General features: G+C 72.0%; 50 protein-coding genes and 1 riboswitch (1 of these 51 only partly in view). Of the genes, 20 read left to right on the top strand and 30 right to left on the bottom strand.

Features of this window, described 5'->3' with window-relative positions; genetic code table 11:
• Positions 1-168: 168 nt before the first annotated feature.
• From ACIO3O_RS30550 to ACIO3O_RS30540, 3 genes are all read right to left on the bottom strand, one after another.
• Positions 169-564 (bottom strand): DUF3040 domain-containing protein, encoded by a 396-nt coding sequence (locus tag ACIO3O_RS30550; protein WP_401751472.1) that lies wholly within the window; start codon positions 562-564, stop codon positions 169-171.
• Between the two features lie 379 nt (positions 565-943).
• On the bottom strand, positions 944-1705 hold the full coding sequence (locus ACIO3O_RS30545; RefSeq protein WP_401751471.1) for a methyltransferase: 762 nt from the start codon (positions 1703-1705) through the stop codon (positions 944-946).
• Between the two features lie 145 nt (positions 1706-1850).
• Entirely contained in the window at positions 1851-2321 is a 471-nt protein-coding gene (locus ACIO3O_RS30540) for an SAV_6107 family HEPN domain-containing protein (protein ID WP_401751469.1), read from the bottom strand.
• A 296-nt stretch (positions 2322-2617) separates the two neighbouring features.
• Here ACIO3O_RS30540 and ACIO3O_RS30535 point away from each other — a divergent pair, with 296 nt between their 5' ends.
• From ACIO3O_RS30535 to ACIO3O_RS30515, 5 genes are all read left to right on the top strand, one after another.
• Positions 2618-3394 (top strand): ATP-binding cassette domain-containing protein, encoded by a 777-nt coding sequence (locus tag ACIO3O_RS30535; protein ID WP_401751545.1) that lies wholly within the window; start codon positions 2618-2620, stop codon positions 3392-3394.
• The gene (locus ACIO3O_RS30530; protein ID WP_401751468.1) at positions 3366-5480 is read left to right on the top strand and encodes a YhgE/Pip family protein; all 2115 of its coding nucleotides are present in this window, start codon (positions 3366-3368) and stop codon (positions 5478-5480) included. The genes ACIO3O_RS30535 and ACIO3O_RS30530 overlap by 29 nt, the downstream gene beginning before the upstream one ends.
• A gap of 44 nt (positions 5481-5524) precedes the next feature.
• Complete coding sequence (locus ACIO3O_RS30525; protein WP_401751466.1) at positions 5525-6139, top strand: TetR/AcrR family transcriptional regulator; 615 nt, start codon at positions 5525-5527, stop codon at positions 6137-6139.
• A 377-nt stretch (positions 6140-6516) separates the two neighbouring features.
• Entirely contained in the window at positions 6517-7131 is a 615-nt protein-coding gene (locus ACIO3O_RS30520) for a DUF4126 domain-containing protein (RefSeq protein ID WP_401751464.1), read from the top strand.
• A 30-nt stretch (positions 7132-7161) separates the two neighbouring features.
• Positions 7162-8700, top strand: a complete 1539-nt coding sequence (locus ACIO3O_RS30515) for a phytoene desaturase family protein (protein ID WP_401751462.1) — start codon at positions 7162-7164, stop codon at positions 8698-8700.
• Positions 8701-8780: 80 nt separating this feature from the next.
• On the opposite strand, the gene ACIO3O_RS30510 is transcribed toward ACIO3O_RS30515, so the two are convergent.
• The 6 genes from ACIO3O_RS30510 to ACIO3O_RS30485 form a co-directional block, all read right to left on the bottom strand.
• Complete coding sequence (locus ACIO3O_RS30510) at positions 8781-9671, bottom strand: hypothetical protein (RefSeq protein ID WP_401751460.1); 891 nt, start codon at positions 9669-9671, stop codon at positions 8781-8783.
• 69 nt (positions 9672-9740) lie between these two features.
• On the bottom strand, positions 9741-10676 hold the full coding sequence (gene metF, locus ACIO3O_RS30505; protein WP_401751458.1) for a methylenetetrahydrofolate reductase [NAD(P)H]: 936 nt from the start codon (positions 10674-10676) through the stop codon (positions 9741-9743).
• A 112-nt stretch (positions 10677-10788) separates the two neighbouring features.
• A complete protein-coding gene (gene thiE / locus ACIO3O_RS30500; protein ID WP_401751457.1) occupies positions 10789-11448 on the bottom strand; it encodes a thiamine phosphate synthase in 660 nt (219 codons plus the stop codon).
• 136 nt (positions 11449-11584) lie between these two features.
• Positions 11585-11950: an Rv2175c family DNA-binding protein gene (locus ACIO3O_RS30495; protein WP_401751455.1), complete on the bottom strand. Its 366-nt coding sequence runs from the start codon at positions 11948-11950 to the stop codon at positions 11585-11587.
• Positions 11951-12044: 94 nt separating this feature from the next.
• A complete protein-coding gene (locus tag ACIO3O_RS30490) occupies positions 12045-13214 on the bottom strand; it encodes an NAD(P)/FAD-dependent oxidoreductase (RefSeq protein WP_401751543.1) in 1170 nt (389 codons plus the stop codon).
• A gap of 67 nt (positions 13215-13281) precedes the next feature.
• On the bottom strand, positions 13282-13656 hold the full coding sequence (locus ACIO3O_RS30485; protein ID WP_401751454.1) for a hypothetical protein: 375 nt from the start codon (positions 13654-13656) through the stop codon (positions 13282-13284).
• A gap of 49 nt (positions 13657-13705) precedes the next feature.
• A riboswitch (TPP riboswitch) is annotated at positions 13706-13818 on the top strand.
• On the opposite strand from ACIO3O_RS30485, the gene thiO reads away from it, so the two are divergent.
• The 6 genes from thiO to ACIO3O_RS30455 all read left to right on the top strand — a co-directional run bounded on the left by thiO (position 13816) and on the right by ACIO3O_RS30455 (position 19700).
• Entirely contained in the window at positions 13816-15009 is a 1194-nt protein-coding gene (gene thiO / locus ACIO3O_RS30480) for a glycine oxidase ThiO (RefSeq protein WP_401751453.1), read from the top strand. Its footprint overlaps the riboswitch before it by 3 nt.
• On the top strand, positions 15006-15218 hold the full coding sequence (thiS, locus tag ACIO3O_RS30475; RefSeq protein WP_401751451.1) for a sulfur carrier protein ThiS: 213 nt from the start codon (positions 15006-15008) through the stop codon (positions 15216-15218). The genes thiO and thiS overlap by 4 nt, the downstream gene beginning before the upstream one ends.
• Positions 15219-15223: 5 nt before the next feature.
• Positions 15224-16018, top strand: a complete 795-nt coding sequence (locus tag ACIO3O_RS30470) for a thiazole synthase (protein WP_401751449.1) — start codon at positions 15224-15226, stop codon at positions 16016-16018.
• Positions 16019-16128: 110 nt separating this feature from the next.
• Positions 16129-18081, top strand: a complete 1953-nt coding sequence (gene pknB, locus ACIO3O_RS30465) for a Stk1 family PASTA domain-containing Ser/Thr kinase (protein WP_401751447.1) — start codon at positions 16129-16131, stop codon at positions 18079-18081.
• A gap of 67 nt (positions 18082-18148) precedes the next feature.
• Complete coding sequence (locus ACIO3O_RS30460) at positions 18149-19051, top strand: deoxyribonuclease IV (protein WP_401751446.1); 903 nt, start codon at positions 18149-18151, stop codon at positions 19049-19051.
• An 88-nt stretch (positions 19052-19139) separates the two neighbouring features.
• The gene (locus ACIO3O_RS30455) at positions 19140-19700 is read left to right on the top strand and encodes a DUF4396 domain-containing protein (RefSeq protein ID WP_401751444.1); all 561 of its coding nucleotides are present in this window, start codon (positions 19140-19142) and stop codon (positions 19698-19700) included.
• A 30-nt stretch (positions 19701-19730) separates the two neighbouring features.
• Here the strand turns inward: ACIO3O_RS30455 and ACIO3O_RS30450 are convergent, their stop codons facing one another.
• The gene (locus ACIO3O_RS30450; protein ID WP_401751442.1) at positions 19731-20363 is read right to left on the bottom strand and encodes a sulfite oxidase-like oxidoreductase; all 633 of its coding nucleotides are present in this window, start codon (positions 20361-20363) and stop codon (positions 19731-19733) included.
• Between the two features lie 154 nt (positions 20364-20517).
• Here ACIO3O_RS30450 and bfr point away from each other — a divergent pair, with 154 nt between their 5' ends.
• A complete protein-coding gene (gene bfr, locus ACIO3O_RS30445) occupies positions 20518-21000 on the top strand; it encodes a bacterioferritin (protein WP_401751440.1) in 483 nt (160 codons plus the stop codon).
• A gap of 7 nt (positions 21001-21007) precedes the next feature.
• Here the strand turns inward: bfr and ACIO3O_RS30440 are convergent, their stop codons facing one another.
• From ACIO3O_RS30440 to ACIO3O_RS30430, 3 genes are all read right to left on the bottom strand, one after another.
• Positions 21008-21262, bottom strand: coding sequence for a bacterioferritin-associated ferredoxin (locus ACIO3O_RS30440; RefSeq protein WP_401751438.1), 255 nt, complete (start codon positions 21260-21262; stop codon positions 21008-21010).
• Between the two features lie 150 nt (positions 21263-21412).
• Positions 21413-22765: a class II 3-deoxy-7-phosphoheptulonate synthase gene (locus tag ACIO3O_RS30435; RefSeq protein ID WP_401751436.1), complete on the bottom strand. Its 1353-nt coding sequence runs from the start codon at positions 22763-22765 to the stop codon at positions 21413-21415.
• 42 nt (positions 22766-22807) lie between these two features.
• Positions 22808-24064 carry a glycosyltransferase family 2 protein gene (locus tag ACIO3O_RS30430; protein ID WP_401751435.1) on the bottom strand — a complete coding sequence of 419 codons (1257 nt, stop codon included), beginning with the start codon at positions 24062-24064 and terminating at the stop codon, positions 22808-22810.
• A 153-nt stretch (positions 24065-24217) separates the two neighbouring features.
• Between ACIO3O_RS30430 and ACIO3O_RS30425 the strand changes: the two genes are divergently transcribed.
• Together ACIO3O_RS30425 and ACIO3O_RS30420 are read left to right on the top strand one after the other, a co-directional pair.
• A complete protein-coding gene (locus ACIO3O_RS30425; protein ID WP_401751541.1) occupies positions 24218-24280 on the top strand; it encodes a trp operon leader peptide in 63 nt (20 codons plus the stop codon).
• A 98-nt stretch (positions 24281-24378) separates the two neighbouring features.
• A complete protein-coding gene (locus ACIO3O_RS30420; RefSeq protein ID WP_401751433.1) occupies positions 24379-26271 on the top strand; it encodes an anthranilate synthase family protein in 1893 nt (630 codons plus the stop codon).
• A gap of 21 nt (positions 26272-26292) precedes the next feature.
• On the opposite strand, the gene ACIO3O_RS30415 is transcribed toward ACIO3O_RS30420, so the two are convergent.
• The 5 genes from ACIO3O_RS30415 to ACIO3O_RS30395 all read right to left on the bottom strand — a co-directional run bounded on the left by ACIO3O_RS30415 (position 26293) and on the right by ACIO3O_RS30395 (position 31489).
• Positions 26293-27300, bottom strand: a complete 1008-nt coding sequence (locus ACIO3O_RS30415; RefSeq protein WP_401751431.1) for a 2-hydroxyacid dehydrogenase — start codon at positions 27298-27300, stop codon at positions 26293-26295.
• A 178-nt stretch (positions 27301-27478) separates the two neighbouring features.
• Positions 27479-28513: a 6-phosphofructokinase gene (locus tag ACIO3O_RS30410; protein ID WP_401751430.1), complete on the bottom strand. Its 1035-nt coding sequence runs from the start codon at positions 28511-28513 to the stop codon at positions 27479-27481.
• Between the two features lie 97 nt (positions 28514-28610).
• Positions 28611-29321: a response regulator gene (locus tag ACIO3O_RS30405; protein WP_401751429.1), complete on the bottom strand. Its 711-nt coding sequence runs from the start codon at positions 29319-29321 to the stop codon at positions 28611-28613.
• Positions 29318-30568, bottom strand: a complete 1251-nt coding sequence (gene macS / locus ACIO3O_RS30400; RefSeq protein WP_401751427.1) for a MacS family sensor histidine kinase — start codon at positions 30566-30568, stop codon at positions 29318-29320. Before macS ends, ACIO3O_RS30405 begins: the two co-directional genes overlap by 4 nt.
• A gap of 120 nt (positions 30569-30688) precedes the next feature.
• On the bottom strand, positions 30689-31489 hold the full coding sequence (locus ACIO3O_RS30395; protein WP_401751425.1) for a lysophospholipid acyltransferase family protein: 801 nt from the start codon (positions 31487-31489) through the stop codon (positions 30689-30691).
• A gap of 235 nt (positions 31490-31724) precedes the next feature.
• Here ACIO3O_RS30395 and ACIO3O_RS30390 point away from each other — a divergent pair, with 235 nt between their 5' ends.
• Together ACIO3O_RS30390 and ACIO3O_RS30385 are read left to right on the top strand one after the other, a co-directional pair.
• The gene (locus tag ACIO3O_RS30390) at positions 31725-32504 is read left to right on the top strand and encodes an alpha/beta hydrolase (RefSeq protein ID WP_401751423.1); all 780 of its coding nucleotides are present in this window, start codon (positions 31725-31727) and stop codon (positions 32502-32504) included.
• A complete protein-coding gene (locus ACIO3O_RS30385) occupies positions 32497-33102 on the top strand; it encodes a hypothetical protein (RefSeq protein WP_401751422.1) in 606 nt (201 codons plus the stop codon). The genes ACIO3O_RS30390 and ACIO3O_RS30385 overlap by 8 nt, the downstream gene beginning before the upstream one ends.
• A 27-nt stretch (positions 33103-33129) precedes the next feature.
• Here ACIO3O_RS30385 and ACIO3O_RS30380 read toward each other — a convergent pair whose 3' ends face one another.
• The 6 genes from ACIO3O_RS30380 to ACIO3O_RS30355 all read right to left on the bottom strand — a co-directional run bounded on the left by ACIO3O_RS30380 (position 33130) and on the right by ACIO3O_RS30355 (position 38345).
• On the bottom strand, positions 33130-33891 hold the full coding sequence (locus tag ACIO3O_RS30380) for an endonuclease/exonuclease/phosphatase family protein (protein WP_401751420.1): 762 nt from the start codon (positions 33889-33891) through the stop codon (positions 33130-33132).
• Between the two features lie 80 nt (positions 33892-33971).
• Positions 33972-34913 (bottom strand): ROK family glucokinase, encoded by a 942-nt coding sequence (locus ACIO3O_RS30375; protein ID WP_401751418.1) that lies wholly within the window; start codon positions 34911-34913, stop codon positions 33972-33974.
• A 77-nt stretch (positions 34914-34990) separates the two neighbouring features.
• Positions 34991-35491: a DUF5304 domain-containing protein gene (locus ACIO3O_RS30370; protein ID WP_401751417.1), complete on the bottom strand. Its 501-nt coding sequence runs from the start codon at positions 35489-35491 to the stop codon at positions 34991-34993.
• A 150-nt stretch (positions 35492-35641) separates the two neighbouring features.
• Positions 35642-36868 carry an ArsA-related P-loop ATPase gene (locus ACIO3O_RS30365; RefSeq protein WP_401751415.1) on the bottom strand — a complete coding sequence of 409 codons (1227 nt, stop codon included), beginning with the start codon at positions 36866-36868 and terminating at the stop codon, positions 35642-35644.
• 47 nt (positions 36869-36915) lie between these two features.
• A complete protein-coding gene (locus tag ACIO3O_RS30360) occupies positions 36916-37362 on the bottom strand; it encodes an SRPBCC family protein (RefSeq protein WP_401751413.1) in 447 nt (148 codons plus the stop codon).
• A gap of 206 nt (positions 37363-37568) precedes the next feature.
• On the bottom strand, positions 37569-38345 hold the full coding sequence (locus tag ACIO3O_RS30355; RefSeq protein WP_401751411.1) for a metallophosphoesterase: 777 nt from the start codon (positions 38343-38345) through the stop codon (positions 37569-37571).
• Positions 38346-38647: 302 nt separating this feature from the next.
• Between ACIO3O_RS30355 and ACIO3O_RS30350 the strand changes: the two genes are divergently transcribed.
• Positions 38648-40444, top strand: coding sequence for an AMP-dependent synthetase/ligase (locus tag ACIO3O_RS30350; RefSeq protein WP_401751409.1), 1797 nt, complete (start codon positions 38648-38650; stop codon positions 40442-40444).
• 85 nt (positions 40445-40529) lie between these two features.
• Here the strand turns inward: ACIO3O_RS30350 and ACIO3O_RS30345 are convergent, their stop codons facing one another.
• Positions 40530-41672, bottom strand: coding sequence for a glycosyltransferase family 4 protein (locus ACIO3O_RS30345; protein WP_401751408.1), 1143 nt, complete (start codon positions 41670-41672; stop codon positions 40530-40532).
• Between the two features lie 162 nt (positions 41673-41834).
• On the opposite strand from ACIO3O_RS30345, the gene ACIO3O_RS30340 reads away from it, so the two are divergent.
• Positions 41835-43139, top strand: a complete 1305-nt coding sequence (locus tag ACIO3O_RS30340) for a glycosyltransferase 87 family protein (protein ID WP_401751406.1) — start codon at positions 41835-41837, stop codon at positions 43137-43139.
• A gap of 13 nt (positions 43140-43152) precedes the next feature.
• Here ACIO3O_RS30340 and ACIO3O_RS30335 read toward each other — a convergent pair whose 3' ends face one another.
• From ACIO3O_RS30335 to ACIO3O_RS30315, 5 genes are all read right to left on the bottom strand, one after another.
• Positions 43153-44379 (bottom strand): hypothetical protein, encoded by a 1227-nt coding sequence (locus tag ACIO3O_RS30335; RefSeq protein WP_401751404.1) that lies wholly within the window; start codon positions 44377-44379, stop codon positions 43153-43155.
• A 109-nt stretch (positions 44380-44488) separates the two neighbouring features.
• Positions 44489-45517, bottom strand: a complete 1029-nt coding sequence (locus tag ACIO3O_RS30330; protein ID WP_401751403.1) for an NlpC/P60 family protein — start codon at positions 45515-45517, stop codon at positions 44489-44491.
• A gap of 282 nt (positions 45518-45799) precedes the next feature.
• Positions 45800-46834, bottom strand: a complete 1035-nt coding sequence (locus ACIO3O_RS30325) for an NlpC/P60 family protein (protein ID WP_401751401.1) — start codon at positions 46832-46834, stop codon at positions 45800-45802.
• 307 nt (positions 46835-47141) lie between these two features.
• A complete protein-coding gene (locus ACIO3O_RS30320; RefSeq protein WP_401751399.1) occupies positions 47142-48503 on the bottom strand; it encodes an NYN domain-containing protein in 1362 nt (453 codons plus the stop codon).
• Positions 48504-48569: 66 nt separating this feature from the next.
• Positions 48570-48824, bottom strand: a complete 255-nt coding sequence (locus ACIO3O_RS30315) for a hypothetical protein (RefSeq protein ID WP_189821768.1) — start codon at positions 48822-48824, stop codon at positions 48570-48572.
• Positions 48825-49056: 232 nt separating this feature from the next.
• On the opposite strand from ACIO3O_RS30315, the gene ACIO3O_RS30310 reads away from it, so the two are divergent.
• Complete coding sequence (locus ACIO3O_RS30310) at positions 49057-49800, top strand: rhomboid family intramembrane serine protease (RefSeq protein WP_401751397.1); 744 nt, start codon at positions 49057-49059, stop codon at positions 49798-49800.
• A protein-coding gene (locus ACIO3O_RS30305) for an Lrp/AsnC family transcriptional regulator (protein ID WP_189821770.1) crosses the window boundary here: on the top strand, positions 49797-49973 show its 5' portion. It continues 105 nt past the right edge of the window; 177 of the gene's 282 nt are visible here — the first part of the coding sequence; its start codon is at positions 49797-49799; the stop codon falls past the right edge of the window. The genes ACIO3O_RS30310 and ACIO3O_RS30305 overlap by 4 nt, the downstream gene beginning before the upstream one ends.

Here is a 49973-nt window from a genome sequence, read left to right as displayed (position 1 = left end):
CTGGGGGCCCCCCGGGCGCCCCGGGGGGGTGCCGGGGGGCCCGGGGGGGGGGCGCCCGGGGCCCCCCGCGGGGGGGGGGGGGCCACCGGGGGGGGGGGGGGGGCGCCCCACCCCCCCCGCCCCTCCACGCGTACACATGTCGTTGGCCCTGCGGGACGCAGGTACTGCTCAGCCGCCCTGCTGCTCGTCGCGGCGGCGTTGCCAGCGTTGCTCTATACGGTTCATGACCGAGCGGCGCTGGCGGGGCTGACGGCCCGCGGCCGCCATTCCCGGCACGGGCTGTTCACCCGGTTTGGGAGCCTTGCGCCATCCGGTGACCGCGAGGACGGCACAACCGAGCATGACAAGGAAGCCGACCACACTCACCCAGATTTGCTGGGCGACCATGCCGGCCATGAGGAGCGCGATACCCACCAGAAAGCCTGCGACCGCCTGGTAGACCCGTCGCCGGGTGTACGTACGCAGCCCGCTTCCCTCAAGCGCTGTCGCGAATTTGGGATCTTCGGCGTACAGCGCTCGCTCCATTTGCTCGAGCATTCGCTGCTCGTGCTCCGAGAGCGGCACGGAGTCCTCCTACTCGTCGGTCGCGGGGGGCGACCGGATGCGGCCCTTTCAGAATAGGCAGGGAATCGCCCCCGTGAAACCCGCCCTCTACGCCATTTCGCCAATCCGGGCCGCCGTGCCGGCTTGGCTGTTGAAGCGTGCATTCCCCAACGGCCGACCCGTCATGCCGACGGTGTCCCCCGATCATACGGGGCCCGGAGGCTGATCGGGGGGCCCGCGGCGGACTCCGTACTTCCCTAGTACCCCGACTCCTCGCTGATCAGCCCCCGTGGAGGGGATGTTCGTAAGGACGGGGCCCGTTGCTCCGGACGGGCTCGCGGGCCGTGATCATGGACTCCGGCGGGGGCCGGGGGCCGGTCGGACGGTCCGCCGGGCAGCGTCAGACGCTGCGCTTGGCGCCCAGGACGTGCAGTTGGGTGGCGACCGCGTGGAAGGCGTCGAGCTCGGCGGCGGCGGCCTCCAGCTTCAGGAGGGCATCCATCGCGCCGGGTTCGGTGTCGACCAGGACGCCGGGGACCAGGTCGGCGAAGACCCGTACGCCGTGTATGGCGGCGACCTCGACGCCCGCGCCCTGGGCCAGTTCGCGCAGCTGCTCGGCGGTGAAGCGGCGGGGCACCGGGTCGCCCTCGCCCCAGCGGCCCGCCGGGTCGGTGAGCGCCTGGCGGGCCTCGTTGAAGTGTCCGGCCAGGGCGCGGGCCAGGACGGCTCCCCCGCTGCCCGCGGCGAGCAGGCTGAGCGTGCCGGACGGGCGGAGCGCCTCGACGACGTTGCGCAGGCCCTCGGCCGGGTCGTCGACGTACTCCAGGACCCCGTGGCACAGGACGGCGTCGAAGCCGTCGCGCTCGACGACGTCGAAGAGGCCGAGCGCGTCGCCCTGCACACCGCGGACCCGGTCGGCGACGCCCGCCTCGGCGGCCCGGCGCTCCAGCGCGAAGAGGGCGTTGGGGCTGGGGTCGACGACGGTGACACGGTGGCCGAGCTTGGCGACGGGGACCGCGAAGTTCCCGGTGCCGCCTCCGGTGTCGAGGACGTCCAGGGTGTCGCGGCCGGTCTCCTTGGCCCGGTGGTCGAGGGCGTCCTTGAGGACCTCCCAGACCACGGCGGTACGCAGGGAGGCGCGGGGGCGCATCGATTCCGACACGGCATTGACTCCTCGGTGAGCGGTGCGGGGCGAACGGTGCGGCCAGCCCCCGCGGACACGGCTGCGCCCAGCCTAATGGGCCCGGCCGCCGACCCTGCCCAGGTCACCCCGTGTGCGGACGCCCGCTCGCTCACGGCCGCCGCGGTCATCGCGCCTGCGGGCCCCGCTCCTGTCCCTCCCGGCTGCGGGGCAGCGTCGGCTGGAGCACGAGCATCCGCTCGACCAGGCGCAGGAACATCGCGGTGTCGCGGATCAGGTCGTCGGCGTCCCGGGCACTGGCCGCGCCGCGTATGCCCGCCTCGGCGCGGGCCCGCTTCTCGGCGCCGGAGGCGAACAGGGCGCTCCACTCGGTCAGTTCGGGCGCGGTCTCGGGCAGCACCTCCCAGGCGCTGCGTATCCGCTGCCGGCGGCGCGGGGTGGGTTCGGGGCGGCCCCGGGCGGCCAGGACGGCGGCGGCCGTGCGCAGGGCGGCCAAGTGGGCGCTCGCGTACCGCTCGTTGGCGGTCTCGGCGAGCGCGGCCTCCTCCAGGCCCCGGTGGGCCTGGGCGAGCAGATCGAGGGCCGCGGGCGGCGCCTGGGTGCGGCGCTGCACGGGGTGAACGTCGGCCTGTGCCATGACGAACCTCCTGTCTCGGACAACGGCACGGGTGCCGTCTGAGCCCACTGTGAGGGACGCCACTGACAATCCGGCCTGACCTGGGCTTTTGGGCCGGGGGGCGGAGGGCATACTTTTGAACTGACCGGTCAGTTCAAAAATGGGGAGGGTGCGTGGACAGCCCGCACACCGGGACGACAGAGGCGTCCGACACCGCGGGGGAAGCCCAGGGGGTCGACGCCGCAGGGGAAGTCCGAGGGGGCGAGGCCCAGGGGTCGGACGCCGAAGGGGAAACCCGAGGGGCCGCGGTCAGCGCGGTGGGCTTCGGGCTGAAGGGACCGCGCGGCTGGGCGTTCCGGGGCGTGGACGTCACCGCGCCCGCCGGTTCCTTCGTCGCGATCGAGGGCCCGTCCGGGTCGGGCCGCACCTGCCTGCTGCTCGCGCTCACCGGCCGGATGCGCGCCACCGAGGGCCACGCCGAGGTGGGCGGCCTGCGGCTGCCGAAGAAGATGGCCGGCGTGCGGCGGATCAGCGCCCTCGGCCCGGTGGCCGGGGTCAGCGATCTCGACGCCGCCTTCACCGTCGCCGAGCACCTGCGCGAACGCGCCCTGCTCCAGCGCCGGTTCGACGGCTCGCTGCGCGGGCTCCTGAAGAAGCCCTCGGTGCGCCGGGCCGAGGCCCGGGCCCGGATCGACGCCGCCATGGCGGCGGTCGGCCTGGACCTCGACGCCCTGCCGAAGGGCGAGCGGACGTCCGTACGGGATCTGGAGCGGCTGGAGGGGCTGCGGCTGTCGGTGGGGCTGGCGCTGATGTGCGCGCCGCGCCTGATCGCCGTGGACGACGCGGACCTGAAGCTGTCGGACGCCGAGCGCGAGGAGGCCTGGGAGCTGTTCCGGGCGGTCGCCGCGTCCGGTGTCACCGTGCTCGCCGTGTGCAGCGCGCCGCCGCAGGACGCCCTGCTGGTGTCGGTGCGCACCGTACGCGAAGAGACGCCCCGGCACGCGAAGAAGAACACCGGTGCCCGGACCGCAGCCGGGGACGAATCGACCGAGGAGGGGGCGGCCGATGCGCTCGCCGAAACTGGCCGCTCTTGAGCTCAAGCGCTTCGGCAGGGGGAAGCTCCCCCGTGCCGCGCTCGTCGCGCTCCTGCTGCTGCCGCTGCTGTACGGCGCCCTGTACCTGTGGTCCTTCTGGGACCCGTACGGGCGGCTCGACAAGATTCCCGTGGCGCTCGTCAACGACGACAAGGGTGCGACCGCCGCGGGCAAGAAGATCACCGCAGGTGACGAGATCACCGAGAAGCTGCGCGACAGCAAGGTCTTCGACTGGCAGGAGGTGAGCGCCAAGGACGCCGAGGACGGCGTCGAGAACGGCGCGTACTACCTGTCGCTGACCATGCCCTCGGACTTCAGCGAGCGGATCGCCTCCAGCTCCGGCGACAGCCCGGAGACGGGTGCGCTCCAGGTGCACACCAACGACTCCAACAACTACATCGTCGGGCAGATCTCCCGGTCGGTGTTCTCCGAGGTGCGCACGGCCGCCTCCACGAACGCCTCCCGCGGCTTCCTCGACAAGATCTTCATCTCCTTCTCCGACATCCACGACGCGACCGAGAAGGCCGCCAAGGGCGCCAAGGACCTCGACGGCGGCATCGGCAAGGCGAAGAAGGGCTCCAAGGACCTCGCCGACGGGCTGACCAACGCCAAGAAGGGCAGCGGCGACCTGTCGGGCGGCATCAAGAAGCTCGACCAGGGCGCGAGCGACCTCGCCTCCGGCGCCCAGCAGGTCGCCGACGGCACCAAGGTGCTGGCCGACAAGGTCAACGGGATCTCCGGCAAGGTCCGGCCGTATCTGAAGGACGACGGCACCTCGATCGCGCACGCGGCACAGCTGGTCGCGGACTCCTCCAAGATCACCCGCAATCACCTGTCCACACTGGTCAAGCGGGCCCCCGAGGCAGCGAAGGACTCCCGGAGGATCGCCACCGACCTGGCCGCCGTGCACCAGGAGTTCTGCCAGAACGCCCCCCAGGGGGCCGAGGACGACCCGAAGGCCGCCGCAGCGGCGAAGGCCTGCCCGATCCTCAAGAAGGGCGTCACGGCGGCCCAGGAGGCCGCCACGGTGGCCGAGGACGTCAACGCCATGGTCAAGGACAGCAACAGCGACCTGGCGCTCCTGGACAGCCGCCTGAAGGACGTCCAGAACAAGTCGAAGGAGCTCGTCCGCCAGGCACCGCACCTCGACGCGGACCTGGGGGCGGCCGTCGCGAAGGTCAACGCGCTCAACTCCGGCGCGCAGAAGGTCTCCCAGGGGGCCACCAAACTGCACACCGGCCTCGGTTCGGCCCGCAACGGTGCCACCGACCTCGACCAGGGCGTCGGCAAGCTGAAGACCGGGGCGAACAACCTGGACGGCGGCCTGTTCAAGCTGGCGGACGGCAGCGGCAAGCTGGCGGGCGGTCTGCACGACGGCGTCGACAAGATCCCCGACTACGACAAGGGCTCCCGCGACCAGCGCACCGAGGTCATGGCCGACCCGGTGAAGCTGGCCTCCGAGTCGCTGCACAAGGCACCCAACTACGGCACCGGTTTCGCCCCGTACTTCATCCCGCTGTCCCTGTGGGTCGGCGCGATGGTGGCGTACATGCTCATCCAGCCGATGAGCCGGCGCGCGCTGGCCGCCGGTGCCTCCGCCTGGCGGATCGCCTTCGCGGGCTGGCTGCCGGTGGTGGCGCTCGGGGTGCTCCAGGTCGGGGCGCTGATGGCGGTGCTGCACTACGCGCTGGGCCTGGAGATGGCACGCACGGCCGGGACGCTGGGCTTCCTGGTGCTGGTGTCGGCCTGCTTCGCGGCGATCATCCAGTGGCTGAACGCCCGGTTCGGGGCGGCGGGACGCATCCTGGTGCTCGCGGTGCTGATGCTCCAGCTGACGTCGGCGGGCGGCACCTATCCGGTGCAGACCTCGCCGGGCTTCTTCAACGCGATCCACCCGTTCCTGCCCATGACGTACGTCGTCGAGGGGCTGCGCAGGCTGATCTCCGGCGGCGGTCTGGAGCCGGTCTGGACGGGCAGCATGGTGCTGGCCGCGTTCACGGCGGGCGCGCTCGCGCTGACCGCCCTGTCGGCCCGCCGCAAGCAGGTGTGGACGCTGGACCGCCTGCACCCGGAGCTGAGCCTGTGAGCACGGCACCGGTGGGCGCCGGGGGGCCTGGGAGAATCAGCCCCATGGACAGCACCAGCACGCGCCGCCGCAACACCCGGCAGAAGCTCTACGAGGCGGCCGTGACGTTGATCGCCGAGAAGGGCTTCTCCTCGACCACCGTGGAGGAGATCGCCGAGCGTGCCGGTGTCGCCAAGGGCACGGTGTACTACAACTTCAAGAGCAAGAGCGAGCTCTTCGAAGAGCTGCTGCGGTACGGAGTGGGGCTGCTCACGGCCTCCCTCCAGGAGGCGGCCGACGAGACCGCCGCGCGCGGCGGCAGCAAGGTCGAGGCGCTGGACGCGATGATCCGCGCCGGGCTGCTCTTCATCCACCGCTATCCCGCTTTCACCCAGCTGTACGTCGCCGAGCTGTGGCGCACCAACCGGGCGTGGCAGTCGACGCTCCTGGTGGTGCGCCAGCAGGCGGTGGCCGTCGTGGAGCGGGTGCTCGGCGAGGGCGTGGCGGACGGCGAGCTGAGCGAGGAGATCGACATCCCGCTCACGGCGGCGGCGCTGGTCGGCATGGTGCTGGTGGCGGCGCTGGACTGGCAGGCGTTCCAGAGCGAGCGCTCGCTGGACGACGTGCACGCGGCCCTGTCGCGGCTGCTGCACGGGCGGGTGGGCGGCGGGCGTCCCTGACGCCGGGGCCGGGGTCTGTCGCTGTCACCGGGGCCGGTGCTCGTTTCCGTCACCGGCCCCGGTGCTCGTTGTCGTCACCGGCCCCGGTGCTTGCCTGAGTCCGTGCGCCCACGTCTGAGTATCCGTACCTAGTACCCGAGATGAGTAGGTACGCGGATGGGCTCCCACCTGGGCAGACGACAGAGTGGGAACCACGGAAGGGGCGCTCGCGCCGAGACCGCCGACACGGGGCGGCGGAAGCGGCGCGGGACCCTGGATGTAACGGGGATACGGGGGAAAACGCACCGGTCCGGTGACGCTCGGGGGGATCGGGCTTCACCGGGCCGGCGTTTTCATGTCCCCGTCCTGCACGCCACCGGGTGGTTACGATCCCTTTCGTGTCGATCATTCCCCTGGTGTTCACGAGCGGCTGGGCCAGCGGCATCAACGCCTATGCGGTGGTGCTGCTCCTCGGTGTCTTCGGCGCGACCGGAATCAGCGACGAGGTGCCCGCCTCCTTGCAGCGCACCGACGTCATGGTGGTCGCCGGGATCCTCTTCCTGATCGAGGCGGTCAGCGACAAGATCCCCTACGTGGACTCGCTGTGGGACAGCGTCCACACGGTGATCCGGCCGATCGCCGGAGCGGTGGTCGGGGCGCTGCTGGCCGGGCAGAACGGCTCGCTGCCGGAGCTCGCCGCGGGCGCGATGGGCGGCTCCACCGCGCTGCTGAGCCATCTGGTGAAGGCCGGGACCCGGATGGCGGTGAACACCTCGCCGGAGCCGTTCAGCAACATCGTGCTCAGTACCGCCGAGGACCTGGGCGTCGCGGGGGTCGTCAGCTTCGCCATGTTCCATCCGGTCGCAGCGGCCTCGATCGCCGGGGCGCTGCTGCTGATCGGCCTGGTGATGCTGGTCTTCCTGGCGCGCCGGATCAGGCGCTTCCGCCGCCGTCGCGCCCAGCGCCGGGAGGAGAAACGCCTGATGGGCACGGGTGGGCCGCCTCATCGCTGAGGTGTCAGTGGCCCCCGTTAAAGTCACTGCATGGCACGGATTGTGGTGATCGGCGCCGGGCTCGGCGCGATGGCGGCCGCCGCCCGGCTGGCCGTCGCGGGCCACCGGGTGACGGTGTACGAGCGCGGGGGCACGCACGGCGGTGCGGTGGGCCGCTTCGAGCGGGACGGGTTCGCCTTCGACACGGGACCGGGGCTGCTCCAGCTGCCCGCCGTGTACCGGGACCTGTTCGTCAAGACCGGCCGGGAGTCCCTGGAGGACTCCGTCGACCTGGCCCCGGTCGACCCGGCAGCCCGCCATCTGTTCGCGGACGGTACGGACGTCACCCTGCCCAATGCCTCGCGCGGAGCGGTGGCGGCGCTCGGCGCCGCGCTCGGTGCGGACGCCGCCGAGCGCTGGGACGCATTCATGGGCCGGGCCGGGGACGCCTGGGACCGGGTCCGGCGGCCGCTCCTGGAGGAGCCCCTGTGGCCGAACTGGCAGGTGCTGGGCAAGGACCCGTACCCGTCGGTCCCCACCCGCCGTCTGCTGCGCGAGCGCCGCGCCACCACGCTCGCCGAGGTCGGCGCCCGGGAGCTGCGCGACCCCCGCCTGACGGCCCTGCTGGAGAGCTACGCCCTCGGGTTCGGCCTCGATCCGCGCCGGGCCCCCGCCTCCGCCGCCGTCCTGCCGTACATGGAGCAGACCTTCGGCACCTGGTACGTGCGCGGCGGCGGCATGCGGGCACTGGCGGACGCCGTGTACGCACGCTGCCTGGCCCGCCGGGTGGAGTTCGTCTTCGGTGCGGAGGTCGTCGAGGTCACCGCGCGGGACGGCCGGGTCGGCGGCGTGGAGCTCGCGGACGGCACCGAGGTGGAGGCGGACCACGTGGTCGCGGCCGTTCACCCGGAGACGCTCCACGCGCTGGTGCACCGGCGCCCGGACGGCCCCTGGGAGGGCCATGAGCTGTACGACGAGGGCGACTTCGTACCGGAGCGGGGGGTGTCGGGGGCCGGACGGGTGACGGTCTGCCTGGCACTGTCCGGCGCACGGGACCCGCAGGCGGCCCACCGCACGGTGGTGCACTCCGCCCACCGCCCGGCCGAGCTGCGCACCGTCTTCGAGGAGGCGGGAGCACCGCAGTCGCCCACCGTGTGGGTCATGCGCCCCGACGATCCCGCCCTGCGTCCCGACGACGCGCACGAGACCGTCGTCCTGACCGCCGCCGCACCCTCCCGGGACCGGGCCGACTGGCGGGACCCCGCGCGGGGCGAGGCCTGGGCGGACGCCATGGTGGCGCAGGCCTCGCGGGCCGTCGAGGGGCTGGCCGACCGCGTCCGCTGGCGGGAGGTCCGCACCCCCGAGGACATCGCCGCCGAGACCGGCGCGCCCGCCGGAGACCTGCCCGCCCCCGCACTGGCGGGTGCCTCGGGGGGGTACCTCAGGCGGTCCAACTCCCCCCGCCTGCCGGGCCTGTACGCGGCCGGCGGCTGGGCGCACCCGGGCGGCGGACTCGCACACGCCGGGATGTCGGGGGCGCTGGTCGCCGGGCTGATCGTCGAGGGGGACGGCTTCCGGGGCTCGCAGTAGGGGACGTACGCGAAGGACAGCGGCACGGGAAAGGGCCCGCACCTCCTGTCGGGGTGCGGGCCCTTTCCCGTAACGGATGCTCAGTAGCGGTACTGCCCGTTCGCGCCCGTGTCGTAGCCGTTGGGGTAACCGGCGGGCTGCTGCGGGGTCTCGGGGCCGAGCGGCTGCTCGCCGTCGCGTTGCTGCGGGACCCACACGCCGCCGGGCGGGGTCTCGCCCGGGTAGTTGTCGTAGGGGCCCGGGTACATCTGCTGCTGGCCGCCGTAGGAGTCGTACTCGGCACCGCCGTAGGACTGGGTGCCGATGTACGGGTCGGAGTAGGCGGCGTACTGCTGCTGCCCGGTGTCGTAGGCGTACGCCCCGGTGTCGGCCGGGTTGTGGGCCTGGCCGCCCTGCGGGTCGTACGTGGGGTAGGAGCCGCTGCCGAAGTCGTCGTGGCCCTGGGTCTGCGGTGCGGCCGAGGGGGCGGGGTAGGGCGACACGGCGTCGTAGATCCCGTACCGGCCGGTCTCGTCGGGCATCGGCTGCGGCTCGTAGACCGCGGTCTGCGGGTCGTTGTGGTGCGGGGCCCCGTGACCCTGGTCGTAGCCGGGGACGCCCTCGAAGCCGGTGGCGGGGCCGTCCTGCTGCTCCCCGTACTCCAGGCCGGAGACCTGGAGCGTCGGCTGCTGCGGCGACGCTTCGGCGTTGCCCCTGCGCCGCTTGCTGGCGCCCGGGCTGCCGCCGACCGCCCAGCCGGTGGAGAAGCCTCGGCGGAAGGACAGCGTGACGTACGTCTGGCCGACGGCGAACGCCGCGGTGCCCACCCCGATGACCACGACGGAACGCATCAGCACGCCGACCACGACGACGGCGAAGCCCGTGAAGGCGAGCACCCGCCAGCGCAGCCGCGCCTTGTACTGCAACAGCACTTCGCCGAGCAGCCACAGCGCGACCGCGCCGAATGCGATGTAGAGGACCGTCCAGCCCATGTACGCCCCTCTCCTGCGGCCGGCGTCCCCTGGTGGACGCGGCGGCGCGAGTACAGCTGTGATGACTGCTTACGACTGCGTCGGCAGTGACGTCGGGTCGTGCAGTCCGAGATTCTCGTAGATTTCGAGCGTCGCCGTCGAGTTGTTCAGCGTGATGAAGTGCATTCCCGGTACACCTTCGGCAAGCAGCGTCGCGCAGAACTCCGTGGCGAACTCGATGCCAATGGAGCGTACAGCGGCGGGATCGTCTTTGACCGCGAGCATGCGTTCTTTCACGGCGTCCGGGAAATGCGCGTTGCTGAGCTGCGGAAGCCGGTCGAGTTGCTTGACCAGCGTGACAGGCATCACTTCCGGGATGATCGGGGTGTGGCAACCCGCTGCTTCCACGCGGTCACGCATCCGCAGATAGCTCTCCGGGTCGAAGAACATCTGGGTGATGGCGTAATCGGCACCGGCCCGGCACTTCTCCACGAAGTGGCGGATGTCGGAATCCCAGTTCTCCGAGCGCGGGTGCATCTCCGGGAATGCCGCGACGCCGACGCAGAAGTCGCCGGACTCCTTGATGAGCTCGACGAGTTCGGACGCGTACGTCACGCCTTCGGGGTGCTTGACCCACTCGCCCATCGGGTCGCCCGGCGGGTCGCCGCGCACCGCGAGGATGTTGCGGATGCCCGCGTCGGCGAACTGGCCCACCATGTTGCGCAGCTGGGCGATCGAGTGGTCGACGGCCGTGAGGTGCGCGACGGGCGTGAGCGTGGAGTCGGAGGCGATCTTCTGGGTGGCCTTGACCGTGCCTTCGCGGGTGGAGCCGCCCGCGCCGTAGGTCACGGAGACGAAGCTGGGGCGTACCGCCTCGACCCGGCGCAGGGCGTTCCAGAGGTTCTGCTCGCCCTTCTCGGTTCTGCGGGCCGAGAATTCGAAGGAAAACGACGTCTTTCCGGTCTCCAGCAGCTCACGCACCGTAAGCGCGCGATCTGATCTGGTGGAAGCTGTGCCAAGGGCCATGTCGAGAGATTAGCCAGCGGGGCGGCGGACGCCCAACCGCCCAGGAGGCAAAGGTCCGTTATGCCGGTTTCTTGTCCACCCTTCGGACAGTTATCCGGCGCATCCTGAACGGTTACTGATCGTATGACCTGATCCTCTTGGCCAGGTCGGCGGCGGCGGAGGCCGGGTCGGCGGCCTCGGTCAGCGCGCGGACGACCACGACCCGGCGGGCTCCGGCGGCCAGCACCTCGTCCAGGTTGTGGGCATCGATGCCGCCGATGGCGAACCAGGGGCGCGGCTGGTCCAGGGAGGCCGCGTACCGCACCAGGTCGAGGCCGGGGGCGTGGCGGCCGGGCTTGGTGGGGGTGGGCCAGCAGGGGCCGGTGCAGAAGTAGTCGACGCCGGGCTCGGCGACGGCGGCGTCCACCTCGGACTCGGCGTGCGTGGAGCGGCCGATCAGGACGTCGTCGCTGCGGGCGCCGAGGATGGCGCGGGCGGCGGGCACCGGCAGGTCGCCCTGGCCGAGGTGCAGGACGTCGCTGCCGACGGCGTGCGCCACGTCGGCGCGGTCGTTCACCGCGAGGAGCTTGCCGTGCCTGCGGCAGGCGTCGGCGAGGACGGCGAGGTGCTCCAGCTCCTCGCCCGCCTCCATGCCCTTGTCGCGGAGCTGGACGATGTCGACGCCGGAGGAGAGCACGGCGTCGAGGAAGGCGGGGAGGTCCCCGCGCTCCTTGCGGGCGTCCGTGCACAGGTAGAGGCGGGCGTCGGCGAGCAGCTCGCTGGGCGTGGGCATGGTGCGGTTCCCCCCGTGGTGGTGCCGGGGGTGCTCCCCCGCGTGGTGGTGGCGGGGGTCGCCCCCCGTCGGTCTGTGGCGGGTGTGCGGTCCGCGCGGGGCGGACCGCACACCGCCTCGGTGTGGTGCGGCCTCGTCAGAGGGCGAGCGCCTGGGCGCGGCGCTTCACCTCCGTGCCGCGATTCTCGCTCAGGGCCTGCGCGGGGGTGCCGGGCAGGGTCGGGTCGGCGGTGAAGAGCCACTCCAGCATCTCCTCGTTGGAGAAGCCGTCGTCCTTCAGGACCGTCAGGAGCCCGGGCAGGCCCTTGACGATCTGGTTTCCGTCGATGAAGGGGGCGGGCACCTGGAGCGAACGGTTCTCACCGCGTCGTACGGCGATGAGCTGGCCGTCCTTCACCAGCTGCCGCACCTTCGTCACCTCCAGGTCGAGCATCTCCGCGATGTCGGGGAGGTAGAGCCAGGCGGGGACGAGGGCGTCGATCTTTGCGTCAATCTCGGTCACAGGACAAGCGTGCCATCCGGGACCGACAACCGGCACCCGGGCCCGGTCCGCGCGGGACTTCCCCTACGGATTCCGTACGGGCCCGGGGGCGCCCTCACGGATTCCGTACGGCCGACTTCAGCGGTACGGCCGGGTCCGCGGCCCGCACCGCGTCCAGTGCCGCACCCGCCTCCACCAGCTTGCGCCCCTGCGCCAGGTCGCGCGGGCGGCCGACGGCAAGGAGTGCCACCAGTGCCCCCTCGCGCAGCCAGCACACCGACCAGGAGGGCGAGGAGGGGTCGCCGCGCCAGATCATCTCGTCGGCGTCCGCGTGGTGGCCGACGTACTGCACGAAGCGGCCGAACTGCTCGGACCAGAAGTAGGGCACCGGGTCGTAGGGCTGCGGCGCGGCGTCCATGACGTGGGCGGCGACGGTGCGCGGCCCCTGGAGGGCGTTGTCCCAGTGGTGCACGAGCAGACGCGCACCGTAGCGGTGCGAGGGGAAGGAGGCGCAGTCGCCGACGGCGTACACGTCGGGCGCGGAGGTGCGCAGGTGCTCGTCGGCGGTGATGGACCCGTCCGGGCCCAGCTCGACGCCGGAACCGGCCAGCCAGCCGGTCGTGGGTCTGGCGCCGATGCCGACGACGACCGCGTCGGCGGGGATGCGGCGGCCGTCGGCGAGCAGCACCGCGCCCGGTTCCACCGACGCGACCCGTGCACCGGTGATCAGTTCGGCGCCGCCCTCGGCGTACCACTGCGCCATGGGCACGGCGATCTCGGCGGGCATCGTCCCGGCGAGCGGCCGGTCGGCGGCCTCCACGACGGTGACCGTGCACCCGGCCTCGCGGGCGGCGGTGGTGAACTCCGCGCCGATCCATCCGGCGCCGACGACCACCACGTCGCTCTGTGCGTCCAGCACCGGACGCAGCCGCTGTGCGTCGTCGAGCGTCCTCAAGAGGTGCACGCCGGGGGCGCCGAGGGTGCCGGGGAGGGTGATCGGGTCCGCTCCGGTGGCGATCACCAGGAGGTCGTACGGCACCGGTCCGGTGAGGGTGTCGATCTCGTGGTCGTCCGGGCGCAGGGCGACGACCTCCGAGCCCAGGCGCAGTTCGACGCCGAGCGCCCCGAAGTCGACCTCGAAGGCGGAGCCCTCGGCCTTGCCGAGCAGCACCGCCTTGGACAGCGGCGGCCGGTCGTACGGCGGGTGCGGCTCGGCCCCGATCAGGGTGATCGGGCCGGGGAAGCCCTGCTCCCGCAGGGCGACGGCGGTCTGCACTCCGGCCATGCCCGCGCCGACGACGACGATTCGCTTCTGCTCGCTCACGCGACCACCTTACGTTTCTGACGAGCCGTCAGGAATGCCGGTCCGTGACGGCCGCTTCCGGGCCGCCCGGGACTTCCTCGACGACGCTCGTGCCACTGCCGTCCTGGGACTCCCATGCCCAGCTCTCCTCCAGCCGAACTCGACCGTCGGAAAGGAGTGTGACCTGCGACTGACAATGGCCGGACGATGTCGTCCCGTCGTGCTTCAGCTGGACGTAGCGGAAGTCGAGCCGGTCGCCCTCGCGCGTGCCCACCAGGTGTCCGCGCACGACGTCGCCGCCCGCGTACTCGGCCCAGATCAGCCCGTCCTGCTCGTGGTACGCGAAACGGGTGCGGGTGCCGACCTGCCCCGGCGCCTGGTCGGCGACCGGCGCGAGGAGAAGTCCGTCGAGCGAACGGGGCACGGGACGTACCTCACAGTCTGTTGAACCCAGGGACTAGTCTGGTCACCGTACAAGCACTCACGGGAGCCCGGCGGACCGGGCTGAGAGGGAGGCTGACCAGGCCTCCGACCGTACGAACCTGATCCGGGTCATGCCGGCGAAGGGAGGGGCTGGACGCCCATGCACACGTCTGTCGAACCATCGGCGAAGCCGTACGACGTCCTGGTCGTCGGGGGCGGGATCATCGGCCTGGTGACGGCCTGGCGGGCCGCCCAGCGGGGCCTGCGCGTCGCGCTCGCCGACCCCGAACCAGGAGGCGGCGCCGCCCAGGTGGCCGCCGGGATGCTGGCCGCCGTCACCGAACTGCACTACGGCGAGCAGACCCTGCTCGGTCTCAACCTCGCCTCCGCGCGCCGCTATCCGGACTTCGTCGCCGAGTTGGAGGAGGCGAGTGGACAGGACACCGGCTACCGCGCCTGCGGCACCCTGGCCGTCGCCCTGGACGCCGACGACCGGGCACACCTGCGCGAACTGCACGCCCTGCAACGGCAGTCGGGCCTGGAGTCGGAGTGGCTCAGCGGGCGCGACTGCCGCCGCCTGGAGCCGATGCTGGCGCCCGGCGTGCGCGGCGGGCTGCGGGTGGACGGCGACCACCAGATCGACCCGCGCCGCCTCGCCGCCGCCCTTCTGACGGCCTGCGAGCGCACCGGGGTGGTCCTGCACCGCACGAAGGCCGAACAGCTGTCGGTGGTACGGGAGCGGGCCTCGGGCGCGCTCCTCGCCGACGGCAGCGAGCTCGTCGCCGACCAGGTGGTGCTGGCGGCGGGTTCGCTCAGCGGACGGCTCGCCGGGGTGCCGGACGAGGTGCTGCCGCCCGTTCGCCCGGTGAAGGGGCAGGTGCTGCGGCTCACCGTGCCGCCCACGTACGCCCCGTTCCTGAGCCGGACGGTGCGCGCGGTGGTGCGCGGCAGTCACGTCTACCTGGTGCCCCGCGAGAACGGCGAACTCGTCGTCGGCGCCACCAGCGAGGAACTCGGCTGGGACACCACGGTGACGGCGGGCGGGGTGTACGAGTTGCTGCGCGACGCCCATGAACTCGTCCCCGGCATCACCGAACTCCCGCTCACCGAGACCAGGGCCGGACTGCGCCCCGGCTCCCCCGACAACGCACCGCTGCTGGGGCCCACCCTGCTGCCGGGCCTGGTGCTCGCGACCGGGCACTACCGCAACGGTGTGCTGCTGACACCGGTGACGGGCGACGTCATGGCCACCGTGCTGACGACCGGGCAACTGCCCGACGAGGCGCGCGCCTTCACCCCGCGCCGGTTCACCGCCGCCGCATCGCTTCCCGTACGACAGGAGCAGCCCGCATGAGCACCACCCTGAACGTGTCCGTCAACGGTGAGGGGCGGGCGGTCTCCCCCGGCACCACCCTCGGCGACCTCGTCGCCACGCTCACGCGCGCGCACGCGGGCGTGGCCGCGGCGCTCAACGAGACGGTGGTGCCGCGCGGCCGGTGGGCGGCCACCGCCCTCGGCGACGGCGACCGCGTGGAAGTCCTGACCGCAGTCCAGGGAGGCTGACCACCATGGCCGACGATCTCTTTGTGCTGGGCGGCGTCTCCTTCTCGTCCCGCCTGATCATGGGTACCGGCGGGGCGCCGAGCCTCGACGTCCTGGAGCGTTCGCTGATCGCCTCCGGGACGGAGCTGACGACGGTGGCCATGCGGCGGCTCGATCCGTCCGTGCAGGGCTCCGTGCTGTCCGTACTGGACAAGCTGGGCATCCGGGTCCTGCCGAACACGGCGGGCTGCTACACGGCGGGCGAGGCGGTACTCACCGCGCGGCTGGCCCGGGAGGCGCTGGGCACCGACTGGGTGAAGCTGGAGGTCATCGCCGACGAGCGGACCCTGCTGCCGGACCCGATCGAGCTGCTGGACGCGGCGGAGACCCTCGTCGACGACGGCTTCACCGTCCTGCCGTACACGAACGACGACCCGGTGCTGGCGCGCAAGCTGGAGGACGTGGGCTGTGCGGCGGTGATGCCGCTGGGCTCCCCCATCGGTTCCGGGCTCGGCATCCGCAACCCGCACAACTTCGAGCTGATCGTGGAGCGGGCCGGGGTGCCGGTGATCCTGGACGCCGGCGCCGGGACGGCCTCGGACGCCGTGCTGGCGATGGAGCTGGGGTGCGCCGGTGTGATGCTCGCCTCGGCGGTGACGCGGGCGCAGGAGCCGGTGCTGATGGCGGAGGCGATGCGGCACGGCGTGGAGGCGGGGCGGCTGGCGCACCGGGCGGGGCGGATTCCCCGGCGGCACTTCGCGGAGGCGTCGTCACCGGAGTCGGGCCTGGCCCGTCTGGACCCGGAGCGGCCGGCGTTCTGACGCCCGCGCGTCGCCCCGGCGGGGCGGCACCTGTCACAGCTCGGCCTCAGTACGGTCGCACCCCGCACGCTCCCGTCCGCCCCGCCCCTACCGGCTCGTAGACTCCCTGCGTGGACACGACCCTCCAGGACCCCCTCGTCGGGCAGCTGCTCGACGGCCGCTACCTCGTCGAGGCACGCATCGCCGTCGGCGGGATGGCCACGGTCTACCGGGCCGTGGACACCCGCCTCGACCGCGAACTCGCCCTCAAGGTGATGCACCTCTCGCTGGCCGCCGACGCCACCTTCGTCGAGCGGTTCATCCGCGAGGCCAAGTCGGTGGCCCGCCTCGCGCACCCCAACGTGGTCGGCGTCTTCGACCAGGGCACCGACGGCGACTACGTCTACCTGGCGATGGAGTACATCGCGGGCTGCACCCTGCGCGACGTCCTGCGCGAGCGCGGCGCGCTCCAGCCCCGGGCCGCGCTCGACATCCTGGAGCCGGTGCTGGCGGCATTGGGCGCCGCGCACCGGGCCGGGTTCGTGCACCGCGACATGAAGCCGGAGAACGTCCTGATAGGGGACGACGGCCGGGTGAAGGTCGCCGACTTCGGTCTCGTACGCGCCGTGGACACGGTCACCAGCACCACCGGGTCCGTCCTCGGCACGGTCTCCTACCTGGCGCCCGAGCAGATCGAGCACGGCACCGCCGACACCCGCGCGGACGTGTACGCGTGCGGTGTCGTCCTGTACGAGATGCTCACCGGCGCCAAGCCGCACTCCGGCGGCACCCCCGCGCAGGTGCTCTACCAGCACCTCAACGAGGACGTGCCGCCGCCGTCGGCCGTCGTGCCCGGTCTCGCGCTGGAGCTGGACGAGCTGGTGGCGAGCGCCACCGCCCGCAACCCGGAGGCCCGACCGTACGACGCGGTGGCCCTGCTGGGGCAGGCGCACGCCGCCCGCCTCGCCCTCTCGGACGCACAGCTGGACGTCGTACCGCCGCAGGCCAAGGAGAGCGTGCCCACCGGGCCCGAGGAGCGCACCAGCGTCATTCCGCGCACCCCCGCGCCCGCCCCGGAGCACACGAACGTCCTGCCGCAGGCACTGCCGGACGAGCGGCAGCACACCAGTCGGCTGGTGCGGCCGTTGCCGGAGGAGCCCGAGCCCGTACGACGGGACCCGCGGCGGTCGGCGCCGTCGCGGCGCACGCTGGTCTCGCTGGTCGTCGCCGTGCTGCTGGCGCTGGGGGTGGGAGCCGGGGTCTGGTACATCAACTCCGGACAGTTCACCGAGGTTCCGCGGCTGCTGAGCAAGTCCGAGAAGGACGCCCGCAAGCAGCTCAGTGACGCGGGGCTCGACGTGAAGGGCGTGGAACGGAAGTTCAGCGACACGGTCGCCCGCGGCGCCGTCATGGACAGCGATCCGGCGCCGGGCGAGCGCATCCGTGCGAACGACGCGGTGACGCTGGTGCTCTCGCGCGGACCGGAGATCGTGAAGGTGCCCGACCTCAAGAGGGTGCCGCTGGCGAAGGCCAGGAGGGAACTCAAGGAGGCGGGGCTCGCACCGGGCGTGGTGACCAGGGCGTTCAGCGAGGACATCCCGCTGGGTGCGGTGATCAGCACCGACCCGCAGGCCGGTACCGGCCGCTCCCCCGACTCCGCGGTGGCGCTGGTGGTCAGCAAGGGCTCGCCGGTGGACATGCCGACCGTGACCGGGCGCAGCGTCGAGGAGGCCACCCGCACCCTTCAGGGGCTCGGGCTGAAGGTGGACGTCGCCTCCGAGCAGATCAACTCGCCCGCACCGGCGGGTCAGGTGGGCCGCCAGTCGGTGCCCGCGGGCACCCGGCTCGGCCAGGGCGAGAAGGTCACGCTGACGGTCTCCAAGGGGCCGCGGATGGTCCCGGTGCCGGACGTGATCGGCAAGCACGCCGACGAGGCGACCCGCATCCTCAAGGGCGCGGGCTTCCAGGTCGAGCTGGACCGGCCGATCTTCTCCTTCAGCAAGGTGATCGAGAAGCAGTCCGTGGAGGGCGGCCAGGAGGCCGCCGAGGGCAGCACGATCACCATCACGACGAAGATCCTCTAGCACCGGCAGTACCTGCGCCAGGACGCCCCGCAAGGGGCGCCCCGGCGGTGCGGCATCCTGGACGGTGATGAGCACCGCAGACACCCCCACCCCGTTCCCCGCCGACTTCCCGGCCTCCCGCAATCCGATCGGCGGCCACATCCCGGTCGCCGGCGGGCTCGCCTCCACCGGCCTGCCGTACGCCCGTGAGATGGGGGCGGAGGCCGTGCAGGTCTTCGTCGCCAACCCGCGCGGCTGGGCGACGCCCGTCGGGAATCCGGCGCAGGACGAGCAGTTCCGGGAGGCCTGCGCCGCCGAGCGCATCCCGGCGTACGTCCATGCCCCGTACCTGATCAACTTCGGCTCGCACACCGAGGCGACGGTTCTGAAGTCCGTGGAGTCGCTGCGGCACTCGCTGCGCCGGGCCCGGGACATCGGCGCGCTGGGCGTCGTCGTGCACACCGGCTCGGCGACCGGCGGACGCCCCCGCGAGGAGGCCCTCGCGCAGGTGCGCACGCACATGCTGCCGCTGCTGGAGGAGCTGACCCACGACGACGACCCGTACCTCCTGCTGGAGTCCACGGCCGGTCAGGGGTTCTCGCTGTGCTCGCGCACCTGGGACTTCGGCCCGTACTTCGACGCGCTGGACCACCATCCGAAGCTGGGCGTCTGCCTGGACACCTGTCACATCTTCGCGGCGGGCCACGATCTCGCCGGGCCCGGTGGCATGAAGCAGACGCTGGACCTGCTGGTCGACACGGTCGGCGAGGGCCGTCTGAAGCTGATCCACGCCAACGACTCCAAGGACGTCTCGGGCGCGCACAAGGACCGGCACGAGAACATCGGCGCCGGTCACATCGGCGAGGACCCGTTCCGGGAGCTGTTCTCGCACCCGGCGACCGAGGGCGTGCCGCTGGTCATCGAGACGCCCGGCGGCAAGGAGGGGCATGCGGCGGACGTGGCGCGGCTGAAGGAGCTGCGCGCGTTCTGAGCGACTCCCGCGATCCTTGAGGAATACCCCTGGGGGGTATACGGTTCCTGTCATCGACAGGGACCGCTACCTGAGTTGGGGGCACACCGTGCAGCACCACGAGGCACACGTTCACGGGGACCACGCACAGCACCAGGGCCACGCCGACCACACGGGGCACGAAGGCCACCCGGAGCACGGGCACGCCCACGCCCACGGCGTCACCGGCGGCAAGGTCACCTGGCGCACGGCCGCCCAGGCCACCCTCCACTGCCTCACCGGGTGCGCCATCGGCGAGGTGCTCGGCATGGTGATCGGCACCGCGTTCGGCTGGGGCAACGTAGCGACGATGATCCTGGCCGTCGTGCTGGCCTTCTTCTTCGGTTACGCGCTCACCCTGCGCGGCATCCTCAAGGCCGGTGTCGACTTCCGGACGGCCTTCAAGGTCGCCCTCGCCGCGGACACCCTGTCGATCGCGGTGATGGAGCTGATCGACAACGGTGTGATCGCCTTCTGGCCGGGCGCGATGGACGCCCATCTGACCGACGGGCTGTTCTGGGCGGTGCTCGCGATCGCCCTGGGGATCGCCTTCGTGGTCACCACACCGGTGAACAAGTGGATGATCGGGCGCGGCAAGGGACACGCGGTGGTGCACCAGTACCACCACTGAGCACCGCACCCGCGGGGCGGCTCCGGGCGGCTACAGCTCGGGGCCGTCTCCCGGTTCCTCCTGGTAGGAGTAGCGCTGCTCGCGCCAGGGGTCGCCGATGTTGTGGTAGCCGCGCTCCTCCCAGAAGCCGCGGCGGTCGGCCGTCATGTACTCGATGCCGCGGACCCACTTGGGGCCCTTCCAGGCGTACAGGTGCGGGACGACCAGGCGCAGCGGGAAGCCGTGTTCGGCGGTGAGCAGGTCGTCGCCCTTGTGCGTGGCGAGGATGGTGCGCTCGTCGGTGAAGTCCTTGATGCGGATGTTGGCGCTGTAGCCGTACTCCGCCCAGACCATGACGTGCGTGACACCGGGGGCGGGCGGCGCGAGTTCCAGGATCGTACGGGCGGCGACACCACCCCATTCGGCCCCCAGCATGCTGAATTTCGTGACGCAGTGGAGATCGGCGACGACGGTGTCGAAAGGGAGCGCCGAGAACTCCTCGTGGTTCCAGCAGTGCTTCTCGCCGTCCGCGGTCGCGCCGAAGACGCGGAATTCCCAGCGGTCGGGCTTGAACTTGGGGACGGGCCCGTAATGGGTGACCGGCCAGCCGCGCTGCAGCCGCTGTCCCGGCGGAAGCTCGGAGTGCTCGATGTCGCGGTATTCCCGGCTTTCCGGCTGACCCATGTCCTCCATGGTGACAGACCGCGAGGGGTGGTCATGACCGGGTCTGGGCCGATTCGGGCAACTCCTACTAAGGAGGCACTTACTGGACGGCCTCCGAGAAGCGGTGCAAGGATGCGCGCAATCTGCCCGGTCACCCCCTGGAAGGAGCCCAGCGATGCAGGGCGACCCCGAGGTCATTGAATTTCTCAACGAGCAGCTGACCGCCGAACTGACGGCGATCAACCAGTACTTCCTTCATGCCAAGATGCAGGACAACTTCGGCTGGACCAAGCTCGCGAAGTACACGCGCGCCGAGTCCTTCGACGAGATGAAGCACGCGGAGATCCTGACCGACCGCATCCTCTTCCTCGACGGCCTGCCCAATTACCAGCGCCTCTTCCACGTACGGATCGGCCAGACGGTCACCGAGATGTTCCAGGCGGACCGGCAGATCGAGGTCGAGGCGATCGACCGGCTGAAGCGCGGTGCGGAGGTCATGCGGGGCAAGGGCGACATCACGTCGGCCAAGATCTTCGAGGACATCCTCGCGGACGAGGAGCACCACATCGACTACCTCGACACCCAGCTGGAGCTGGTCGAGAAGCTCGGTGAGCCGCTCTACATCGCCCAGCTGATCGAGCAGCCCAGCGAGGCCTAGAAGGCCCTCAGGCGGCTTCCCCGAGCGTCGCCTCGGCCAGTACCGGCGGGGTCCCGGAGAGGGCCTGTTCCGCGCCCTGCTCGATGAGGCCGCGGCGCGGGCAGGCTCCCCGGCCCAGCAGGCCCTGGATCGTACGGACGCAGTTGCCGCAGTCCGTGCCGGCCTTGGTGACGGAGGCTATCTGGCGCGGGGTGCACGCTCCGGCGGCGGCGTGGGCCTTGATCTGCTGGTCGGTCACGCCGAAGCAGGAGCAGACGAACACGCGGACACCTCGATCCCACAGCCAGGCGATTCCTTGGTCAGGTAAACCTAACCTTACCCATGGCTCGGCGCGAGGGAAACCCCCGGTACGCCAGTGGGGCCCGGATCACAGAGATCCGGGCCCCACGGTGCTGCGTACAGAGATGGCGAGTTACTGCGAGCGGTACATCTCCGCCACCAGGAACGCCAGGTCGAGCGACTGGCTGCGGTTCAGGCGCGGGTCGCAGGCCGTCTCGTAGCGCTGGTGCAGGTCGTCGACGAAGATCTCGTCGCCGCCGCCCACGCACTCGGTGACGTCGTCACCGGTGAGCTCGACGTGGATGCCGCCCGGGTGGGTGCCCAGGCCCTTGTGGACCTCGAAGAAGCCCTTGACCTCGTCCAGGACGTCGTCGAAGCGGCGCGTCTTGTGGCCGGAGGCGGCCTCGAAGGTGTTGCCGTGCATCGGGTCGGTCACCCACGCCACGGTGGCGCCGGAGGCGGTGACCTTCTCGACCAGCTCGGGCAGCTTGTCGCGGACCTTGTCGGCGCCCATGCGGACGATGAAGGTCAGCCGGCCGGGCTCGCGGTCCGGGTCCAGCTTGTCGATGTAGCCGAGCGCCTCGTCGACCGTGGTCGTCGGGCCGAGCTTGATGCCGATCGGGTTGCGGATCTTGGAGGCGAACTCGATGTGCGCGCCGTCCATCTGACGGGTGCGCTCGCCGATCCAGACCATGTGGCCGGACACGTCGTAGAGGCTGCCGGTCCGGGAGTCCACGCGGGTCAGCGCCGACTCGTAGTCCAGCAGCAACGCCTCGTGGGAGGCGTAGAACTCCACCGTGCGGAACTCGGCCGGGTCGGTCCCGGCGGCCTTCATGAAGTTCAGCGCGTTGTCGATCTCGCGGGCGAGCTGCTCGTAGCGCTGGCCGGACGGCGAGTTCTTCACGAAGTCCTGGTTCCAGGCGTGCACCTGGCGCAGGTCCGCGTAACCGCCGGTGGTGAAGGCGCGCACGAGGTTGAGGGTGGACGCCGAGGCGTTGTACATCCTCTTGAGGCGCTCGGGGTCGGGGACCCGGGCCTCCTCGGTGAAGGCGAAACCATTCACCGAGTCGCCGCGGTACGTCGGCAGGGTGACGCCGTCGCGGGTCTCCGTGCCCTTGGAGCGCGGCTTGGAGTACTGACCGGCGATCCGGCCCACCTTGACGACGGGCACGGACGCGGCGTACGTCAGCACGGCGCCCATCTGGAGGAGAGTCTTGAGCTTGTTGCGGATGTGGTCGGCCGACACGGCGTCGAAGGCTTCCGCGCAGTCGCCGCCCTGGAGCAGGAACGCCTCGCCCTTGGCGACGGCTCCCAGTCGGGCGCGCAGCTGGTCGCACTCGCCCGCGAAGACGAGCGGCGGATACGATTCGAGGTCCGCGACAACATCGCGCAGCGCCTCGGCATCGGGGTACTCGGGCTGCTGCGCCGCAGGAAGGTCGCGCCAGGTGTTGCCACCCTTGAGGGTGGTCTTCGCGTTCACGGTCACCCGGCCAGCCTACGGGGTGCGACCGTATGCTCCGCGCAACGCTCACAAGCTGAGACGACGCGTCCACTTCCAGTGGGCCGGCACTTTCAGGGTCGCACCGGTACCGGCGTCGTCCGCTCCCGCCAGCGGCAGCCGCGCGCTGAACGGTGCGTCGGCCACCCGCAGGGCGAGCCCCCACTCCCCCGGTTCCACCGCCCCCAGCGGCGCCGACAGGGTGAACCGGTCGCCCGGGTGCCGGGTGATCCTCAGGTCCTCCAGTACGACGCTCTGCTCGTCCCGCACCAGCAGGAGGTCCAGCTCCGCCTGCGCCGGGCAGCCGGGCAGGGTCACGGCCGCCGTGACGTGCGGCGCGAACAGCGGGCGCCGGGTGACGGTGGCGCGCGCGTCCGCGCCGAGCCGGTGGCGCCGGGCGCCGATGTCGAGGTTCAGGTGGTGGTGCGGTACGGAGGCGTAGACCGTCGCCGGGACGACGGGGGTGGCGCCTCCGCCGGTGAGGTGCGGGACGGGCTCGGGGAGGTCTTCCGGTGCGCACAGCCAGGCGGTGCGGGTGAGGCCTCCGGCAGTGATCCGGATGCGCAGAGTCCAGTTGCCGTCGGCGAGCGGGCGGCGGCCCTGGCCGACGGATGCGGGGTCGAGAACGACCGAATACCGTCCGTCCGCGTCCCGGTCGGCGGGCAGTTCCACCTCCGTGCCGCCCACACCGCCGTGCCGCAGCAGCAGGACGACCTTCTGCGGCGGTCCTTCGGTGTGGGTGAGCCCGGCGGTGCCCGTCAGGTGCAGGCGTCCGTCCCGCCAGCGCGGCAGTGCGGGCCTTTGCCGCACGACGACGCGGGCGGCGGCCGGGACGTCGTGGCCGGCCGGGTAGTGACAGACGCGGTCGACCGCGACGGTGGCGGCCTCGCCCTTCGCCGGGGTGCTGCGGCGCAGGACGCAGGCTTCGCCGTCGCCCGCGCTGCGGCCGTGCGCCTGGTCGGCGCCGCTCTCCTCGGCCGCCGCCACCAGGTGCTCCAGGGCGTCGGGCGCGAGGCGGTCGGCGGGGTCCAGGCGCAGCACGTACGCACCCTGTGCGTGCCGTGCCTCGTTCTCCTGCGCGGTCTCCGTGACGACGCGTATCTGTGCCCGGTGCGGTGCGAGCGCGGCCACCCAGTCGGCGGCCGCCCCCTCGCCCCGTACGGCCGCGACCAGGTCCACCTCGCGCGGCGCGAGGGTCTGGGCGAAGAGCGACGAGAAGCAGCCGTCCAGCAGGGCGGGGTCCGCGTCGCCGGGCACCGGGACGAGCACGCTGACACGAGGAGCCACAGGGCAACACCTTCCGAGGGCCGGGCCACCCTCGTACCGGTAGTGCGCGGGTCCGCCACCGCGAAACATACGACCCGGCAGCCCCTGTTGAGGAGAGGTTTCGAACAATTGAGTTCCGGGCGGGAGGTCCGTGCGTGGGGTAGGGTGCGGCACATGTTCGCGCAGACGACCCAGATTCAGAACTGGTGGTGGACCGCTCATCCGGCGGCCCACTGATCGCGCGTACATCCACTGACGCTTCAGGCCGCCCCAGGAGGGCGGCCCTTTTTGTTTCCCGGCCGTTCCTCCGGCTCCGTACCCGGAAGGAACCCCCGATGTCTCTCCCCGACACCCTGCTGTCCCGTCTCCTCGACGACGGCTGCCCGCCCTTCGCACTGCTGCGCCGCCGCACCCCCGGGCGCGACGTGGACACCGTCGAGGTGCTGATCGGTCCGGTGCACGAGGCCGAGCGGCTGGCCGACCTGCCGACCGGTGAGAACGGGCGTCCGGTGCTGGCGCTGGTTCCGTTCCGCCAGATCAGGGAGCGCGGTTTCGACGTGCGCGACGACGGGACGCCGCTGAGCGTGCTGGTCGCGGACGAGACGTACGAACTCCCCCTGGAGGACGTGCTGGCGGCGCTTCCCTCGCACCAGGTCCGGGTGCAGGACGGCGCTTTCGACGTCACGGACGAGGAGTACGCGAGGATCGTTCAACAAGTCATCGACGAGGAGATCGGGAGCGGCGAGGGGGCGAACTTCGTCATCCGGCGCACCTACACCGGTGAGATCCCCGGCTTCACCAGGGCCGACGCGCTGGCGCTGTTCCAGCGGCTGCTGGACGGGGAGCGGGGCGCGTACTGGACGTACGTCGTGCACACGGGCGAGAGGGTGCTGGTGGGCGCGAGTCCCGAGGTGCATGTGCGGATGTCCGGCGGGACGGTCGTGATGAACCCCATCAGCGGCACCTACCGCTACCCGGCCGACGGTCCCACGCCGGACGACCTGCTGGACTTCCTCGCCGACCCGAAGGAGACCGAGGAGCTCTCCATGGTGGTCGACGAGGAGCTGAAGATGATGTGCACCGTCGGCGACATGGGCGGGGTGGTCGTCGGCCCGCGTCTGAAGGAGATGGCCCATCTCGCGCACACGGAGTACGAGTTGCGCGGGCGCAGTTCGCTGGACGTGCGCGAGGTGCTGCGGGAGACGATGTTCGCGGCGACGGTGACGGGGTCGCCCGTGCAGAACGCGTGCCGGGTGATCGAGCGCCACGAAGTGGGCGGGCGCGGCTACTACGCGGGGGCGCTGGCCCTGCTGGGCGTCGACGCGTCCGGGGCGCAGACCCTGGACTCGCCGATCCTCATCCGTACCGCCGACATCGCCCCGGACGGCCGCCTGCGGGTGCCGGTCGGCGCCACCCTCGTACGGCACTCGGACCCGGCGTCGGAGGTCGCCGAGACGCACGCCAAGGCGGCGGGCGTGCTGGCGGCCCTGGGGGTACGTCCCGGGCGCCCCCGCGACGAGTCGGTGCGGCCCCGGCTGGCCGAGGACGCGCGGGTGCGGGCGGCGCTGGACGGGCGGCGGGCGGGGCTCTCGCCGTTCTGGCTGCGGATGCAGGAGCGGGAGCGGACGCTGACGGGGCACGCCCTGGTGGTGGACGCGGAGGACACCTTCACGGCGATGCTGGCGCATGTGCTGCGCTCGTCGGGCCTGGAGGTCACCGTGCGGCGCTTCGACGAACCGGGGCTGCGGGAGGCGGCGCTGGCGCACCCGGGTCCGGTGGTGCTCGGTCCCGGGCCCGGGAACCCGCAGGACGCGGCGGACCCGAAGATGCGGTTCCTGCGGGCGCTGACGGCGGACCTGCTGAGCGGGCATCCGCACGGGGTGCTCGGGGTGTGCCTGGGGCACGAGCTGATCGCGGCGGAGCTGGGGCTGCGCATCGAGCGCAAGCAGGTGCCGTACCAGGGGACGCAGGAGCGGGTGGTGCTGTTCGGGGTGCCGGAGACGGTCGGGTTCTACAACAGCTTCACGGCGGTGTGCGACGCGGCGGAGGCGACGGAGCTGGCGGCGCACGGGGTGGAGACCTCCCGCAACCACGGCAGCGGGGAGCTGCACGCCCTGCGGGGGCCCGGTTTCGCCTCCGTGCAGTTCCATCCGGAGTCGGTGCTCAGTCTGCGCGGGGCGGCCGTGGTGACGCGGCTGCTGGAGGCGTTCGTGCCGACGGGGGTGTGAGGGCGCTCCGTCACAGGACGCTCAGTCGACGGCGGCGGACACCAGCACGTTGTCGCTGGTGCGGCCCGCCAGGAAGTCGCCGACGTTCTGCACGGTCGCGTCGATGATCTGCTCCAGGGCGTCGACCGTGTAGTACGCCTGGTGCGAGGTGACCAGGACGTTGGGGAAGGTGACCAGGCGGGCCAGGGTGTCGTCCTGGACGACCTCCAGGGACTTGTCGAGGAAGAACAGGCCCGCCTCCGCCTCGTACACGTCCAGGCCCACCCCGGCGAAGCGTCCGGCGCGCAGTTCGTTCACCAGGGCGTCGGTGTCGACGAGGCCGCCCCGGCTGGAGTTCACCAGGATCGCGTCGTCCTTCATGGCGCGCAGGGCGGTGGCGTCGATGAGATGGCGGGTGCTGGGCAGCAGGGGGACGTGCAGGCTGATCAGGTCGGCGGAGGCGAGGAGGTCGTCCTTGTCGACGTACTCCATGCCCAGCTCCACGCACTCCGGGTTCGGTGCCACGTCCCAGCCGAGCAGGTGCATGCCGAAGCCGTGGGCGATCCGGGTGAATGCCTCGCCGATCTTCCCGGTGCCCAGCACGCCGACGGTGCGGCCGCGCATGTCGCGGCCGAGCAGCCCGTCGAGGCGGAAGTCGAAGTCGCGGGTGCGCCCGGCGGCGCGCACCACGCGGCGGTTGACGGCCATCGCGAGGGTCCAGGCGAATTCGGCGACGGAGTAGGGCGAGTAGTACGAGACGCGGGCGACGGTGAGGCCCAGTTCGCGGGCGACGTCCAGGTCGATGTTGTTGAAGCCGGTGGAGCGCTGGGCGATCATCCGGGTGCCGCCCGCGGCGAGGGTGCGCAGGACGTTGGCGTTGAGGTCGGCGTTGACGCTGGTGCTGATGATCTCGTGCCCGGCGGCGATCGGGGCGGTGTCCTCGGTGAGGAAGACCTTGAGGCAGTGGGCGTCCCCCAGACCGGCGTCCGTGAAGGCCTTCTCGATCAGCGGCTGCTCGTCGGCCTGCACGCCGAATGCCAGAATCTTCACGAAATTCCCCAGTCACGAGTGGCTTGGCACGGATGCAGCAAATATCGCCGATCCGGGCAGGCCCAGCCACTCGCCACCGCGGCGGCCCGGCCCGGCCGCCCGCCACCGCCGGAGCCCGGCCCAGCCACTCGCCACCGCCGGAGCCCCGCTCAACCGCCCGCCACCGCCGGAGCCCCGATCAGCCGAAGAAGACCTCCGCCTCCGCGTACATCTGCGGCGGCACCGTCTTCAGCTTCGCCGTGGCCTCCCCTATCGGCACCCGCACGATGTCGGTGCCCTGGAGCGCCACCATCGTCCCGAAGTCCCCGTCGTGCACCGCGTCCACGGCGTGCAGCCCGAAACGGGTGGCCAGCCACCGGTCGAAGGCACTGGGGGTGCCGCCGCGCTGGACGTGCCCGAGCACGGTCGTGCGGGCCTCCTTGCCGGTGCGCTTCTCGATCTCCTTGGCGAGCCACTCCCCCACCCCGGAGAGCCGCACGTGCCCGAAGGAGTCCAGGGTGCCGTCCTTGAGCACCATGTCGCCGTCGCGCGGCATGGCCCCCTCGGCGACGACCACGATAGGTGCGTACGAGGAGCGGAAGCGCGAGGTGATCCAGCCGCACACCTCCTCGACGTCGAAGCGCCGCTCCGGCACCAGGATGACGTTCGCGCCGCCCGCCAGCCCCGAGTGCAGGGCGATCCATCCGGAGTGGCGTCCCATCACCTCCACCACGAGAACCCGCATGTGGGACTCGGCGGTGGTGTGCAGCCGGTCGATGGCCTCGGTGGCGATGGAGACGGCGGTGTCGAAGCCGAAGGTGTAGTCGGTGGCGGACAGGTCGTTGTCGATGGTCTTGGGCACGCCGACGCAGGGGATGTCGTATTCGCCGGACAGCCGGGCGGCGACCCCGAGGGTGTCCTCGCCGCCGATGACGATGAGCGCCTCCACCCCGCGCCGGGCGAGGGTCTCCCGGATGAGCCGCACGCCCTCCTCGCCCTCGGAGAGGGGGTTGGTGCGGGAGGAGCCGAGGATGGTGCCGCCGCGGGGCAGGATGCCGCGCACGGCGGCGACGTCCAGGGTCATGGTGCGCTGGTCGTCGAGCACCCCGCGCCAGCCGTCCCGGAAGCCCACGAACTCGTACCCGTAGTCCCGCACACCCTTGCGGACGGCGGCGCGGATCACCGCGTTGAGCCCGGGACAGTCGCCGCCCCCGGTCAGAAGTCCGACTCGCATGACGTGTCCCTTCGCCGCTGACGGGCACTGGAACACACCACGCTAGAGCGGCCCGCCGGGGGCGTCGAGAGTGCCTCCGGCGGGCCCTGGGAGCGCGTCAGGCGCCGTCGAGGCCGCGCTCTATGGCGTACCGCACCAGTTCCACCCGGTTGTGCAGCTGGAGCTTGCCGAGGGTGTTCTGGACGTGGTTCTGCACGGTGCGGTGCGAGATGACCAGACGCTCCGCGATCTGCTTGTACGACAGACCCTTGGCGACCAGTCGCAGCACCTCGGTCTCCCGGTCGGTGAGCTGCGGGGCGCGCGGCTCGTCCGGTGCGGCGGGCGCCGGGTCGGAGGCCAGGCGGCGGTACTCGCCGAGCACCAGCCCGGCGAGACCCGGGGTGAAAACCGGGTCACCGGCGGCGGTGCGCGCGACGGCGTCCGTGAGCTCCTCCGTGGACGCCGACTTCAGCAGGTAGCCGGTCGCACCGGACTTCACCGCCTCCAGTACGTCGGCGTGCTCGCCGCTCGCGGAGAGCACCAGGACGCGCAGCTGCGGGTCGGCGCCCACCAGTTCGCGGCAGACCTGCACGCCCGGCATGCCCGGCAGGTTCAGATCGAGCACCAGCACCTGCGGCGAGACCGCCTGTGCGCGGCGCACGGCCTGCGGGCCGTCACCGGCGGTGGCGACCACGTCGAACCCGGCGGCGGCCAGGTCGCGGGCCACGGCGTCGCGCCACATGGGGTGGTCGTCGACCACCATCACGCGCACCGAGCGCCTCTGTTCCTCTGTCACTTCTGTCGCCGCTTCCGTGGACTGTTCGTTCATCGTTTCGCCTTCCCCCGTGGAACCTTCAGTTCTACTTCCGTGCCCTGTCCCGGTACGGAGAGCAGTTCGGCGCTCCCGCCCAGGTCCCGCAGCCGGCCGCGGATCGACAGGGCGACGCCGAGACGTCCCTCCCCCTCGGCCTGCGCGAGCCTGCCCTCCGGGATGCCGGGACCGTCGTCCCGTACCGTCACGATCACTTCGTCCGGCTCGTCCTCGACCAGGATCCAGGCCTGGGCGCCGTCACCGGCGTGCCTGCGCACATTGTCCAGGGCGGCGCTGACGGCCGCCGCGAGTTCCAGTGCGGCGGCGGGCGGCAGCAGCACCGGTGCACCGGGCTCGGCGAAGGAGACCTTCGCCCCGGAGTGCGGGGCGAGCAGCGCGCGCAGGTCCACCAGCCCGCTGTCCTCCCGTACCTCTCGTGCCCGTCGTACGTCCCGTACGCCGTCGGGGGTGTCCACCTCCACCACGCGCACCACCGCGCCCTGGGAGGCCTCCTCGGAGGCCCGCATGGTGGGCACCAGGCCGCTGGAGACGAGCGTGCGCAGGGCGACCTCCTGCTCGCCTGCCATGCGGCCCAGTTCGGCCGCCTCGCCGCCCAGCGCGGTGCCCCGGCGCTGCACCATGGCGAGCACCTGGAGGACGCTGTCGTGGATGTCGCGGGCGAGGCGCTCGCGCTCCCTCGTGGCGGCCTCGATCTCCAGGGCGCGGGCGAGGGTGGCCTCCGAGGCGCGGGCCACCTCGACGACGTACCCGATGGCGATGGAGGCGACCCACACCAGGAGCACGTTGTGCAGGGTGTCCCGGCTGGGGGTGCCGCGCTCCACGAGGTTGGCGGCGGCCACCAGGGAGGAGGCGAAGGCGGCCCAGCGCCATCCGCCCTTGATGGCGTACGCGAGCACCGACCCGGCGGTCCATATCGTCGGCAGGGTGGGCCCGTCGATCAGCTGCGCCTCGACGTTGGCCAGCGGGGTGAGCAGGATGCCGACCAGGGCGACGGTGAGGTCCGCGCCGAGGAAGCCCTTGGTGCAGCTGGCCGCGTTCGCCACCCTGGGGAGCGTGGCGAGCGTCCACACGGCCATCACCGAGAGGTAGGCGATCGCCACCCAGGGGCGCTCGAACTCCTCGCGCGTGAACACGTACAGCAGCACCGCGTACAGCATCGTCAGGACGCGGTAGCCGGTGAGCGCGCGCCACAGCGGCTGCTCGACCGACATCCGTACGACCCGCGAGCGCTGGGTCTTGGCCATTTTCCCCACCCCTGGACGGACGACCTCTGCGGGAGACGCTGCGAGTGCAGGCTCCGCGAGGACGGACTCTGCGCAGACTTTCCCACGGACGACGCCGTGGGCCCCCGGAACGTTCCCCGCTTACGCGGAACGTTCCTCCTTCGCCGTCTTCTCGGCCTTCTGCGCCTTCTCCAGCTCCGCCTGAGCGGCCTTCTCCGCCTTCTCCAGCTCCGCCTTCTCCGCCTTGGCGGCCTTCTCGGCGTCCGCGATCTGCCGTTTGGCGGCGGTCGCGTAGATGTCGACGTACTCCTGGCCGGAGAGCTTCATGATCTCGTACATGACCTCGTCGGTCACCGAGCGCAGGATGAAGCGGTCGCCGTCCATGCCGTGGTAGCGGCTGAAGTCGAGCGGCTTGCCGATCCGGATGCCCGGGCGCATCAGCTTCGGGACGACCTTGCCGGGCGGCTGGATCTTCTCCGTGTCGATCATCGCGACGGGGATCACCGGGGCACCGGTCGCCAGCGCCACGCGCGCGAGGCCGCCGGGCTTGCCGCGGTAGAGGCGCCCGTCCGGGGAGCGGGTGCCCTCCGGGTAGATGCCGAACAGGCCGCCGTTCTCGATGACCTCGATGCCCGCCTTGACCGCCGCGTCGCCCGCGCCGCGCGCACCGGAGCGGTCGACGGGGAGCTGGCCGGCGCCCTTGAAGAAGGCGGCGGTGAGCTTGCCCTTCATGCCGGGCGAGGTGAAGTACTCCGCCTTGGCGATGAAGGTGACCTTGCGGTCCAGCACGGCGGGCAGGAAGAAGGAGTCGGAGAACGACAGGTGGTTGCTCGCGAGGATCGCCGGCCCGTCCGCGGGAATGTTCTCCAGGCCCTCCACCCAGGGCCTGAAGGCGAGCTTCAGGGAACCTCCGATGGAGAACTTCATTGCGCCGTAGATCAACGTGTGCCTTCCCTTGTCTGTCGAAAAGACCATAACCCGCGTCCGGCCTGCGCTCTCGTGGGTGAGCCGGACGGCTCCCCGGGTGCCCCGTACGGCTGATCCCCTCGCCCGGTCGGAGGGCCGACGGATCTGGTCGGTGTCAGTCCGGTCGCGTACGGTGAAGTCACCCTCAGTACCCGCTTCACCCCCGTACCCGATTCGCCGTCCCGTCCTTCCTCACGAACAGGAGACCCCGGTGCCGGTCCTCCCTGGAGCCGAGCCGTTCCACCACGAAGGCGGAGAGGTGGGCGTCCTCCTCTGCCACGGCTTCACCGGTTCCCCCCAGTCGCTGCGCCCCTGGGCCGACCACCTGGCCCAGCGGGGGCTGACGGTGTCCCTACCACTGCTGCCGGGCCACGGCACCCGCTGGGAGGACATGCAGGTCACCGGCTGGCAGGACTGGTACGCCGAAGTCGACCGCGAGCTGAACGCGCTGCTGGAGCGGTGCTCCCAGGTCTTCGTCTGCGGCCTGTCCATGGGCGGCGCGCTCACGCTGCGGCTGGCCGCGAAGCACGGCGACGCGATCAGCGGCATCGTCCTGGTCAACCCGGGCAACAAGGTGCACGGCCTGGCCGCGCGCGCCCTGCCGGTGCTGCGCCACTTCGTCACGACGACCAACGGCGTGGCCGACGACATCGCGCTGGAGGGCTCGCACGAGGTCGGCTACACCAAGGTGCCGCTGCACGCCGCGCACTCCCTGCGGAACTTCTTCCGCCTGGTCGACGGGGAGCTGCCGCAGGTCACGCAGCCGCTGCTGCTGCTGCACAGTCCGCAGGACCACGTGGTGCCGCCCGCGGACTCCGCCCGCGTCCTTGCCCGGGTGTCGTCCGTGGACGTCACCGAGATCCTGCTGGAACAGAGCTACCACGTGGCGACGTTGGACCATGACGCGGAGCGGATCTTCGACGAGAGTTACGCGTTCATCGGCCGCCTCGCTCCGAGCGTCGGGAAGAAGGGGAGCACTGCTGGTGGCTGAACACAACGCGGAGCGCGCGGACCGCGAGGAGGAGCGGGAGCCGGAGGCCGTCACCGAGGGCCGCAAGGACGACGCGGCCACTCCTCTGGACGAGGCCGCCGTCTGGGAGGCGATCGTGGCCGGGTACGGGGACGAGCCGCCGGACCCGCCGGGGGCCAAGCCGTTCAAGTCGGTGGACGACCTGGCACGGCTGGAGGAGGGCGTGAACGGCGACCGGGGAGCCTCCTCGGACGCCGCGGACGTACGGCCGCTGGGCAGCTCGATCACCTTCGCGCCCGGAGTCGGCATGGCCGGGCCGCGGGACTTCGCCCCGGCCGAGGCCAAGGACGACGACCTCGACGACTCCGACGAGGGGCACTTCGTGCCGCCGGACCCGGAGCTCCCGGAGGCCGACGTCACGTCGAAGTTCGCCTGGCTCGCGGTGGTCGGCGGGCCGGTGCTGATGCTGCTGGCGGTGCTGCTGGGGTGGGACATGACCTGGTGGCTCCAGGTCCTGGGCATCGGTGGCTTCCTCGGCGGGTTCGCGACGCTGGTGGGCCGGATGACCCGGGACTCCGACGAGGAGGACGAGGACCCGGGGCGGGGCGCGGTGGTCTGACACCCGTAGAGCCGGGACGGCGGTGGCTCAGGCCTCCGCCGGGACGCGGAGGGCCGCCAGTACCGGCAGGTGGTCCGTCGCGGCCCGGACGTCCGCCTCCGGGAGCGGCGGGACCCCGCAGCCCAGGACCTGCACGCCCGGGGTCGCGAAGATCGCGTCGATGCGCTGGTGGGGAGTGGCGGGTTCCGAGGTGTACTCGCCGCCCCACGGCGCCACCGCCCAGCCGTCCTGGAGCCGGTCCGCCAGCAGGCGGAAGGACTTCCCGTCGGGGCGGTCGTTCAGGTCGCCGCCCGCGACCGCGTGGGTGACGCCCATCGCGGCGAGCTGCTCCAGGAGCAGGCCCGCCTGGGTGAAACGTTCCTCGCCCTGAAGGCTGAGGTGGCAGCTCAGCACGCCAAGGCGCGCACCCCCGATCCGTACCACCGCCGTCGCGAAGCCCCGCTGGTGCAGCCCCGGGGTGCGGGGGAGCAGGACGTCCTCGGTGCGTTCGACGGTCGCCCGCAGCGAACACAGCAGCAGGGGGCCCGCCGCCGTGGCGCCGCCGCTCAGCACCACCAGGTCGCTGTGGGCGGCGAGCCAGGCGGCCTTCTTGCGCCAGCGGAAGAAGCGCGGCGCTTCCTGGATCAGTACGAGGTCGGGTGCGCAGGCGCGGACCACGCGGGCCAGTGCCTCGCGGTCGTCGCGCATCGAGCGGATGTTGTAACTGAGGACGCGGACGACGGCCGAGCCGTCGGGTTCCGTACGGGACGGGGGCAGCGGGGCGGTCACCAAACGGTCCGAGGGAGACATGCGGGCCAACATAGACCGATGCCCGCCGGGTCCTGAAGAGGACGCGGCGGGCACCGAACACACGGTCGGAGGCGAAGGGCTCAGCCCTGGCGCGCCAGGTCCGCCGCGCCGACCAGACCGGCCTTGTTGCCGAGCTGGGCCGCGAGCACCTGCGCGTGCGGCCGCCACTGGCCGCCGATCAGCCAGCGCCGGAAGGACTTGCGGATCGGGTCCAGGACGAGTTCGCCCTCGTCGGAGACGCCGCCGCCGACGATGAACGCCGAGGGGTCGAAGAGCGAGGCCAGGTCGGCCAGGCCCGCACCGGCCCAGCGGGCCAGCTCGCGGAAGGAGTCGACCGCGACCGGGTCGCCCTGCCGGGCGGCGGCGCTGACGTGCTTGCCCTCGACGCCCTCGACCGTGCCGTCGCCGAGGCCGAGCAGGATCTCGGCGTTCTCGGGGGTCGCGTTGGCGCGCTGGCGGGCGTAGCGGACGAGCGCGCGCCCGGAGGCGTACTGCTCCCAGCAGCCCTGGCTGCCGCAGCCGCACAGCAGACCGTCCGGGACGACCCGGATGTGGCCGAACTCGGCGGCCACGCCGAAGCGGCCGCGGCGCAGCTTGTTGCCGATGATGATGCCGCCGCCGAGGCCGGTGCCCAGCGTGATGCAGATGACGTCGTCGTGGCCCTTGCCCGCGCCGAACTTGTACTCGCCCCAGGCGGCCGCGTTGGCGTCGTTCTCGACGACGACCGGCAGGCTCACGCGCTGCTCGACCTTGTCCTTGAGCGGTTCGTGGCGCCAGTTGATGTTCGGGGCGAAGAGCACGGTGGCGCGCTTGTCGTCCACGTATCCCGCGGCGCCGATGCCGACGGCCTCGATCTGGTGGTTCTTGCTGACCTCGGAGACCGCCTTGGAGATGGCGTCGACCATTTCCTCGGGCGTCTGCGGTGTCTTCACCTTGTACGTTTCGAGGATCTGTCCCTCTTCGTCGACCACTCCGGCCGCGATCTTCGTGCCGCCGATGTCGACGCCGATGGTGAGTCCCATGTGTCCCTCAGTTTTAGGTCGAGCCCTGCGCGGAGCCGGAGACAGGCTCCCTCGGCCACCGTACCCGAGGAGGGGTCTCAGTCCAGATCGATGTGTTCACCTTTTGAACGGTCATCAGGATCCTCCGGCCCGGATTGCGGAGACTTGGGCGAATTACCCGGGTGGTTCGGGCTCTTCGCAGCGTCTGCTGCGTTTTGGGTCCAACGCTGCTCGTGTCCGGCGACGACGGACCGGTAGGCGGCCAGAAGTTCGTTGCCTGCCGCAGCCAGGTGGTCGAAGACCTGCGGATTGCGCTCCACCACCGGCTCGACCACTGCCTTCGCCTGCTGAACGAACTGGCTGGCCACGCTCTGGGCGGCCATCCCGAACAGCGGCGACTGGAGCGAGGAGACCTTGTCCGCGACCGCGTCCATCAGCCTGCGCAGCTCCTCGGCGGCGGAGCCGGGCTGCGGTCCGTACTGCGCGCGGCGGCGGGCCTTCTCGGCGGCGAGGTCCTCCTCGCAGGCCGTCGCCCAGGCGTCGTCGTCGTACGCGTGGGACGCGCCGGACTCGTCGGGACGGTCGGTGGCTTCGCTCATGGCGCACTCCTGCGAGGCGGGGCGGGAAACGGGTCCGTACGCCATCGACGTTACCCGAACAGCGGTACGCCGTTCAGGGCCTCGCCACCACCTGTACGCCGACGCTCAACGCCCGTACCGGCGACGCTCAGCGTCCGGACCGGCAGGCGCTCAACGCCCCTGCGGCCACAGCCCCGGGTCCGGGGTGAAGCGCACCCGCAGCACCCCTTCGGTGAGCGCGGCGCCGGAAACAGTGCACCGGCGCAGCGCCGACGGCAGGGACAGCAGTCGCCGGAACCGGCCGACGGTGAGCACCAGTTCGTCCCCCCGGCGCACGAGCCCCAGCTCCTGCTTCGTGGCCCCCGGCAGCGGCAGGTGCCACACCAGGACGCCGTCCTCGGCGAGCCGGTCCTCGACGGTGTGCGCGGCGACGGAGGCCTCCGGGACCGGTGCGTGGGCGAGCAGGGCCAGTTCCTGCGGCCCTCGCGGCGCGTGTCCCAGGTGGGACAGCTCCCGCACCTCACACAGGTGTGCGTTGGCGTGCACCTCTTTGAGGTGTGTCTGCTGCTCCGCCGAGAGGGCGGCCAGCCAGGGGTCCGCAGAGGCGGTGGGCAGCACCCTGTTGGCGACGACGGCGTCCAGGGCAAGTCCGTGCAGCGCCAGCCCCAGCCGCGCGGTGCGCAGCGCTTCGGCGGCTCCCTGCCCCGGCTCCACCACCAGCCGCACCGCCAGGGCGGGGCTCTCCAGTACGGCCTGGGTGGCGGCGAGTTCGGCCTCCCAGCGGGCGGCGGTCTCGTACAGCCACTGCGCGGGCATCGGCACCCCGGCGAGCTGTGCCAGCATCGGGCGCAGGGAGCGCGCGGCCTGCCGCTCGGGCGGCAGCAGCCGCCGCAGGTAGCGGCGCAGCTGGGCGGGCAGGGCGAGGGCGGCCAGGGCGCTGTGCGTGGGCGGCATGTCGACGACGATCAGATCGTACGAGGCTGCGTCGGCCGCTGCCGTGCGCAGGGCGCGCAGCAGGGCGAAGGGTTCGCTGCCGGGCAGTTCGGTGAGCTCGTCGGCGTCCAGCGGGGTGGCGCCGAGCAGGTCCAGGGCGGTGCCCGCACGCTCCTGGAGGGCGACGAGTTCCCGGCGGAAGTCGTCGGCGGCGTCGACGCGGGCAACCCACAGCCCCGGTGCGGCCTCCAGCGGTGCGCGCGGGTCGCCGGGTATCGCGCCGGTGGCGAGTCCCAGGGCCGCGCCCAGGGTGTCGTCCCGGTCGGTGCCCAGGAGCAGCACGCGCGCACCGGTGCCGGCGGCGGCGAGGGCGGTCGCCGCGGCGACGGTGGTGCGGCCCGCACCACCGGTCCCGGTGATCAGGACCGTGCGTACCGCTTCCGTGCCCGTGCCCGCCGTGCTCACCCTCGTGCCCCCGTGTCGCTCGCCCTGGTGCCCCGTGTTCCGCCCGGTCAGCCCGTGGGGCCGGACTCGACGCGCTTCTTCAGACCGGCCAGGGCGCGGTCGATGATGACCTTCTCGGCCTTGCGCTTGATCATGCCGAGCATGGGGATCTTGACGTCGACGGTGAGCCGGTAGGTCACCTCGGTGGCGCCGTTCGCGGCGGGCGCGAGGTGGTAGGAGCCGTCGAGGGAGCGCAGCATCTGCGACTTCACCAGGGTCCAGCTGACCTCGTTGTCGCCGGTCCAGGTGTAGGCGAGGGTGTGATCGTCCTTGATGGCGCCGGCGTCGAGCACCAGGCGGACCTTCTCGGCGCGGCCGCGGTCGTCGGTGGCCAGCACCTCGGCCTCCTTCACCTCGCCCGTCCAGTCGGGGTAGCGGTCGAAGTCCGCGATCACACCCATGACGTCGGCCGGTGCCGCCTCGATGATGATGCTAGAGCTGGTGTGTTCCGCCATCGCGATGGCTCCTCACGGTCCGGACTGGGGCTGGCTGACTCGGCGTGCGGCGGGCCCGCGCCCGGCGTGCGGGCAGGTGTGCGCCGTGTGAAGGCTATCGCGGCCGGGCCGCGCGCCACTCCAGGGCCCGGGGCCACGCCTGCGGGGACGGTCCCGACGCCACCGCTCCGGGACCCGGGATCACGCCTGCGGGGACGGTCCCGACGTCACCACTCCAGCACCCACGGCCGCCCCGTCGACGCGAAGTGCCCGACGTTCACGCACTCGGTGGCGCCGATGCGCATCCGGGCGGCCAGCGGCTGATGCACATGGCCGAAGAGGGAGTACCGGGGGCGGGTCCTGCGGATGGCGTCCAGCAGGGCGCGGCTGCCGCGCTCGAAGCGGCGCGCCACCGTGTCGTACACGAGGTCGGGGACCTCCGGCGGGATGTGCGAGCACAGCACGTCGACCTCGCCGAGGACCTCGACCTTGGCCGCGTACTCCTCGTCGCTGATCTCGAAGGGCGTGTTCATGGGCGTACGGAGCCCGCCGCCGACGAAGCCGAAGACCAGGCCGCCGATCTCGACGCGCTCGCCGTCGAGCACCGTGGTGCCGGGGCTGACGGTGCCCGGGCCCGCGTACTCGGGCCAGAGTGTCGGCATGTCGACGTTTCCGTACGTGGCGTACGTGGGCGTGGGGAAGGCGGCGAAGAGTTCCGTGTACTGCTTGCGCACCGCCGCGAGGGTGGCCGCCTTGCGGTCGACGCCCTCCCACAGGCTGCGGCTGAAGTCGCGGGCCTCGTCGAAGCGGCGGGCGGTGCGCAGCTCCACGATGCGGTCGGCGTTCGCGGTGCCGAAGAGGTCGGGGAAGATGCCGCGCGAGTGGTCGGCGTAGTCGAGGAAGAGCACGAGGTCGCCGAGACAGACCAGGGCGTCCGCTCCGTCGCCCGCCCGGGCGAGGTCCTCGGCGTTGCCGTGCACGTCGCTCACCACATGAACTCGCATGGCGATCAGCCTAGAACCCGGGCGCGTCGCCGGGTAGGGCCGGTCCCGGACGCATGAAGAGGCGGCCGGACCTGCGGTTACTTCCGAGTCGCCCCAAGGGTGGACTACTGTGCGCGAAGCACCGGCTCAGCAGTGTGACGCAGCGTACATCTGGCCGGGAACCCCTATCGGGAACCGAGTACTGGTGGGTAACGTCCGGGCAGTCCAGTCGTGCTCATCCCCCACTGAGCACCTGCCCGACCTTGGACCGCAGCCGGCGACACGCTGACGTGGCGACCGGTGCCTGATGAGGAGCAGCAGTCTTGCGCGAGTTCAGCCTTCCGGCCCTGTACGAGGTCCCTTCGGACGGCAATCTGACGGATCTCATCCGCCGCAATGCCGCTCAGCACCCCGACACCGCGGTCATGGGCCGCAAGGTCGCCGGTACGTGGACCGATGTCACCGCCACCCAGTTCCTGGCCGAGGTGCGCGCCGCCGCCAAGGGCCTGATCGCCGCGGGCGTGGAGCCGGGCGACCGGGTCGGCCTGATGTCGCGCACCCGCTACGAGTGGGTGCAGCTGGACTTCGCGATCTGGAGCGCGGGCGCGGTCACCGTGCCGGTGTACGAGACCAGCTCCGCCGAGCAGGTGCAGTGGATCCTGGGCGACTCGGGCGCCGTCGCCGTGCTGGTGGAGGGCGAGGCCCACGCGGCCGCCGTGGAGTCCGTACGGGAGCAGCTGCCCGCCCTCAAGCAGGTCTGGCAGATCGAGGCCGGGGCCATCGAGCAGCTGAACGCGCTCGGCGCGGACGTCTCCGAGGAGACCGTGGACGAGCGCAGCGCGGTCGCGGGCGCCGACGACCCGGCCACCATCGTCTACACCTCCGGCACCACGGGCCGCCCCAAGGGCTGTGTGCTCACCCACCGCAGCTTCTTCGCGGAGTGCGGCAACGTGGTCGAGCGCCTGAAGCCGCTGTTCCGCACGGGCGAGTGCTCGGTGCTGCTGTTCCTGCCCGCCGCGCACGTCTTCGGGCGGCTGGTCGAGGTGGCGTCGGTGATGGCGCCGATCAAGCTGGGCTGCGTACCGGACATCAAGAACCTCACCGACGAGCTGGCGGCGTTCAAGCCGACGCTGATCCTCGGTGTGCCGCGCGTCTTCGAGAAGGTCTACAACTCGGCGCGCGCCAAGGCGCAGGCCGACGGCAAGGGCAAGATCTTCGACAAGGCCGCCGACACGGCGATCGCCTACAGCCGTGCGCTGGGCACCCCCGAGGGGCCCGCCTTCGGTCTCAAGCTGAAGCACAAGGTCTTCGACAAGCTGGTCTTCAGCAAGCTGCGCGCGGTGCTCGGCGGCAAGGGCGAGTTCGCGATCTCCGGCGGCGCGCCGCTGGGCGAGCGTCTGGGCCACTTCTTCCGCGGCATCGGCTTCACCGTGCTGGAGGGCTACGGGCTCACCGAGTCCTGCGCCGCGACGGCGTTCAACCCGTGGGACCGGCAGAAGATCGGCACGGTCGGCCAGCCGCTGCCGGGCTCGGTGGTGCGCATCGCCGACGACGGCGAGGTGCTGCTGCACGGCGAGCACATCTTCAAGGGGTACTGGAACAACCCGTCGGCGACCGCCGAGGCGCTGACCGACGGCTGGTTCCACACCGGTGACATCGGCACCCTCGACGAGGACGGCTACCTCGCGATCACCGGCCGCAAGAAGGAGATCATCGTGACGGCGGGCGGCAAGAACGTCGCACCGGCCGTCATCGAGGACCGCATCCGGGCGCACGCGCTGGTCGCGGAGTGCATGGTGGTCGGCGACGGCCGCCCGTTCGTGGGCGCGCTGGTCACCATCGACGAGGAGTTCCTGGGCCGGTGGGCCGCCGAGCACGGCAAGCCCGCCGACTCCACGGCGGTCTCGCTGCGCAACGACCCAGACCTGCTGGCGACCGTGCAGCGTGCGGTGGACGACGGGAACGCGGCGGTCTCCAAGGCGGAGTCGGTGCGCAAGTTCCGCATCCTGCCGACCCAGTTCACCGAGGAGGCGGGCCACATCACGCCGTCGCTGAAGCTGAAGCGGAACGTGGTGGCGAAGGACTTCGCGGACGAGATCGAGGCGATCTACGGGGCGTGAGCAGTACCTGGGTAAGGGGCGGCCTCCGGGAGGTCGCCCCTTACTCATGCCCGCACGACTCATGCCCGCACGACTCTTGCCCGCACTACAGCAGCGTCTTGAGCTTCTCCGCGAGCAGGTCCCAGCGCCACTTCTCCTCGACCCACTCGCGCCCCCGCTCCCCCATCCGCCGCCGCAGGTCCGGGTCCTGCAACAGCGTCACGATGCGCTCGGCCGACTCGGCGGGCTCGCCGCCGCGCACCACCCACCCGGTCTCCCCGTTCAGTACGGCGTCGGGCGCGCCCCCGGAGTCGCCCGCCACCACCGGCAGCCCGGTCGCGGAGGCCTCCAGGTAGACGATGCCGAGCCCCTCGACGTCGAGGCCGCCCCGGCGCGTGCGGCACGGCATCGCGAAGACGTCACCGGCGCCGTAGTGCGCGGGCAGCTCCGCCCAGGGCACCGCACCGGTGAACCGCACGGAGTCCGCGACGCCGGTCTTCTGCGCCAGGGCGTGCAGGTCCTTCTCGTACGGTCCCCCGCCGACGACCAGCAGTACGGCGTCCGGTACCGCGCGCAGCACCTGCGGCATGGCCTCGACGAGGGTGTCCTGCCCCTTGCGCGGCACCAGCCGCGACACGCACACCACCACCGGGCGTTCGGTGAGCCCGAGCCGTGCGCGCACCGCGTCGCCGCCCGAGTCCGGGTGGAAGGTCTTCTCGTCCACGCCCGGCGGCAACTGCACCATCCGCGCGGCAGCCTCCGGAGTGAGCGCGGCGGCGATCCGCGAGCGCGTGTACTCGCCCAAGTAGGTGATCGTGTCGGTGCCTTCGCCGATCCGCCGCAGCAGCTGCCGGGCGGCCGGGAGCTGCGCCCAGCCCGCCTCGTGCCCGTGCGTGGTGGCGACGAGCCGCCGGGCGCCCGCCCTGCGCAGCGCCGGTGCCATCAGCCCGAGCGGGGCCGCCGCGCCGAACCACACGGAGGTGCAGCCGTGCTCGCGCAGCAGCTCGGTGGCGCGGCGGGTGACGCGGGGCGTCGGCAGCAGCATGGTGGTGCGGTCGCGCACCACCGGGTAGGGCTGCTCGGCGTCGAAGGCGGCGGTGGCCTCGGCGCCCTCGCGTCCGCGCTTCCAGGTGGAGGCGTAGACGACGACCTGCTCGGGGTCCAGGCGCAGCGCCATGTTGTGCAGGAACGCCTGGATGCCGCCGGGGCGGGGCGGGAAGTCGTTGGTCACGATCAAGGTCTTGTCCATCGTGGCCGACAGTACCGGGACACCTCCGGCCGCCGCTCGGGCAGTACCGGGACACCCGTGGCCGCCGATCGGCCAGTACCGGGCGGCTCCGCGTCATCGCCCAGGGACGTGTGCGCCCTGCATCATGACCCTGTAGACGCCCGCCACCGGACAAGGATGGTCATGACAGCGAGCGGTACCGGACATCGGACTCCTTCCGCCCTGCCCGTCGCCCCCCTGGCGGTGTGGGCCGTCACCCGCACCCTGCTGCTGCTGTGCGTGTTCAAAGTGCTGACGTTCCCCGGCCCCGACGTCACGAGCGACATCTCGGTCATCTACCAGGGCTGGTACGAGGTCCTCAAGGACGGCACCTTCCCGCTCGACGACATCACCTGGCAGTACCCGCCCGCCGCCGCCCTCGCGGTGCTCTCCCCCGCCCTGCTGCCGTTCCTGGGCTACGCCTCGGCCTTCTTCGTGCTGGCGTTCCTGGCGGACGCCGTGGTGACGGGGCTGCTGCTGTACGCGGGCCGCCGCCCCGGCAAGCGGATGGCGGGCGCGTGGGTGTGGATCGCGGGACTGGCGCTGCTCGGCCCCACCTCGTACGCCCGGTACGACGTCATGGTCACCGGTGTCGCGGTGGCGGCGCTGCTCGCGGGGGCCCGCAGGCCGCGCCTGATGGGGGCGCTGGCGGCCGTGGGGGCGATGTTGAAGGTCTGGCCCGCCCTGCTGCTCGCGGGGACCGCACGCGGGCGCACGACGCGCACCTCGTGGTCGGCGTTCGTGCTGACCGCGCTCGGGCTGGTGCTGCTGTTCGCGGTGTCGATGCCGGGGGCGCTGGCGTTCCTGACGTTCCAGCGGGACCGGGGCACCGAGGTGGAGTCGCTGGGCGCGCTGGTCTTCCACGTGGCCCGGCACTTCGGCTGGGAGGGCGAAGTGCTGCTGAACTACGGCTCGGTGGAGTTCCTCGGCCCGTACGTGCCGACCGTGAGCACCGTCGCGATGGTGCTCACGGTGCTCGCGTTCGGGTGGCTGTTGGTGTGGCGGCTGAAGGCACGGCTGTTCACCGCGTCGACGGCGTGCGACGCGGCGTTCGTGGCGGTGCTGCTGTTCACCACCACCAGCCGGGTGATCAGCCCGCAGTACATGCTGTGGCTGGTCGGACTCGCCGCCGCCTGCCTGGTGTTCCGGGGCAGCCGGATGGACCGTCCCGCCCGCCTGGTGCTGGCGGCGACCCTCGTCACCTGCCTGGAGTTCCCCATCTGGTTCTCGCACGTGGTGGCCAGCGACGCCCTGGGGGTGCCGCTTCTGTTCGTACGCAATGGACTGCTGGTCGCCGCCGCGGTGCTGGCCTGCCGTACCCTGTGGCGGCACACCGTCACCGAGGCCGCGCACGCACCGCACCCGCTGCCTGCACAGCGGCATGTGCCCGCCGCGACAGTGTCGGGTTCCGCGTCGCACCAGCGCCGGGAGAGCGCGTCCCGCAAGTGACCGGCGTCGGGGCTCAGCCCAGTGCGTCCCGCACATAGGTGCGCCACCGTGCGGTGAACTCCTCGGGCGTGGTGCCCAGATGGCGTTGGAGCGCCGCCTCCACCGCCCCGTCCCGCTGCGGATGCCCGCCGACGGTGCGGTAGAACTCCAGCAGCGTCGCAACGTCCTTGCGCTCCACGATCATCCGGCAGGCCAGCCAGCCGCCCTCGTACGCCCCCGCCAGCCGGTCCGCGTCCCCCGCGAAGCGGAAGTCCTCGTCGGCCGGGAGCGCGGCAGGAGGGCCCTCGCGCCGTACGGTGCGCTGGAGTTCGGGGGCGATCTGGGCCGGGGTGCGGTCGCTGTCGCGGTAGGCCACCCAGTCCGCGAAGCCCTCCGACAGCCACATCGGGGTGGCGGCCGTGGTGTCCGTACGGGTGGCCACGTGGGTCGTCTCGTGGGTGAGGACGACCTGTCTGCCGACAGCTCCCAGTACGTCGTACGCCTCGGGGTTGACGATCACCCGGTCGGCCGAGGTCCGCCGCCCCCGGTCGCCGGCCCCGGTGGTGACGGCGGCGATCCCCCGGTACCCGGCGGCGGGTTCGCCCAGCAGTGCGCCCATCGCGGTCAGCGAGGACGGCACCAGGAGCACCGTCTTGAGGGTGCTTTCGCGCGTCCAGGTCCGGGCGACGGCGTCCGCGGCACTGTCGGCGGCCTCGGCGATCCGGCGCAGGCGCTCGGCACTGTGCCCGGTGCCGAGGACCACGGAACGCCGCCCCCGGGCGACGGTCACCGGGCCCTGCTGCCAGAGTTCCTGCGCACCGCTGCGCCCGGGCCGGTCCCCCGTGACGTACCACTGTCCGTCCTCGCGCACGAGGTCGACGCGGCGGGCGGAGACGGCGGGCACCGCGTCGTAGCGGTCGATACGGTGCCGCAGCTCGACCCGCGCGGTGACGGTCGTGCCGCCGGTGCGGTCGATTCCGGTGAGCCGGTACGCCCAGTCCTTCAGCGGCACCCCGGCCAGGTGGTCGAACTCCTCGCCCTGCGTGGACCGCAGCCCCTGCGCCCCCGGTGCGAGGACACCGAGGAAGGCGGCCCGGTCCCGGGTCAGCAGGGCGGCGGCCCGCCGGTCCAGCAGCCGCCGCACGTCGCGGGCGGCGGTGTCGGCGGGGGCGGACGGCAGGGCGCAGGACGCCGCCAGCAGCCCGCCCAGGGCGAGCACCGCCCGCCGTCCGTACCGTGTGCCGCCCTCGTGCGCCGCCATCAGGGAATCGTACGCAGAGAAGATCGGCACACAGGAGCAGAACCCTCAGACCCGTCGGACCCGTCCGGACCCATCAGCCCTGCCGGCCCCATCCGCCCCATCGGCCCCGTCAGACCCGGGTCACCGAGGAGATCGGCATCATGCCGACCGGGTCGTAGCGCACCGGCGCCCCGGGGTAGGGGGCGTGCACGACCTGGCCGTTGCCCATGTACATCCCGATGTGGCTGGCGTCGTCGCGGTAGGCGACGAGGTCACCGGGCTGCGCCTGGTCGAGGGAGACCTGCCGGCCCGCGTACCGCTGCGCCTGCGAGGTGCGCGGCAGGGAGACGCCCGCCTGCCCGTAGCTCCACTGCATCAGGCCCGAGCAGTCGAACCCGGAGGGCCCGTTGGCCCCCCAGACGTACGGCTTGCCGACGGCGCCCCGGGCGGCGAGCACGGCGGCGGCGGCCCGGGAGGAGGCGGGCATCGCACCGGACATCTCCGGCATCTGGGCACGCCCGCTGCGGTTCGCCCGGTCGAACTCCGCGCGCTCGGGGGCGGGCAGCGCGTTGAGCATCCGGCGGGCCTCGGCCAGCTTGTGCTCGACGGAGCGCTTGTGGCGCGTGACGACGCTGCGGCTGCGCTCCAGCTCGCCCAGCTTGCGGGAGGCCTCGGCGCGCTCCTGGCCCAGCTTGCGCTGCGCCTCGGTGAGTTCGTGCAGCTTGCCCGTGTTCAGGGCGCTGATCCGGTCGAGGGCGGCGGCCTTGTCGAGGTAGCCGTCCGGGTTCTCCGAGAGCAGCAGCGAGACCGTGGGGTCGACCCCGCCCGACCGGTACTGGGCCCCGGCGAGCTGGCCGAGGACGCCGCGCATGCGGTTGATGCGCTCCTGGCCGCGGGCGGTGCGCTCGCGGGCCTGCGCCACTTCCTTGCGCAGCGTGGTGGCGCGTTCGTTGGCCTTGTTGTACTGCTCGGTCGCCTTCTCGGCCTGTTCGAAGAGCCGGTCGACGGTGGCCTGGGTGGCCGTCGGCGTGCCCGCCGGGTCGGCGCTGGCGGGGGTGGCCCCGAGGGCCGCTGCCGCGGTGGCCGCGGCGGCGGACAGGACGGTGACCCGGGTGCTCTGTGTGAGCCCGGACTGCGAGGGACGACGGTGTGACGCCACAGGAAGCCGCACTCCTTCCACTGCTGGGAGGCAGCACCCTGCCGCCCGGGGCGGGCGGACTGCTCGACGGGAGCTGCGCGAGCAGACAGTAGCGGGACGCTCACAGGGCGACCAACGACCGCGCGGGGCCCCGAAAGTGCCCGTACAGCACGACGCCCCGCCGATGACCAGGTCATCGGCGGGGCGGGCGGTCAGCACGGGGAGCCGCAATTCGCCCGAACGGGCGGTGTGTTCGGCGTGGGCTCCTGGGTAGGGCGGGCGTGTCGTGGGTCCGTGGGGCCCTCAGCCGCCGACGCGCACTCCGTACATGAACGAACCGAGGTACCGCATGTCCTCGACGCGCACGTTGGCGCCGGGCTTGGGGGCGTGCAGCGACATGCCGTTGCCGGCGTAGAAGCCCACGTGGGCGAGGCCGCTGAAGAAGACCAGGTCGCCGGGGCGCAGGTCGCTCTTGTTGTAGATCTTCGGGCCGTCGTTGACCTGGGTGTAGGTGCTGCTGCCGACCGTGCGGCCGACCTGCTTGAACGCCCAGTAGACGAGACCGGAGCAGTCGAAGGAGTTGGGGCCCTTGGAGCCCCAGCTGTAGGGCGAGCCCATCTTCGTGCTGGCGGCCTGCATGGCGGCGGCGCCGATGCCGGAACCCGACGAGACATCGCCGAGCTGCGAGCGGCCGTTGGCGTCCCGGCTGGCCCGGTCCTCCTGCTCCGACATGGCGTCGCGCTCGGCCTGGGTGAGCGTGTTGAGCAGCTTCTGCGCGTCGGCCAGCTTGCCCTGGATGGTCTGGCGCTTCTCGCCGAGCTCCTTGCGGACCGAGGCGAGGTCGGCGAGCTTGCCCGAGGCCTCCTCGCGCTCCTGGGCGAGGGTGCGCTGCTTGCTCTGGATCTTGCGAAGCGACTCGGCCTGCTTGGTGCTCAGCTGGTTCATCGCGGCGGCGCGGTCCAGGAACTGGTCCGGCTCGGAGGACAGGAAGAGCTGGAGCGAGGGGTCCACACCGCCCGCGCGGTACTGCGCGGTGGCCATCGAACCGAGGCCCTTGCGCAGGTCGTTGAGCTCTGCCTGACCGCGGGCCACCTTCTCCTGGAGGTTCTTGACCTGCTTCTCCAGGGTGCCCTGCTTCTCCTTGGCGGCGTTGAACCGCTCGGTCGCGGCCTCCGCCTCCTCGTGCAGGTTGTCCACCTTCGCCTTGACTTCCTTCTTGTCAGGCTTGGGCGCGGCGTTGGCCGACTGCGAGGTGAGCGCCACGGCTGCGGTGGCGGCAAGGGAGAGCACGGTCACACGGGTGCGGCTCGGCTGCTTGGGACGACGGTGGGACGCCACGAAGGCGAGCTCCTTCTTCCTCAGCCGCCGACCGGCGCGGTTGGCGGGCCCCTCGCTGATACTCCGGATGAGTGATCAACCGCGCGAAGGTTCGAGCCCAGACCTTAGTGACCTTCTTGTGATCAGTTCAAATCCTCATAGGAAAAATCTCGCCCTCAGGGCGCATAAATTCCTTGCGTCACACGCTGCGTCATGGGCAGTTGACGGAACGCCAGCCCCAACAGCATTCAATACGGTCATCAGGGAGACAAGTTGGGCATCCCCTGCCGCATCGCCCGCAAGTGCGTCGAAAGCACCGACACCGGGCTCAGGCCCGCGAGAGCCTCTTGAGGAGCATCGCGGAAGCGACGGGCCGCGCACCGGACTTGGCGACACCGTCGGCCACCTCGCGGTCGGTGGAGACCACCACCACCGGGCGCCCGTCGGGCTCGGCCCGCACCAGCTGCCGGATCAGCTCGTCGGCCGTCACGCCCGCCTTGCTGAACAGCACCCGCACCCCGCGCGGCGGCGCGAGCAGCACCGGAGCCGCCAGCTCCGCACCGTCGAAGACACACGTCACCTCGGCGCCCGAGGCCGCCGCCAGCATGGACAGACCGCCCAGCAGCCGCAGCCGCTGCTTCTCCAGCGGCATCGTCGGATAGCCGGTCTTGGTGACGTTGTAGCCGTCCACCACCAGATGCGCCTGCGGCAGCGCCAGCAACTGGTCCAGGACCGCCGGGTCGGTGTCGGACAGGGCCCGCGCCGCGATGTCCTTGGGCGACATCCGCCCCGGCTCGACCGCGTCCACGGTGTCCGCGGGCCGCCCGGTGGACGGCGGCAGCGCCAGCTCCCTGCGCAGCCCCTGCGCCGCCTCCAGGACGGTGTCCAGGAGCAGCCGCAGCCGCATGTCCTCGACGCTGCGTCCCTCGCGTACGGCACGGCGTCCCGCCTCGACGGACGCCTCCGCCTCGCCGAGCCGGGCCCGCAGCCGCCGGGTCTCCGCCTCCGCCGCGGCCACCTGGGCGGCCGCCTCGGCCCTGATGCCGTCGATCTCGCCCTGGGTCTTGCGCAGGGCGGCCTCGCCGCGCTTGACGTCGCTGAGGGCGCCGCGCAGCTTGCGCTGGGCGGCCTCGGACTCCCGGCGGGCCGCGTCCACTTCGGCCCGCAGCCGCTCGGTCTCGCCCTTGGTGCGTTCCCGGGCCTCGGCCAGCTCCGCGCGCAGCTGGTCCAGTTCGCGCTGGGCGGCCTCGTCGGCGCGTTCGGCGTCGGCGCGCTGGGCCTCCTCGCCCGCGGCGGCCACCAGCTTCACCCAGCCCACCGGGCGCAGTACGTAGGCGGCCGCCGCCACGTCCACCGGGTCGGCGGCGGCGGGCGGCGACCCGGCCTCCAGCGCGCTCGCCAGCTCGGGCTGCGTCTCGCGCAGCCGTTCGCCGATGCGCTGCCTGAAGACCGGGTCGCTCTCCAGTGCCGCCGCCATCGCGTTGCCCGCGAACTTGGCGCGTCTGGTGGGGGTGAACCGGGCGTACTGCCGCAAGGGTGCGGGCAGTTCGGCCACCGTCAGGCCGCCGAACGCATCCGACACCAGCGTCACGACCCGGCGCCGTACCCCCTCGGGCAACGGGCGGTCGAGCACCTCTGCGACGTCGTCGGCCGAACCGGCCCGGTCCGCGCCGCTCGCGGGCTCCACCATTGCCGTCACCCCACTGCCTTCCTACCCTCGCGGGCATGCTCCGCCGGGCCCGCCCACGAGAACCCGCTAGGAGTTCTGGGGGTCGGCGTCCGGCCTGTCCACCAATTCGATCTGGTCCACCGCGTTGCACCAGCGGCAACGCACGGACTCGATGGTCTCACTGACCACCTCGCGTTCCTCGACCTTCGACTCCCCGGCCAGGTCGAGGTGCACGTACTCGACCACCTTGGACGAGCGGGTCACGTCGAACCGCGTGAGGTTTCCGCAGAGGGTGCAGCGCCACCGGGTTCCGGCAGTGGGCAGGGGAACCGTCGTCGTCATGCGTACCGTCCTCTTCCTTCGCACACGTCATACGTGTGTCGTACGTCGTTGCCGCGGTGCGCCGTCGAACTGCGGATGCCCTGCGCGCAACCCTACGGCCTTACGGGTACCCCGCGCCGAGGGCGGTCGACCCTTGAGACCGGGGTGACCCGGGCGACAGCCCGGACGCCCGGGCCCGGCGTGCCAGCCCGGCCCGCACCGTGCGCTGCGGCATGCTCGCATCGTGATCCCCATGAGCAAGGCCACAGCCGGGCGACGGCAGGCGCGGTGGCGGGAGATCAGCCGGGGGCCGGTCGTGACGTACGCCGTGATCGGCGTCTGCTGCGTGGTCTTCCTGCTCGGCCCCGCGTCCGGCTTCACCCCCGCGTACGGGACCGGGGACGCGCTCCTCGCCGCGCAGAGCGCCTACTTCGAGCGCTGGGGCGTCGTCCCCGCCCAGCTGGTCAAGGGCGGCGGGCACGCCCTGCTCACCCCGTTCACCGCCCTGTTCGTGCACGGCAACTGGCTGCACCTGCTGGGCAACATGCTCTTCCTGTACGTCTTCGGGGCGATGACCGAGGAACGCATGGGCCGCCTGGCGTACGCCCTCTTCTACGTGATCTGCGGCTACCTCGCCCTCGTCGCGTACGCCCTCGCGCACGCCGGCTCCGACGAGACCCTGGTCGGCGCGTCGGGGGCGATCTCGGCGGTGCTGGGGGCGTTCCTGCGGCTCTTCCCGCACGCACGGGTCACCAGCCTCTTCCCCTTCCTGCTGTTCCTGCCGCTGCGCTTCCCCGCCTGGATCGTGCTGATCTTCTGGTTCGTGCTCCAGTGGCTGGCCGCCCAGGGGCTGGGCGAGGGGGCCGGGGTGGCGTATCTCGCGCACGTGGTGGGCTTCGCCGGGGGCTTCCTCTACGCGTGGGCGCGTTATCGCCGTACGACTACAGTTGCGAGCGCAGCAGCACCACCGGCCACCGAGGGAGAAAGCCAGCCGTGATCACCGCGATCGTGCTCATCAAGACCAGCGTGGACCGCATCCCCGAGATCGCCGAGTCCATCGCCGCGCTGGACAGCGTCAGCGAGGTCTTCTCCGTCACCGGTACGTACGACCTGATCGCCATGGTGCGCGTCGGGCGGCACGACGACCTGGCGGACATCATCCCCGGCTCC

It is taken from the genome of Streptomyces sp. NPDC087440 (assembly GCF_044744005.1).
Lineage (GTDB): Bacteria > Actinomycetota > Actinomycetes > Streptomycetales > Streptomycetaceae > Streptomyces.
Note: the sequence above shows the minus strand (reverse complement) of the source record. Positions and strands in the feature narration are given on the sequence as shown.

Excerpts from the sequence above, each read along its gene's own strand:
- ACIO3O_RS30540 (WP_401751469.1), bottom strand. The coding sequence starts at position 2,321 with ATGGCACAGGCCGACGTTCACCCCGTGCAGCGCCGCACCCAGGCGCCG.
- ACIO3O_RS30530 (WP_401751468.1), top strand. The coding sequence starts at position 3,366 with ATGCGCTCGCCGAAACTGGCCGCTCTTGAGCTCAAGCGCTTCGGCAGG.
- ACIO3O_RS30525 (WP_401751466.1), top strand. The coding sequence starts at position 5,525 with ATGGACAGCACCAGCACGCGCCGCCGCAACACCCGGCAGAAGCTCTAC.
- ACIO3O_RS30515 (WP_401751462.1), top strand. The coding sequence starts at position 7,162 with ATGGCACGGATTGTGGTGATCGGCGCCGGGCTCGGCGCGATGGCGGCC.
- ACIO3O_RS30510 (WP_401751460.1), bottom strand. The coding sequence starts at position 9,671 with ATGGGCTGGACGGTCCTCTACATCGCATTCGGCGCGGTCGCGCTGTGG.
- metF (WP_401751458.1), bottom strand. The coding sequence starts at position 10,676 with ATGGCCCTTGGCACAGCTTCCACCAGATCAGATCGCGCGCTTACGGTG.
- thiE (WP_401751457.1), bottom strand. The coding sequence starts at position 11,448 with ATGCCCACGCCCAGCGAGCTGCTCGCCGACGCCCGCCTCTACCTGTGC.
- ACIO3O_RS30490 (WP_401751543.1), bottom strand. The coding sequence starts at position 13,214 with ATGGCCGGAGTGCAGACCGCCGTCGCCCTGCGGGAGCAGGGCTTCCCC.
- thiO (WP_401751453.1), top strand. The coding sequence starts at position 13,816 with ATGCACACGTCTGTCGAACCATCGGCGAAGCCGTACGACGTCCTGGTC.
- thiS (WP_401751451.1), top strand. The coding sequence starts at position 15,006 with ATGAGCACCACCCTGAACGTGTCCGTCAACGGTGAGGGGCGGGCGGTC.
- ACIO3O_RS30470 (WP_401751449.1), top strand. The coding sequence starts at position 15,224 with ATGGCCGACGATCTCTTTGTGCTGGGCGGCGTCTCCTTCTCGTCCCGC.
- ACIO3O_RS30460 (WP_401751446.1), top strand. The coding sequence starts at position 18,149 with ATGAGCACCGCAGACACCCCCACCCCGTTCCCCGCCGACTTCCCGGCC.
- ACIO3O_RS30450 (WP_401751442.1), bottom strand. The coding sequence starts at position 20,363 with ATGGGTCAGCCGGAAAGCCGGGAATACCGCGACATCGAGCACTCCGAG.
- bfr (WP_401751440.1), top strand. The coding sequence starts at position 20,518 with ATGCAGGGCGACCCCGAGGTCATTGAATTTCTCAACGAGCAGCTGACC.
- ACIO3O_RS30420 (WP_401751433.1), top strand. The coding sequence starts at position 24,379 with ATGTCTCTCCCCGACACCCTGCTGTCCCGTCTCCTCGACGACGGCTGC.
- ACIO3O_RS30410 (WP_401751430.1), bottom strand. The coding sequence starts at position 28,513 with ATGCGAGTCGGACTTCTGACCGGGGGCGGCGACTGTCCCGGGCTCAAC.
- ACIO3O_RS30405 (WP_401751429.1), bottom strand. The coding sequence starts at position 29,321 with ATGAACGAACAGTCCACGGAAGCGGCGACAGAAGTGACAGAGGAACAG.
- macS (WP_401751427.1), bottom strand. The coding sequence starts at position 30,568 with ATGGCCAAGACCCAGCGCTCGCGGGTCGTACGGATGTCGGTCGAGCAG.
- ACIO3O_RS30380 (WP_401751420.1), bottom strand. The coding sequence starts at position 33,891 with ATGTCTCCCTCGGACCGTTTGGTGACCGCCCCGCTGCCCCCGTCCCGT.
- ACIO3O_RS30375 (WP_401751418.1), bottom strand. The coding sequence starts at position 34,913 with ATGGGACTCACCATCGGCGTCGACATCGGCGGCACGAAGATCGCGGCC.
- ACIO3O_RS30370 (WP_401751417.1), bottom strand. The coding sequence starts at position 35,491 with ATGAGCGAAGCCACCGACCGTCCCGACGAGTCCGGCGCGTCCCACGCG.
- ACIO3O_RS30360 (WP_401751413.1), bottom strand. The coding sequence starts at position 37,362 with ATGGCGGAACACACCAGCTCTAGCATCATCATCGAGGCGGCACCGGCC.
- ACIO3O_RS30355 (WP_401751411.1), bottom strand. The coding sequence starts at position 38,345 with ATGCGAGTTCATGTGGTGAGCGACGTGCACGGCAACGCCGAGGACCTC.
- ACIO3O_RS30345 (WP_401751408.1), bottom strand. The coding sequence starts at position 41,672 with ATGGACAAGACCTTGATCGTGACCAACGACTTCCCGCCCCGCCCCGGC.
- ACIO3O_RS30340 (WP_401751406.1), top strand. The coding sequence starts at position 41,835 with ATGACAGCGAGCGGTACCGGACATCGGACTCCTTCCGCCCTGCCCGTC.
- ACIO3O_RS30335 (WP_401751404.1), bottom strand. The coding sequence starts at position 44,379 with ATGGCGGCGCACGAGGGCGGCACACGGTACGGACGGCGGGCGGTGCTC.
- ACIO3O_RS30320 (WP_401751399.1), bottom strand. The coding sequence starts at position 48,503 with ATGGTGGAGCCCGCGAGCGGCGCGGACCGGGCCGGTTCGGCCGACGAC.
- ACIO3O_RS30315 (WP_189821768.1), bottom strand. The coding sequence starts at position 48,824 with ATGACGACGACGGTTCCCCTGCCCACTGCCGGAACCCGGTGGCGCTGC.
- ACIO3O_RS30310 (WP_401751397.1), top strand. The coding sequence starts at position 49,057 with ATGAGCAAGGCCACAGCCGGGCGACGGCAGGCGCGGTGGCGGGAGATC.